This window comes from Vibrio sp. NH-7 (assembly GCF_053643215.1).
In genome coordinates, this window is sequence record NZ_CM132187.1 from 2,133,731 (window position 1) to 2,190,441 (window position 56,711).

The window sequence follows — 56,711 nt, forward strand, 5'->3', positions numbered from 1 at the left end:
CTTCAACCCAAAGCTGTGGGAAAGTAGGCCATTGTGCGTACGCTGGAAGCTCAGCACGGATATCAGGGTTTTGTAGGATATCTACGTAAGCGAACTTCTCGCCGCATGCCATCAGAGCTTGTGCCGCTTGAGAAGAGAAACCGCAGCTAGGTAGCTTAGGCGAGCCTTTCATGTAAAGAAGGATCGCGTTCTCTTCAATTTGCTGTTTGATTTTGTCGATAGTTTCCATTGCTTCCTCTTAATGGAGTTACTGCAAGTTATCCAGACATTCTAAACCATTGGTAGAGAATAAAAAGCCCAATCTACATGGGGTTTTAGACCATAATGAAATTTCATATAGAAATTGCCTAGCTAAGCTTTTAATAAGGCAAAAAATTGCTAAACTAGAGCGCAAGTCAGCACAATGACCGTGATCTATTTTTCTAACGATCACGAATAACAAATAACATTGGAAGCAATCGAAAGGGTCTTCACTCTTTCATATTAACGGAGAATCGAGCAATGGCATTTGAACTACCAGCTCTTCCTTACGCAAAAGACGCACTAGAACCACATATCTCAGCTGAGACTCTAGATTTTCACCACGGTAAGCACCACAACACTTACGTTGTTAAACTAAACGGTCTTATCCCTGGTACTGAGTTCGAAGGCAAATCACTAGAAGAGATCATCAAAACTTCTACTGGTGGCGTATTCAACAACGCAGCTCAAATCTGGAACCACACATTCTACTGGCACTGTCTAGCGCCTAACGCAGGTGGCGAACCAACAGGTGCTGTTGCAGATGCAATCAACGCAGCATTCGGTTCTTTCGAAGAGTTCAAAGCGAAGTTCACTGATTCTGCAATCAACAACTTTGGTTCTTCTTGGACTTGGCTTGTTAAGAAAGCAGACGGCTCTCTAGAGATCGTTAACACGTCTAACGCTGCAACGCCACTAACAGAAGAAGGTACGACTCCACTTCTAACTGTTGACCTATGGGAACACGCTTACTACATCGATTTCCGTAACGTTCGTCCAGACTACATGAATGCATTCTGGGCACTGGTTAACTGGGACTTCGTTGCTGAAAACCTAGCAAAATAATCCTTTCCCCTAGGATTTAAAATTTAGTCGCTTAAAAAGCCAGCACTTAGCTGGCTTTTTTCTTTTCTTAACAGCAATTTCGCTAAAGTTTCGCTGCCTATCGTCGCTATAAAAGCAATAGATGAGGGCATGTATGCAAATCCATACTTTAGACAAAGCGAGCATTATCAACGAGCTTCAGTTCGGCACGGGTATCAACCACGCCGTCCACGAAGGTCGCAGAGCTGACTTTGCCCTTATTTTGTCGATGTTTTCTGACGATGTGCGAGACAACACACCTGTCGAAAAAATAGAACAACCTGAACTGACAGAAAATGTCCTACGCCAACGCTTTGAGCTTCCCGAGCCTCAGCCACTGCGCTCCGATCAAAGCTCCTACGACATTTCGGCCACCCAAGCGAGCTTGTTCCATAGTGCGGGGTTACCCAGCGCCAAGCTCAGCCACTACCTCAAACCGGATGCGTTGACCTATCTACCTGAAGATACCCACGACCTACCAGAAGAGGTTTACCACAACCTTTCCGGCCATCAACGTCGACAATTGGGCGAAAAAGAGCCAAAACAACTCATGCCTGCTGATTTATACAATAAGTTGATCTCAGCGCAACGCAGTTTTCAGATTTCTGCACAAGCATAGTGCACCCCTTTCTTTATTAAGATCACAAACTTGCCTGCTCAGTTTGTTTGCTCGTTCACTAAACCAATCATTTAATGTGAATGACCGCAAAGAAACGCCGATTCCTATGTGAAGCAATGGATTAATTTGACGTCATTCACAACTTAATAACAGTTAATCAACCATGCTATTCAAACACATCTTATTGATTGGTTTCAGGGAGAAATACCAATGAATATTAATCGTTCTGTCGTTCTTGTAACGTCTGCAGGTTCCCAACTCGGTAGCACAATGGCTTGCCACTTTGCTTCACTTGGGGCTACGGTCGTACTTTGCGATAAAGAGACTCCCCAATTATCAGAAACTTATCAGCTTTGCTCGGACATCTCGAAAGACATCTACCAATTTTCGATTCCTGACCATTCAATGAATTCAATTCAGGCGTTATTTGATTTTATTGATCATCAAGTTCAGCGTTCTCCAGACGTGCTGATCAATGCGATCACAGTACAAGCGATGCCGAACATTTTTGATCAATCTGCTAGCGATGTGTTCACTCAACGCCTCTCTTTTATGGCCGCAACCCTGTTTACCTTTGGGCAAGCCACGGCAGAGAGAATGCGTGAAGAGAAGAAAAATGGCGTGATTGTCAATGTGATCTCTCACAATGACTACCAAGACTTGTCTGGGCTAGACAATGCAACGTCCATGGTGGCAGGATTTACCCAAAGCTGGGCGAAACAGTTGACGCCATTTAATATTCGCGTTGGTGGTGTGGTTCCAGCCGTTGAGCATGACTCAATGCATTGGGCCGAAATTCAAGATGAATTGATCCGCAATACTGAATACATTGTCTCTAACGACTACTTTAGCGGTCGAGTTATGGCAGCTTAGTTATTCTCGATAGCATCAAGGACACCATCACTCGCTTCTTCGATCAAATCTAACACCAACTCAAAACCTTGATCGCCTCCATAATAAGGGTCGGGAATCTCATCATAGTTTGACGCTGCATAGCTCAGAAACAGCTTGAGCTTATGTTGATGATGCTTAGGGCACTCTGCAATAAGATCGTCTAAATTTGCACGATCGGCTGCTAAAATCAGGTCAAAATCAGCAAAGTCTGCTGGTACAACTTTTCTGGACCGAATGCCTTTAAATGAGTAGCCTCGCTTTTCCCCAGCGGCTTTAGATCGTGGATCGGGCGGGTTTCCTTGGTGGTAACCGATAGTTCCAGCAGAATCGACCTCTACACTGACGCCGCGCGCCTTGGCCTTAGCTCGGAGAATCGCCTCCCCGGTTGGCGATCGGCAAATGTTGCCCATGCACACCACTAAAATTCTTTTCATTGCCCTCTCTCCATTTCGACCTTTGTCCTTAAGATTCGCAGGTGTTTGAGTCTGCTGTGATGCGCTATGATAGCCACAGAATGATGATTTAAAAAAGGATTTCCCATGACAGCAGAAAACAACAAAGACGCCCGTCACAAAGCAAGACAACAAAAAGTAAAAGAGAAAGTCGATGCTAAAGTCGCGGCAGCTCAAGAAGAAAAAGGACTACTTTTGGTGATCACGGGTAACGGCAAAGGAAAGTCGACGTCTGGTTTCGGCACCATTGCTCGCGCCGTAGGTCATGGACAAAAATGTGCCGTTGCCCAATTTATCAAAGGCACTTGGGATAACGGCGAGCGCAACTTGCTGGAAAAGTTAGGCGTAGAGTTTCAAGTCATGGCTACAGGATTCACATGGGAAACACAAAATAAAGCGGCAGATACAGAAGCAGCTCAGCTCGTCTGGCAAGAGTGTAAGCGTATGCTCAAAGATGAATCGATTAACGTCATTTTATTTGATGAGCTGACTTATATGTTGAGCTACGGCTACATCGAGCTGGATGAAGTGGTCGAAGCGTTGGAAAATCGCCCGAAAATGCAATCTGTCGTGATTACCGGTCGTGGTGCCCACCGCACACTGATTGAAATGGCCGACACAGTATCGGAAGTGAAAAACGTCAAACATGCCTTTGAGTCCGGAGTGAAAGCATTGAAAGGCGTTGATTGGTAATGTTATTGGCAGAAAACAACAGACAGTCAACCTCTTGAGTCCCTGGACAAATAAGCAACATACTCTTACCGACAGAACATAATTATTGACTCAATTGTGTAAAAACTCTCAGTTGAGTCATTTATGACTCAACTATAAATATTCATATACAACAAGACAGATAGGCGATCACACTCTGTCTCTATTTATCAATGACCAACACGGTTACGCTAATCACTTATCGTTTCCATGATGTAATAAGGTCTCTTGATGATTCAGTTGTCTATTTCTAAAAAGATGCTGCTACCCATGCTGGTCATTCTCACCAGTGTCGTAGCTAGCTCCACCGTTTCCTATTTACAAAGTAGCAAGCAAGCTTTTCTAAATGCCCAGCTAAACAATGTTGTGCAGCCATCGATTGATAGTTTGCAAGATGCTTATCGGGACTTATACCAAGTGATGGTTGCGGCTAATGGTATCGCTCAAGCACAAACCCAAGCAGAAGTTAAATACCACCAAAATGAGTTCGCCGACAACGCATATCGGGCAGAACCAAGAATGGCTAAGCTTAAAACCCTATTTGAACACAATATATTACCCGCTCAACAGCTTTCAGAGCTTAATACCCTGTTAAGTGCTACACGTTCTTGGGTGAGTTTGTATGAGCCAATGATTGATCAACCCGAACTGGCCGCTCGTTACTATGAGAGCAATGCAGCCGAGTTCAGTCGCCAGTTTAAGATTATTCGTAAGCAGCTAAAAATCATTAGTCACTCGATTGATGAGCAACAGTTACGACTAAAACAGCGAGTCGAAGAATCTATCGTAACGAATGAACGCGTGGTGATTGTCTCTATGATTGTCACGCTGCTAACCGTACTGATCACTATATGGACAACAATGAGGTTTATTGTTCACCCTATCAATCGTATCGAAGCTGCAATGGCAGACATTGCTCAGGGGGAAGGTGACTTATCACGGAGACTAGACGTAATAAGTCGTGATGAACTTGGTTCATTAGCCGAGTCATTCAATGTATTTGTCGCTAAAATTCAACAGACTGTAACCCATGTAATGGGATCTTCTGCCAAGGTGAAGCACGCTGCGAATGGTTTAAAACAAGCGACAACGAATACAACTGAGTTTAGCCAATCTCAGCATAGAGAAAGTGAGGTGGTCGCAACCGCGGTGAATGAAATGCAAGCAACAAGTCATAATGTGAGCCAACATGCGAATGAGGCAGCTCAGTTTAGCCATCAAGCCAGTAGTGAAACGGAAAACATCCACCTTACGATAGAGCAAGCACTTGATTCAATTAGCGAACTGTCCGAGCAAATTAGCCAAGCAAGTGAGGTGGTTAACTTACTGAATGTGGATGTGAGCCATATTGCTTCCGTACTTGATGTCATTCGTGATATTGCGGATCAAACCAACTTACTGGCTTTAAATGCGGCAATTGAAGCGGCACGTGCAGGTGAGCAAGGTCGAGGCTTTGCTGTAGTGGCTGACGAAGTACGTTCATTAGCCGGACGCACTCAACAAAGTACCGGTGAGATCCAAACCATGATAGAAAGGCTACAGTCAGGCGCGACAAGTGCTGTAGGGGCGATGCAGTCGAGCCAAACCAGTAGTCAAAAAACAATTGCTATCGCGAACTCGGCTTCCCAATCCTTAAACGTGATTCGAGATTCAATCGAGAAAATCAACCAAATGAATACTGAGATCGCTGCTGCTGCAACTCAGCAATCTGCGGTCAGTGAAGAAATAAATCAAAACATTCAGCAAATCGCGTCCAATAACAGAGAAATGGTTCAGATGCTCAATCATGCAGATGAGCTTTGCGGACAACTGGGCACCGAAAGTGATGAACTCAACAGGCAGGTTGACGAGTTTAAAGTGTAAACATAAAAAAAGGTCACAGTGGTGACCTTTTTCTCATGCACATCAAGACAAATGGAAGTGTCAGATCTAATCTGAACTGACACTTATGAAATAACCTTGATACGGGTACACGTTAGTTGAACAGCCCCTTGATCAAACTGTTCACCGCGTCTTTGGTCTTCTCATCTTTGATTTTGTCGGTGAGTTTTTCAACGCCGCGGTCAATCTCTTTCTCCGCTTTCTGCTTTAAGACATCATCAAATACCAGCTTATATTTCGGCTCAGACCACTTGCCCGAAATATTAATCGGGATGGTAATGTCTCTGAGCTCGTCAATGTCTTTACCGCCTTGACCTTCCAATGAGCCAACAATCGACGTGCTGACGGTAAAATCAACCGTTTGCTGGATGTAGTTGGCTTCACCGTTACCGCGAATACGAAGAAGTGGCGAGTGCATGGTCAAATCATTGGTCGAAACATTACCCTTATTCAGCTTCAAGGTTGCTTTCATGGCACTGAAGTCGGTTTTTTGCACGCCTTCCTTATCATCGAACTTTTCGCCTTTGATTTTGGCGTAATTCTCACGAATCAATTGAGCGACGTTGATACCATTGACCGCACCATCGGCAAAGTCGATGACCATCGTTCCAACTAGGTTACTTTGAATCCCTGTTGGCGTGAGACTTTCGCCCTTGAGATCCACCGTAATATTGCCCGTACCTTCAAGCATGTCATTGTCAGCCACGTCTTTAAGTAGCGGCTGAACTTTAACGCCCTTGATCCGTTTTTCCACGGTGTACGTCGCAGGGCTCTTACGTGCATCTAGCTTTGCTTTAGCAGTAATCGAGCCTTGATAAAGGTTAGAGCTGAATGAGGTTAGCTCCGCGATACCACGGTTAACCGAGAAGCTCGCTTTAACATTTTGTAGGTGAGCATTGTTTGCCTTGAATTTATCAATCGTCATGTCACCTTTTACATCTAAGGTCTTCAATGCAGATAAATCCGGCTCAACCTCTTCTGCTGGCGTGGCTGGCTTTGAATCACCTGAACCAGAACTTGGGGCTTGCTCCTTATCTTGTGAGGCTTGGCCCAAACCAAGAAATTCATCCAAATCGATATTTGGACTGTGTAACGCGAAACGAACTTTAGGAATCTCTGCTAACGTCACGTCCGCTTTACCATCAAACACCAAGGCATTCGCCGTCAGCGATTCGAGCACAAAACTCAAGTGACTCTTATTGAGATCAAAGGTTAAGTCTGAAGCCATGGCGACTTTCATTGGTGATTGCGGCAGCGCATCCCCTTCAAAGCTGGCATCCAAACTCATTTTATCGAGCACGACTTTGCTGATCGCTTCATCGACCGTTAATGTGGCTGCGCCAGTCATATCAATGCTGAGATCCGCCGCTTTGCCTTTAACTTCGTAACTCAACGAGTTAGCAGCATCAAATTCAAAGGTGTCTAGTGACAGTTTGATCGTGTCCATTTTCGTCGTGGCGTCACTAAAGCTGCTCTCTAACTTAATATTGCGCAGTGCGTATTTGGCAAAGCCCTTTGCAAGCTGGAATTCAGCATGGCCACTGGCGGCAAACTTTTGCTGATTCGTCTCACCTTTCGCGCCAAAGTCGGCTTTTACCCATTCATCAAACGCGAACTCAGATAAGCTGAGATTAACATCGTAAAGCTTGGTAAAACTCCCCGCCTGTAGGTCTTGAATTTCAACGCCAGCATTAGAGATGGTGACACCCGCTAATTGAATCGACCAATCAGACGTTGCTGACGCCGTTTCCGTGGCGCTTGGCTCTGTCGTTGAAGGGGCTTCTTGAGTAGATGATTCTGCCGTTTGTGCTTGAGTTGACTGAGCCTTCGTCAACGCATCAATGTTTTTACGACCATCTTTGAGTGTTTCTAGCGATACCTGCGCACCATCCAGAACAACATTGCCAATTTCGAGTTGCTTGTTGAATAGCGGCGTAACTGAAACATCAATAACCACGCTATCAACTTTAAACATATTGAGTTTGCTAAAGCCTTGTGGGTTTCTTAGCTCTGTTTGGCCTAACTCTAGACCAATCGATGGGAAAAATTGCCAGCTAATGTCCCCGTCAATGACCAACTCTAAACCCGTTTGAGTCTTTGCCTGCTCAATAATCATCGGTTTAAATTGATTTGGGTTCACCAGTAACACGAGAGCGAGAATCGCCCCCAAGATAGCAATGATGGGGATGGCAACAAAAAGGAACAGTTTCTTCATTCGCATTATCCTTGCTGTGTGAATTGATCCTGCTGTCCAGGACACAATCCCAAGTATAAATGATCACTTCGTCGTTCTAAGGACCATAAAAAGAAAGTGGCACCTAAAGTGCCACTTATCTCATAAAAAATAAAGTCTTCGTGATTGCTTAAGCACGCAGTAGTTTGGCGATGTGCGCTTTCAATACGTCGATCGCGATACGGTTCTTACCGCCACGTGGAACAATAATGTCTGCATATTGTTTTGATGGTTCAATGAACTGCATAAACATTGGACGTACTGTTTCTTGATACTGCTTAAGTACAGAGTCCATTGTACGACCACGCTCTTCAACATCGCGCTTAACACGGCGAAGCAAGCAAATGTCTAGTGGTGTGTCCATAAATACGGTTGCGTGCATTAAGTCACGTAGACGAGGGTCAGTTAACAGAAGAATACCTTCAAGAATGATCACCTTCTTTGGTGTCATGGTTGTCGTATTGTCAGTACGAGTGTGCTCAGTGTAGCTGTACTCAGGAACTTCAACCGCTTCACCTTTTACCAAGCTCTCTAGATGTTCGCAAAGCAAGTCATGATCGAGTGCGCTCGGGTGGTCGTAGTTCGTTTTAACACGCTCCTCCATGCTCAATTTGCTTTGATCGTTGTAGTAGCAATCTTCCGTAATCACACCAATTTGATGATCGCCCACTTTTGCACGCAGTTCGTTGTAAATAGTGCTAGCGATTAAACTTTTTCCAGAAGCAGACGCGCCAGCAATACCGACGATGACGCATTGATTATTATCAGACATTATTCTTGCACCCGATGAATGTTGATTGGTGTCATAAGCTAATACTAGCAGTGCTCGCTACTGTGAGCGCTGTGTACTAGGACAATTTTAGGTAAACCGCCTGATTATAGGGAGTTCGGTCTGCAGTTACTAGTTGTGATTCGGCTCAATTTAGGAATTGGAATAAAAACGCCCAACGCAAACGATTACAAAGAATAAGAACAAAAAAGAGCGCTCAAAAAGCGCTCTTTTCTACGGCATTCACCCTTACTCAACCATGGTAAATTGAATGGATTCAGGCTTGGGCGTGCCGTGCCAAAACATTCGAGAACACACGGACTCGGCCAAGGTTAAGTAACAGATTGCATGCTCTGAGTCTGGTCTTGCAACCACGGTTGGTTTGCCGTTGTCGATATCTTCACGCACATGGATATGCAACGGAACTTGAGCGAGCAGATCGAGGCCGTACTCATTTGACATTTTCTCTGCCCCGCCCGCACCAAAGATGTGCTCTTTCTCACCACAGTGGCTGCAGATGTGGTAACTCATGTTCTCGACCAAGCCAATCACTGGAACGTCAACTTTATTGAACATGGCTGCGCCTTTGCGCGCATCTGCCAATGCTAAATCTTGCGGAGTCGTCACAATCACCGCCCCTGTAACAGGAACCTGCTGCGCAAGTGTTAATTGAATATCACCAGTGCCTGGTGGCATGTCTATGACAAGGTAATCTAAATCAGGCCATTCGGTTTCATTAAGCAATTGAGCCAAGGCTTTTGCTGCCATCGGGCCACGCCAAATAGCCGCTTCATCTTTGGAAACAAGGTAACCAATCGAATGAGTGTAGATACCGTGGCACGCTATCGGCTGCATCCATTTATTGTCTCTCACTTCAGGGGTTGCGTTCATCTGCCCTAGCATCATCGGCACTGACGGTCCGTAGATATCGGCATCGAGCAAGCCAACCTTGGCGCCAGAGCGCGCGATGGCCAACGCAAGGTTCACGGACGTCGTTGATTTCCCTACGCCTCCCTTTGCCGAAGTCACCGCGATAATGTTTTTTACCCCTTTAACTTCTGCGGCAACATTGGTTTGCAACGCTTTTGGTGAAACCTCAATGTCGCAATGAAAAGCAGCAACTTCCCCTTTTGCTTGCTGAGACGAAATCCACTCAGCCAGATCTTTATCTAACTGGTTGGCAGCAAAAGGCAGTTGAATCTTAAAGCCATGGCTCGCTACCGAGACAATATTGGGTGTTGATGCCCATTCAGGCGCTAGGCTTGAATGCTCAAATTGGTTTAACCAATCACAGAAATCTTGCTTTGAAGTGAACTGACGCATAGGTCCTCCTTATGCATCCAATCGTAACACTCCACCAGCCGATACTGAACCCTGAAAAAACTAAGGTATTCCGGTCTTTGATGCCTTGGAGTCACTGGTGGGATAAGGTAGTATTACTCTCTATTTTTTATACATCATTAGAAGCGATTATTAAGTATGGCAAACGATCCAAGAAAACTGCTGGTAACTTGTGCCCTTCCGTACGCTAATGGTTCGATTCACCTAGGTCATATGCTTGAGCACATTCAAGCTGACATTTGGGTTCGCTACCAACGCCTACGTGGCAACACTGTAAACTTCATCTGTGCTGACGATGCTCACGGCACACCAATCATGCTAAAAGCACAACAGATGGGAATTACGCCAGAAGAGATGATCGCTGCAGTAAGTGAAGAACACCAAAAAGACTTCGCTGGCTTCGATATTAGCTTCGACAACTACCACAGCACGCACTCAGAAGAGAACCGTGAGCTAGCTTCTCACATCTATCTAGAGCTTAAGAAAAATGGCTTCATCTCAAGCCGTACGATTTCTCAGCTATTTGACCCTGAAAAAGAGATGTTCCTACCGGATCGTTTCGTAAAAGGTACCTGTCCTAAGTGTAAGTCTGAAGACCAATACGGCGACAACTGTGATAACTGTGGTGAGACGTACAGCCCGACTGAACTGATTGATCCGAAATCAGCAGTTTCTGGCGCGACGCCAGTAATGAAAGATTCTGAGCACTTCTTCTTCGACCTGCCTCAGTTTGAAAGCATGCTAAAAGAGTGGACTCGCTCTGGCTCGCTTCAAGCAGAAACAGCAAACAAGATGCAAGAGTGGTTTGAGTCTGGTTTACAACAGTGGGATATCTCTCGTGACGCGCCTTACTTCGGTTTCGAGATCCCAGGTGAAAAAGACAAGTTCTTCTACGTGTGGCTAGATGCCCCTATCGGCTACATGGGTTCATTCAAAAACCTATGTGACAAGCGTGATGACCTAGATTTCGATGAGTACTGGAAAAAAGACAGCACAACTGAGCTTTACCACTTTATCGGTAAAGACATTGTTTACTTCCACTCTCTATTCTGGCCTGCAATGCTAGAAGGTAGCGGTTTCCGTAAGCCTGATAACGTATTCGTACACGGCTACGTAACGGTGAACGGCGCGAAGATGTCTAAATCAAAAGGCACCTTCATCAAAGCGGCTACTTACCTAGATCACCTAGACCCAGAGTGTCTGCGTTACTACTACGCTGCTAAGCTAAACAGCCGTATCGATGACCTAGACCTTAACCTTGAAGACTTCACTCAGCGCGTAAACGCTGACGTAGTAAACAAGATTGTTAACCTAGCATCACGTAACGCTGGCTTCATCACTAAACGCTTTGAAGGCAAGCTATCAGCTAACTTCGCAGAGCCAGAGTTGTACAAAGAGTTCGCAGACGCGGCTGACCGCATCGCAGAGCTTTACGAGACTCGTGAGTTTGGTCGTGCAATCCGTGAAATCACAGCCCTAGCAGACAAAGCAAACCAATACGTTGATGAGAAAGCACCGTGGGTTGTGGCGAAAGAAGAAGGTAAAGACCAAGATCTGCAAGACATCTGTTCTGTTGGTATCAACCTATTCCGCGTGCTGATGACTTACCTAAAACCAGTGATGCCGGAACTTGCTGCACGCACTGAAGCTTTCCTTAACGAAGAACTCACTTGGGAAGGTATTGCTGCTCCGCTGACTGGTCATGAGATCACTAAGTTCAAAGCGCTATTCAACCGCATCGATCCTAAGAAGGTTGAAGCAATGGTTGAAGCGTCTAAAGAAGACGCAGCAGCAGAAGTTGCAGCAAAAGAAGCGGCAGAAGCAGCAAAGAACAAAGCAAGCCAAACTGAGCTGGACAAAGATCCTATCGCAGAAGAGATTGAGTTTGATGCTTTCGCAGCCGTTGATATGCGTATCGCGCGCATCATCTCGTGTGAAGAAGTACCAAAAGCAAACAAGCTGCTTAAGTTCCAATTAGACATCGGCGGTGAAACTCGTCAGGTGTTCTCTGGCATCAAGTCAGCGTACAAACCTGAAGAGCTAGAAGGCAAGCTAACCGTAATGGTAGCGAACCTAAAACCTCGTAAGATGAAATTTGGTATGTCTGAAGGCATGATCCTAGCCGCTGGCCCAGGTGGCAGTGACCTATGGATTCTTGAGCCGCACGAAGGCGCACAGCCAGGCATGCGTGTGATGTAATCACAAACCAACCAATTGAAAGCCCTGCTCTTTAAGTGGGGCTTTTTTTTACTCCCTACAACGGTGCTCTCTGCACCATCACAGTTCAATCACCCTCTCAAATAAAAACATAAACCACTGAATAATAACAAGTAAATTTATGGCACCAAATCTGCTCTACCACTTAATAGGTAAACCATTACAAGGAGTTGGTTATGCTTGTTGTCTATTCACTGATTGTTTCATTGGCCGTTTTAGCGGCACTTTTCCACTTTTCTCGTCAGCGCCACAGCGGTCTAGAACGTAAGTTCGACACACTAGTTTTACTTAGACAGCTGATGCAGCTGTGCCGAAAGCACAGATCCTTGACTCATCAAGCCCTTTCGAACCAACAAACACAAGCCGTGAAGGCGCAATTGGATGGTGTTTGCGACGCTATGCTCGATTATTCCAACCAATTGATTGCCAATGCGCCGTTTGAAAACAAGCCCATGTATCGCATTCTCCAACTGAAGCTAAAGTCGCTATATAAAGATTGGGATCAACGAAGCGTTGCTCGTAACCAAGTGATTCATGGCAAAACCATTCGCCATTGCATGTTTTTAATGGACGAGATAGCCATCGCTTGGTTGATTGAGTCCGGACGCGAAGACGTCAGCGATGAGTACCATATGAATTGGCAGCAAGTACTTGATAGCATGGAAGTGCTCACTCAGCTAAGAATCTCGATTCAAGACAGGAGCTACCCAGAAGGAGAACTGCGCGTGAAATACTACTGCGACAAAACCAAGCGCAAGCTCAACCAGCTCTCCTTGGTGAGTCCGCTATCGGTTGCGTCTCCGACAAGCTCCAAAGCCATGCATATTCTCACTGAAATCCACGCCAGTGACACAATTACCGCAAGCAATGATGACCTGTACCAATTAACGACGGATATCTCATTAATCATCTCGCAGGTATATGATCAAATGCTATCGGAGATGACTGAAAGCCTCTATCAGCCACTGCCTAAGATCACGCTCGCTTAATCTCTACGACTTTAGGGCTCAGGCCAATCTCGGCTTGAGCCCAATTTCTCGCTATCCACCATGACACAACTTTGCTAAAGTCCTCCCCGACAAAACCTGGTCAACTCGACCTCATAGACATAAGAGCACCCACTGTGACTAACAACGAAATCCTGCGCCGTATCCAACATTCATTGAATCTCAAACCTGCACAAATCGTAAAGGCGTTTGAGCAAGTGGATTCACCTATCGCACCTAACCAAGTCAATGACTGGTTAAAAGCTGACTCTGATAAGTCGGCAACGAAAATGAAAGATAAAGAACTGGCGCTATTTCTAAACGGATTTATCAACCTAAAGCGTGGGAAAAAAGAAGGCGAACAACCTAAGCCTGAACAAAAGCTAACCAACAACATGATTTTTATGAAGTTGCGTATCGCGCTTAACATGAAAGCGGAAGATGTACTAGACGTACTGGAGTTAATGGGCGTGAGCTTAAGCAAATATGAGGTTGGTGCTTACTTCCGCAAACCGAACAATAAGAATTACAAAGCGTGTGACGATCAACTGCTGTGCGATTTCTTACACGGCGTGCAGTTTACCAACCGCCCAGATTCAGAAGAGTTTGTTGCGTAACTGACCGCTGAATTTGAATACTAAAAAACCTCAATCTGACTGCCCATGATTGAGGTTTTTTCTATTGGGTAGCGTTAACTCGCGCGAGCCTTATAGCATTTTACGAGCCGCTTCTACAACCACTTTGATTGAGCGTGCTTCAGTCTCTTTTAGCGTTGAGTGATCTGGGATCTCTTTCTGCGTACGGTTGATAATAACGCCCGCGACACAACCTGCTTTCAGACCAGAGCTTGCACACATAGTAAGCAGCGTTGCTGACTCCATTTCAAAGTTCAGTACGCCCATGTCTTGCCATTCTTGCATCGAACCTTGGAAACGCTTAACAACGCGGCCAGAGAAAGTGTCGTAACGCTCTTGACCTGGGTAGAAGGTATCGCTTGAAGCAGTAACACCCATATGCACTGTTGCGCCAGACTCCTCAACCGCGGCTTTCATCGCTGTAGCAACTTCAAAATCTGCTACTGCTGGGAACTCCATTGGAGCGAAATGCAAGCTCGCGCCATCTAGACGAACAGAACCCGTTGATACGATCATATCACCCACGTTTACGTGAGGCTGAATCGCGCCAGTTGTACCAACACGTAGGAAAGTACGAACACCAAGTTGAGCTAGCTCTTCAACTGCGATAGATGTAGAAGGACCGCCGATACCGGTTGAACAAACGACAACTGGCTTGCCTTCAAGCTCAGCTCGGTAAAGCGTGTATTCACGGTGACTTGCTAGAAAAACAGGGTTCTCCATTTCTTCAGCAATTTTTTGAACACGCGCAGGATCACCAGGAATAATCGCTAATGTTGCACCAGCAAGATCTTCTTGGGTAACACCTAGGTGGAATACAGCTTGAGACATAGGGGGCTCCTTATTGAGGTGAAATCCGTTCTTTCTTCGAACACCGGTTTCACTCTATAAATTCATCGGGTACAGGAATACTCTAACCAACTCCTCAAAAATAAAGAGTGATGCAACTCACAACTACATGAGTAACAAATTATGACATTGCAAGCAAAACCGGTTTGCATCACACTTTTTAGCAAATTGGCGACGTAAGTTGCATAAAAAATAACCCTCTCATCAAATGGGAGGGTTATTGTGCAGATGAATGAAACGTGGATGACTATGCGTCTTGGCTCGATTTAAATTTAAGCAACCTTAACGCATTGAGTGTCACGATCGCCGTCGCGCCACTATCAGCCAACACAGCCACCCAAAGTCCTGTAATACCAAGCAAACTGGTGATAAGAAACACACCTTTAAGACCCAAGGCTAACGCAACGTTTTGTCGAATATTGTTAAGTGTTGCACGCGAGAGTTCAATCATCGCTGCCAACTCCAATAAACGGTTATGGGTGATCGCAGCGTCTGCTGTTTCCAATGCCACATCGGTGCCTCCGCCCATCGCAATACCAATACTGGCGGCTTTCATTGCGGGCGCATCATTGATGCCATCCCCCACCATCGCCACGTTGGCATTGGCCGAGAGCTGCTCAACATAAGTCACTTTATCTTGCGGCAGCAGGCTTGCTTTGTAGTCAATATCGATCATTGAACTGATCGCTGAGGCACTTCTAGGGTTATCGCCCGTCAACATGACGGCGTTAATACCTAACGCCTTGAGAGCTTTGACCGCCTGAGCTGAATCATCACGCAGCGTATCTTGCCAAGCGATAAGCCCAATCACTTGGCTCTCTCCAGCAGTCGCAACAACCACAGTCTTACCTTGCGCTTCCAATTGACCAATCAGGTTGTCAATATCAGGGTCAAGTGTCATCGTCAGCTTACTTGGCGCAATCACTTGGTAAAGAATCCCCTCGATATAACCTTGAACGCCACTTCCTACCAGCGCTTGCTTACTTTGTGCTTCTACAATATCAATTCCGAGAGAATCCGCTTTGCGTACCACGGACTTTGCAAGAGGATGGCTTGACCCAACTTCAATCGCCGCCACTTTTCCGAGAAGTTGTTGTTCGCTCCAGCCGTTTAGAGGCAATATGTCAGTCACCTCTGGTTGCCCCTTGGTCAAGGTTCCAGTCTTATCAAACGCTACCGTTTCTATTTTGCCCAACTGTTCAAGTGCTGCGCCACCTTTGATCAGCGCCCCTCGACGAGCCGCCGCCGCGAGACCAGATGTAATGGCTGCAGGCGTCGATATCACTAAGGCACAAGGACATGCAATCAGAAGCAGCGCCAGCCCGCGATACACCCATGTTTCCCAAGGCTGAGCAAACAACAAAGGTGGCGTAATAATGACAAGTAGCGCCACCACCATCATTAATGGTGTGTACCAGCGGCTAAATTTATCAAGGAAGCGCTCTAGTGGTGCTTTGCGAGATTCGGCTTCTTCAATAAGGTGCAGAATTCGATCAATAGCGTTTTCGCCCTGCTTAGAGGTGATAGCAAAACGTACCACCCGATCAACCACCACCGCGCCAGCCATGACTGACTGACCTTCAAAACGCTCAACGGGTAGTGATTCTCCGGTAAGTGCGCTCTCATCAAAGCTCGCCACTTCACCCAATAACTGACCGTCAGCGGGCAAACGTCCACCGGGCGAAACCTCGATAATATCACCGGGTTGCAGCTCACTGGCCGAGACTTCCACTCGTTGGCCGTCAATAATCTGAATCGCGTTTTCCGGCACCAATTCCATCAAAGACTGAACGCCGCTTCGTGCCCTAGACGCAGCAAACGCTTCTAAACGTTCGCCAATTAAAAACAGCAGCAAAACCATGGCAGCTTCAACGGTTTCACCAAGATACAATGCGCCAAGAGCGGCAACACTCATGAGTGTTTCTATCGCGAAAGGCGTGCCCGATTTCGCCAATGACACGGCCTTTTTAGCAATAGGATAGAGACCCGCCAAGCAGGTAAGCACGAATAACCACTCACTTACTTGAGGCAAAGTAGGCTTGATAAGCGCAGCAACCAACATCGCGATGGCGATACTTAGGATTTGACCATTGCCATCGATAAGTTTGGCTAACCCCTGCTTTTTCGCTGCTTCGGGTTTGGTTGGGCTCGAGAATGAAAAGCCCGCGTCTTGGATGGCGTTCTCCACGTGTTGGGCAACGTTTTGGTGATTGGTTTTCACCACCAGTTTCTCGGTGGCAAATAACACTTTTGCTTCGACAATGCCTTCAATCTTGCTAACTGCAGTTTCGATTTTTCGCGCACAAGATGGGCAATCCATCCCATTCACTTTCCAGCTGTGAGTATAGGTAGCCTCTATCGAAGCACCGGACTCACTTTCTTCATCAGACGGATCGCCACCGCTACTGCAAGTATTGGAGCCACAACAGTCTGATTCGGTTTGTGGCACTCCTGCCATCTGTATACTGACAATTTTCGGGCTAGAACAAGAACCCACTTGTGAAGGATTGACCGCAATTTTGCTAGAGCGGCAGGCGTTATGTTTGGTGCACATAATTGTATCTCCCTTTTCTATATACCTTCATCTTAAACCTTAGAGTCGACTCCAAGGTCAAATACTTTTTACGAATTGGAGAGAACGAAAAAAGGCGCACTAGGCGCCTTTCATATCGCTAGGCACGCCTCGCTATACAGGGTGCTTAAAACAGTCATCAATGTTTTTGCCAATCGCTCGAAGCACATCTCGACGAGTAATAATGCCGACAAGCTTCCCATTATCGATTACTGGATAGACCTTAGGCTTACCGACTGTCATCATTTCCGCTAATTCAATGATGGATGTATCAGACGTCACCGACAGCACTTCCGAATGCATACAGTCAGATACAATGTGAGTATCTTGGCAGTAGTAAGACACCTTGATCAGTTTATCGAGTAGGTCTTGTCCTGATAAAAAGCCGATGACTTCTTTTTTATCATTAATCACCGGACCGCCTAGGTAACGAGAGTCGAGTACCTTTTCTAAAGCGGCACTCAATGACATATCAGGGGAAAACGTCACTGCTTGCAGTGTCATGTAGTCTTTTACTTTTAATGATTCCATTTATGTCTCCTTAACGTGCAAGCTACGCTGCTGATACTGTAATTGTTGTCTAATTTCTTGATTTTACTAAATGGAAATCACCAATTTTTACAATTGCTATTACCTATCAACTTTTTAGTGACTCATTTTTCTTCTCGGTTTCTCGTTGTGTAAACCAACTGCTTACAAGGGAAACAGCAAAAGGAACGCAGTAAGTTAGAATCACTTTAAACCAGTTCAGGCTTAATCCTGAGACCATTGCGTCCCCTTGATTGATAAGGTTGAGCAGAGTCCCTACCACCACAGCAATAATTATTGACCTTTTAATCACTTGAGCACTCACAAATACAACCTCCGTATGATCACGATGTACTCTAAACTGTCTAAACTATAGGTAGGATTGAGAAAACCAGTAAAGGCGGGCTGAGTGAATTCTACTTTTTCAAAGGCGATTGCCACGAATCCAAGCATGATCAATTCGGTGTTTGAGTCGTTGCCCGAACCTACTTTTCTGATCAATAAATCAGGGATTTATGTCGAGGCGTGGGGCGGCAGAGATACAAAACGCCATCACAATCCAGACGCGCTGGTAGGTCTTACGCAATACCAAGTACTTCCGGCAGACAAAGCGGTATGGTTTAGCCAGGTGATCGTAGACGTCGTAGAAAGCCAAAAACCCGCGGAACTTGAATATTCGCTCGATCCCAAAGATTTGTCTTGTTTCGACGGTGTCGAAGGGCCGACCGATGTTCAGCACTTTAGTGCGCTCGTGATCCCGCTACCCAATACCGAGCTGGTGCTTTGGACAGTAAGAAACATCACTGAGTACAAGCGCGCACTCGATACATTGGCTCGCCAACAGCTTGAACTTGAAAAGCTCACCTACATGGATCATTTGACCCAACTGTACAATCGATACGCACTCGATGTGCTATTGCCTGATGCCATTGAATTAACTCACCTACGCCAGACACATTCCGCCATTCTGATGATAGATATCGATTGCTTTAAGCAGTACAACGACCACTATGGTCACATACAAGGCGATCGCGCGTTAATCGCCATCGGCCAAGCGATTCAAGGTTGGGCAGGTTCCAATGATCTCTGTTTTCGCTACGGAGGGGATGAATTTCTTGTCTATCTATCAGGACTCAGCCAAGACGACTCCCTCATGCGGGCTAAAATGCTCAGGCAGTCAATTTTGGATTTGAGCATTCCCCACGAGGCATCAACTGTCGCAAATCACCTGACCATCACCATTGGCATCAAGTTCAATCAGGCAACCGACACCCATACCACCGCAGAAAAGATTGTAGCATTGGCCGATAAAGCGCTGTTTCATGCAAAAAATCAGCAGCGCGGCACCATCCACCAGCTTACGTGAAATCAAAAAAGCCCTCCACGAAGGGAGGGCTCATCAAAGGCATGGTCAGTTTATTTTTTTTCTGTCCAACGCTCGGCGGCTTTGGCATCTGAATCGCGAGACTCAACCCAGCGTATCGCGTCGGTTGTCCGCTCTTTCTTCCAAAACGGAGCCTTGGTCTTCAAATAATCCATAACAAACTCACACGCTTCGAAAGCAGCGCCACGATGGGCACTAGACACGCCAACAAATACAATTTGATCGCCGATATCCAAATCCCCAACGCGATGAATCACACGCATGTTCAAGATTGGCCAGCGCTGCTCTGCTTGATCACAAATATCACCCAGCGCCTTTTCGGTCATTCCTGGGTAGTGCTCTAACGATAAGCCAGTGACATTATCACCCAAATTCATATCGCGAACTTTACCCGTAAAAGTGACAACCGCACCAGCTGAAGTGCCTTGCGCAAGCGCGTCATATTCGGCGCCGACAGAAAAATCTGCCGTTTGAACAGAAATACGCTTATCCATGTTAGCCACCCGTGACTGGAGGGAAAAAGGCGACTTCGTCTCCTTCGGTTAACGAGTGATCAAGCGGCACAATAGATTGGTTTACCGCAGCAAGCAGCTTGCCAGGCTCAAGAGCAAGATCCCACTTGCCTTCTTGTGTCGCAAGATGAGCACGCAGCGCTTCTACTGTCTCAAACTGGCTCTCCACTTCGAGTTCATTCACGCCTACGAGTTCACGAGTCTGTGCGAAGAAAAGTACTTTAATCATGCATCCACCTTAAAGTGTCCTGACTTTCCACCTGTTTTTTCGAGCAAACGAACCTGACCGATCACCATGTCTTTTTGCACCGCTTTACACATGTCGTAAATAGTCAGCGCCGCAACCGAAGCCGCAGTGAGCGCTTCCATCTCAACACCCGTTTTGCCGGCAAGCTTACACACAGATTCAATTCGAACCATGTTTTCAGCTTCAATCGCCTCAAGTTGTACTTCAACTTTAGAAAGCAGCAATGGGTGGCAAAGCGGAATCAGATCCCATGTTTTCTTCGCCGCCTGAATACCGGCAATTCTAGCCGTCGCGAACACGTCCCCTTTATGGTGAGAGCCAGAAACAATCAACTGCAATGTCTCAGGAGCCATGTGGACAAAGGCTTCAGCGCGCGCTTCGCGAACGGTTTCTGCTTTCGCTGACACGTCGACCATATTGGCTTCGCCCGACGCATTGATGTGCGTAAATTCGCTCATACTGTCCCTCACTTATACCGATAGGTGAGGCATAAAGTTACATGGACGATGGCTTGCATCCAGCTGCTGCTTGATGATCTTCGTCCAGCCCGTGCGACAAGCGCCCGTTGACCCTGGCATAGCAAAAATCACCGTATGGTTAGCAAATCCAGCAATCGCGCGTGACTGAATCGTCGAGGTACCGATCTCTTCGTATGACACCATACGGAACAACTCACCAAATCCTTCCACTTCTTTGTCGAACAGTGGTTTCAGCGCTTCTGGCGTGCTATCACGCGAGGTAAAGCCTGTACCACCTGTAATCATAATGGCTTGAACATTATCGTCAGCGATCCATTGAGAAACAATCGCGCGGATTTTGTACATATCATCGATGACGATCTGCTTGTCCACAACGTTGTGACCTGCTTCTTTCGCGTGTTCAACAAGATAGCCGCCCGAGGTATCATTTTCTTCGGTACGTGTGTCAGATACCGTCAATACGGCAATGTTTGCTGGTTGAAATTTGCTCTCTGCGTGACCCATTGTTCACCTACCTGTAGTCAATTTGTTCTGATTTGGCCAAGTACAACGCTTAACCAAGATAAAGATAATAACGTGTTGTCAGTGATTAGCCGCCGATAGACGCAAGATGTGGCGTCATACCGGAGTTTCCATCGTGCAGGAAGTGACTGACGGATTTTGTTTGTAACTGTTCTTGGATGCGTTGAATCAACGCATCTTCTTGTGAGTCTTGCTGAAGAAGGTCGCGTAACTCAACGCCATGATCGCCAAACAAACATAAATGCAGCTTACCCTTAGCGGAGACCCGAAGTCGGTTGCAACTCTCACAAAAGTCTTTTTCGTAAGGCATGATCAAGCCAATCTCACCTTGATAATCTGGGTGGACAAACACTTGAGCGGGACCATCGTTGTTCGCACGAACCTTCAGAAGCCAACCGTTCGCAATCAGTTGATTACGAATCGCTACGCCAGAAACGTGGTGCTTGTGGAACAGTTCATCCATCTCCCCGGTCTGCATCAATTCAATAAAACGCAGTTGAATTGGACGATGTTTGATCCAGTTGAGAAAGGCGGGCAGCTCATTGGCGTTGAGATCTTTCATCAACACGACATTGACTTTGACTTGTTCGTACCCGACTTCAAACGCGCGATCAATCCCCGACATCACCTCAGAGAATTTATTCTCACCCGTAATTTGATAGAACATGCGAGGATCTAAGCTGTCAACGCTGACATTAATGTGCGTCAGCCCAGCTTGCTTCCAGTCAGCGACCTGCTTTTCCATCCGATAGCCGTTTGTCGTCGTCGCGACTTTGGTGATACCGGGTGTTTCAGACACCGTATGGATAATATCGTTGAAGTCTTTACGCAGGCTTGGCTCACCACCAGTGATGCGGACTTTTGACGTACCACAATCGGCAAACGCGCGAACGACGCGCTTAATCTCAGGTACGGATAAAAAAGACGAGTTTTTCTGCCCCGATGGTTTATAACCATCAGGCAAGCAATATGTGCATTTAAAGTTACAAACGTCAGTAACGGAAAGACGCAAGTAATAAAACTTGCGATGAAATTTATCTTCGAATTGTTGCGCCACGGAACACCTTTCCAAACACGGGAGGCAACGTCATTTCCAACCTTGCCCTTGTGACAACTTGTCACTGGCTCTACACGCTTATTTATTTACAAACTTAGCCCGCAGAGCTCGGAGTTATGGCAACTGGTTCGCGTAATATGTACACCACCAGCAGCTGTCGAGTAAAATACTTAATATTCGTGCGTGTTTCTACCCTAGAGGTCAAAAAAACATGCACGTAACTCAAAATACCTCGTTTTGAGTATCTCCTATTAATACAATATTCTAAATTGTAGTTGGTTATAAAAAAATAAGACGAAAATAATGACTTTGTATTCAAGCAAAAAAGTGGTGGCGATCGGCGGTGGGCATGGCCTTGGTCGTATTCTTGCGGCTTTAAAAGACTTCGGCGAGAACGCAACGGGAATCGTTGCAACCACAGACAACGGCGGCTCTACTGGCCGAATCCGCAGCTGCCAAGGCGGCATTGCATGGGGCGATACGCGTAACTGCATTAATCAGTTGATTACCGATCCTTCCATCAGTTCAATGATGTTTGAATACCGTTTCAAAGGCTCTGGTGAACTTGACGGCCACAATTTGGGTAACCTCATGCTCACCGCATTAGACAACTTATCAGTACGTCCTCTGGATGCCACAAACCTAATCCGCAACATGCTCAAAGTGGATGTAAATATCATTCCGATGTCTGAACATCCTTCAGATTTAAAAGCGCTATCGACTGAGGGACACTGGGTGACTGGCGAAACCAGTGTTGATGAGATGCCTGAGAAATTGGTTAGGCTTGATTTGGAGCCAGAAGTCCCTGCGACAAAAGAAGGCGTGATCGCCATTGAGCAAGCGGATGCCATTATTCTCGGTCCGGGCAGTTTTTTGACCAGTATTATGCCGCCATTGCTCCTGTCAGAAGTTGGTCGCGCGATCGCCAACAACAAGAAAGCGAAGCTCATATTCGTTGAGAACTTATCGCCTGAGTTCGGGCCCGCCGGTAAAATGAGTTTGCGTGAAAAACTGGAATGGTGCGAGCGAGCCTGCCAAGGCCGGCAGATAGACGTGGTGCTAGGCGAAGAAGCGCACCCTGAACTAAAAGAGTGGAACTGTGTGACCACACCGCTCGCTTCACCCAATCGGGACTGGCGCCATGACCGAGACAAACTGCATGACGCCATTGATGCCTTACTGAGAAACTAAACGCTGATAGTGCGATTCGGTTTCACTCAGTAGATCAATCATTTTGTCTCGGCTGCTGTTTGGGTCAAACGATTGACCAGCTTTTGCCATAGAATCTAACTCTATGGCATAAGCACAAAGCACCTCAGCCCCAAAGCTCGCAGCACTACTTTTGAGTGCATGACTGATCTCTTTTAGATAAGACACCACATCCAAGCTCGAATCATCAGTCAGCTTACTTTTGTACTGAGCCAGCTCACCTAAGAATATATCAAGGAGAATGGGGACATTGTCCGCGCCAATCTCGCTGGCCAAACGCTCAATTTTCTCTTTGTTTAATACATCCATGATAATTACTGTGTTTCCTTCAAATTCCATGATTGCAGCTTGCGATAGATGGTCGATGGACTGACATCCAGATAGCCCGCCGCTTTAGGGATATTGCCATCACATGCCTTAATAGCTTGCTCAATGGCTCGCTTTTCCGTTAACCAAAGTGGGAAAATGTCTTGCACTGAAAACTCGTCAGACACAGGTAAATCAACTCGAATTTGGTTCTCCGTCGGTTTGTTTAATGGCGGAGGTAACATAGACAAATCAATTTCCTTGCCATTATTGAGCACCACAACATTGCGCAGCACATTTTGCAATTGGCGCACATTTCCTGGCCACTCGTAGCTGGCAAATCGATCCACTACCTGCGGAGATAAGCGGACGAAATCCTTACCTTCTTCTTTTGACATAAAGCCCAGCAGCGAATAGGCAATTTCAATGATATCGTCACCGCGCTCGCGCAATGGTGGCAAGTGAAGCGGGATAACATACAAACGGTAGTACAAGTCTTCCCTAAAGCGCCCCTCTTCCACTTCTTTCCAAGGGTCACGGTTGGTCGCGCACACAAAACGAACATCCACACTTTTCATTTTAGACGACCCCACCTTCTGGAAGGTACCGGTCTGAATAAAACGCAAAAGCTTGGTCTGTAAGTCGAGATCCATTTCACACAACTCATCAAGAAACAGAGTTCCGCCATCGGCCAGTTCAGCCGCTCCTTGACGATCGGTCGCGGCACCGGTAAATGCCCCTTTAACGTGACCGAACAGTTCACTTTCAATCAAGTCTTTTGGAATCGCAGCACAGTTAATCGCGATAAACGGTTTATCGCCGCGCTTGCTGGTTGCATGGATCGCTTCTGCACACACCTCTTTACCCGTACCACTCTCACCGGTGATGAAGATACTGGCTTTACTCGACGCCGCAGAGTCAATGGTTCGATAAACCGCCTGCATTGTCTGACTACTACCGATAAACCCTTGATAGCCCTGGTTACCTGGATAATCAGCCTCGTTTTTCAACTTACTCGCTTTGCGTAATGCATTGTTGACGGTGACACGCAGTCGGTCGGCTTCACAGGGCTTGATTAAGAAATCCTGTGCGCCGTGACGCATCGCCTCTACCGCCGTATCGATAGAGCCATGCGCGGTCATAAATACAACCGGCACGTCTGGGTTTTTCTTTTTCACCGCGTAAAGTACATCCATCCCTGTCATATCGGGAAGACGCAAATCAAGGAGAATAAGATCGGGGGTTCGAAAGTTAAGACTTTCGATTGCATCCCGTCCTGTACCGACAATATTGATGTCGATGCAAAGCGGGGTTAGATAGGAGCGATAAAGAGCCGCGACAGACGCGGTATCCTCAACCATCAGCAAATATTTTGCGTTCTGATTATCTGTGTGTTCTTGCATAGCCTAGCCAATTATTATTTTGCAATTTGTTAAATGATCGCATTGCGCTTTGCATTTTGCAAATTGAATGGGCTATTTTGACACAAATTAGTAGGAATTTGGATGAATCACGCACAATATTTGTGGCATGGTATCTGCTAAAACTACTATGACCCTCATGGGTCACCTAGCCAACTGACGTTGTTAGTGAATGTATTATTCACAAATTACAGCCAATAGATACCTTATCTATTGGCTATTTTTTTATCTTGATAAAGCCGTTAGCTGTTGGCGATAAATTGCTGACGCAGTTTTTCGATCTGATCGCGCTTTTCTGCCGCCAATTCAAATTCCAAATCTTGCGCATGTTGATACATTTGCGCTTCTAGTTTGCTGATCTCTTTCTCAAGCTGTTGTGGTGTCATGACATCATAACGTTGTGACGATTCCGCTACCTTCGATAACGGTACCGCTTTACTCACACGCTGCTTCTTACTCTTGGTGATGTCACCGAGCTCCATGATGTCTTTAATGTTGCGTTTCAGAGCTTGTGGTTCAATGCCCATTTTTGCATTGTATTCCTGCTGCTTCTCACGACGGCGATTGGTCTCGTCCATCGCTTTCTTCATCGATTTGGTGATCGAATCCGCGTACAGGATCGCTTTACCACTGACATTTCGCGCAGCACGACCAATGGTCTGAATTAATGACCGTTCGGAGCGAAGGAAACCTTCTTTGTCGGCATCTAGGATCGCAACTAAAGACACTTCCGGCATGTCCAAGCCCTCACGTAACAAGTTAATGCCGACCAAGACATCGAACTCGCCCAAGCGCAGGTCGCGGATAATTTCAACCCGCTCAACCGTATCAATATCAGAATGGAGATAGCGCACTTTCACATCATGTTCCGTAAGGTACTCAGTCAAATCCTCCGCCATACGCTTAGTGAGTGTGGTAACCAGAACACGCTCATCTTTAACAGAGCGAATTCGAATCTCAGACAACAGGTCATCCACTTGGGTTGCCACAGGGCGCACTTCTAACTCAGGGTCAAGTAATCCAGTAGGACGAACCACCTGATCGGCGATCTCGTTGTCAGATTTTTCCAGTTCATAATTACCGGGCGTCGCAGAGACAAAAATGGTTTGCGGAGCAATAGATTCAAATTCCTCAAACTTCATTGGTCGGTTATCTAGTGCCGAAGGTAGGCGAAAACCAAACTCTACCAAGGTCTCTTTACGAGAACGATCACCTTTATACATGGCGCCAATCTGTGGCACGGTGACGTGCGATTCATCGATGATTAGAAGGCCATCATGAGGAAGATAGTCAAACAAGGTCGGAGGCGGCTCTCCCTCTTTACGCCCACTCAAGTAACGAGAGTAGTTTTCGATTCCAGAACAAAAACCGAGTTCGTTCATCATTTCAATGTCGAACTGAGTACGCTGTGAGATCCGCTGTTCTTCAAGCAGTTTGTTGTTTTCTAGGAGATACTTTTTACGTGACTCCAATTCGACCTTGATGTTTTCAATAGCATCTAGAATCCGGTCACGTGGGGTTACATAGTGGGTCTTCGGATAAATAGTGAAACGTGGTAAATCGCGCTGTTTTACCACACCCGTCAGTGGGTCAAAAATGCTAATGCAGTCAATTTCATCATCAAACATCTCAATACGAACCGCATCTTGATCCGACTCTGCAGGGAAAATGTCGATCACCTCTCCCCTAACGCGAAATTGACCGCGTTCAAAGGCAACATCATTACGGCTGTATTGGAGCTCTGCAAGACGACGCAAAATATCGCGCTGATCTAAAACATCACCGCGACGAATATGCAGCATCATTTGCAGATAGGCTTCTGGATCACCCAAACCATAAATCGCGGAGACCGACGCAACAATGATGGCATCTTTTCGTTCAAGTAGTGCTTTGGTGGCAGACAAACGCATCTGCTCGATATGTGCGTTTACTGAAGCGTCTTTTTCAATGAAGGTGTCTGTTGTTGGGACATAGGCTTCTGGTTGGTAATAGTCGTAATACGAGACAAAGTACTCAACCGCATTGTGAGGAAAAAATGATTTCATTTCCCCATACAGCTGAGCTGCTAGCGTTTTGTTCGGCGCCAAGAGAATGGCTGGTCGTTGCGCTTTGGCGATCACATTCGCTAAAGTAAACGTCTTACCAGACCCTGTTACCCCGAGCAAAGTTTGATGGGCTAACCCTGAATCTAAACCTTCTAGCAACTGATTGATGGCGGTCGGCTGATCGCCCGATGGCTGATAATCCGATACCAATTCAAATACTTTACCCATAGACACCTCGGCCCTATCCACTTTTCATCAATCCATTATTGTGACTGTATAAATATACAGAAACAATAGCTGAGGAAAAAATATCTCGCTGTTTTAATAAATTTGTACTGTGATCGCTAGATCATCAATTTCAATCCTGTTACTATCTTCCGCCCTAGCAGAGATCACTTCTCAAAAAGCCTTTCAAATAGCTCACAAGTTATTCACATTTTTCCGCTATATCACTTGATCACAGAAATGATCCACTCGATCCAATTTAGTCACAAAGTGGCTAAAATTTAACCTGACGCTTTATTATACAACCGGTTACAAAATGATCTTTATTGATTATTTTTAGACTTAATACTCTATAAATCGATTGTTTATTAATTGCTCAAGTTTAATTAACATAGTTATCCACAATTTTGGTGGATAACTAAATCTAGCCTTTGTCTGATAAGGGCTGCAAGAAAGTAAAGTTTTTTATTACGCAAAAAATCATCATTCACCGCCTATTTAATGTTGACAGGGTCAAACTGGATCGTTAAGATTCGCCCCGCTTAAAGCAATTCCTCCTTAGCTCAGTTGGTAGAGCGACGGACTGTTAATCCGCAGGTCGCTGGTTCGAGCCCAGCAGGAGGAGCCAGATTTAGAGAAAAGCCCAATCGAGAGATTGGGCTTTTTTCGTATTAATGGCGTTTACAACCTAAGTTCGATCGCGCTCCCCCCCCTCTGATAAGCATCGACGACCCTCTCTATCGATATTTCGTGCGACTTTTTGCCACCAAATCCGTATAAATTTCACTCAACAGCATAAAACCTTATCTTTCCTTGGTTGTTATTGGCTTGGCAAAGCACGATAATATCGGGATCGGAATTTCTCAAATAAATAACTATGACCGAATATCTTTTGTTGTTGGTAGGCACAGTCCTAGTAAACAACTTTGTACTGGTGAAGTTTTTGGGCTTATGTCCATTTATGGGCGTGTCAAAAAAACTGGAAACAGCAATCGGAATGGGGTTAGCGACAACGTTCGTTTTGACCCTCGCCTCCGTGTGCGCCTACCTTGTTGAAAACTACATTTTGGCGCCTCTTGGTCTTCAGTACCTCAGGACCATGAGCTTCATTTTAGTGATCGCTGTTGTTGTACAGTTCACGGAAATGGTGGTCCACAAAACCAGCCCAACACTCTACCGCTTACTGGGAATTTTCTTGCCCCTTATCACGACCAACTGTGCGGTTCTGGGTGTCGCGTTACTCAATATCAATGAAAACCATAACTTTATTGAATCCATCATTTATGGTTTTGGTGCTGCGGTGGGTTTCTCGCTAGTGCTGATTCTGTTTGCTTCCATGCGTGAACGTATTACCGCGGCTGACGTACCCGCTCCCTTTAAAGGTGCATCTATCGCAATGATTACCGCAGGACTTATGTCGCTGGCATTCATGGGCTTTACTGGGTTGGTGAAATTGTAATGAGCTCGATTCTAATTGCGGTATTAGCCGTAGCAGCATTGGCTGCCGTATTTGGCGCGATTCTTGGCTTTGCTTCTATTCGCTTTAAAGTGGAAGCGGATCCTATCGTAGACCAGATCGACAACATCTTACCTCAGACTCAATGTGGTCAGTGCGGGTACCCAGGCTGTCGCCCGTATGCAGAAGCGATCGCGAACGGCGATGCCATTAATAAGTGCCCTCCAGGTGGGCAAGCCACGATTGAAAAACTGGCAGATTTAATGGGCGTAGAAGCCACAGAGTCAGCCCACGAACTGGATGATGTTAAGACTGTCGCCTTTATTCACGAAGATATGTGTATCGGTTGTACTAAGTGCATCCAAGCTTGTCCTGTCGATGCCATCGTGGGTGGCACTAAGGCACTGCACACCGTTATAAAAGATGAATGTACAGGCTGCGACCTGTGTGTCGCGCCTTGTCCGACAGATTGTATTGAAATGATTCCTGTAGAAACCACTACAGCGAACTGGAAATGGCAACTGGACGCCATTCCTGTTGTTGATATTACCGATTCTGCAGCCAAGCAGAAAAGTGTGAATTAAGGACTGGTATGTTGTCATTAATCGAACAAATTAGAACGGGCGCTCTCTGGGATTTTCCAGGCGGTATTCACCCACCAGAAAACAAGCGACAGTCCATTCAATCACCCATCGCGCGTGCCAGTCTCCCTAGCGAGATTGTCTTGCCAGTCAAACAGCACATTGGCAAGCCGGGTACGATAACCGTAAATGTGGGTGACGAGGTCAAAAAAGGCGAAGCCCTGACCAAGTACGACACCAGCTTTATGCTACCTATCCACGCTCCAACCTCCGGCAAGGTTGTAGCGATAGAGCATAGAACAACCGCTCACCCTTCAGGGTTGTCTGAGCTGTGCATTGTCATTCATCCAGATGGCGAAGATACCTGGATAGATCGCGAATGCGTGGAAGACTATCGCCAATCCTCCCCTGATGAACTGATTGAAATTATCCGCCAAGCAGGTATTTCAGGCATGGGTGGCGCAGGCTTCCCGACGGCGAAGAAGATTCAATCTGGCTTAGCACGTACTGAGATATTAATCGTCAACGCGGCGGAGTGTGAGCCTTACATCACCGCAGATGACATGTTGATGCAAGAACACGCCGACGAAATCATCCAAGGTATCGAAATCGTTGAGCATATTCTCAAGCCGAAACTGACCATCATTGGCATTGAAGACAATAAACCAAACGCGGTCGCAGCTCTACAACACGCGGCACTGAATAAAGACATTGTCATCCGAGTGATTCCGACCAAATACCCTTCTGGTGGTGAGAAACAGCTCATCAAAATTCTGACCAATAAAGAAGTGCCAGCAAATGGGATACCTGCAGATATTGGTTTGCTGGTGCAAAATGTCGGCTCGCTACAGGCTATCAAGCGCGCGGTTTGCGACGGCGAACCACTCATCGAGCGCATCGTTACGTTAACAGGCGATACCTTTAAGCAGCCAAGAAACGTTTGGGCACGAATCGGTACTCCTGTGCAAGCGCTACTCGATGAATTTGGCTACAAAGCCGACAAAAAACTGCCTCGCCTAATTATGGGCGGCCCTATGATGGGGTTCACCTTGCCACATGCCAATGTGCCCATCACCAAAACCGCAAACTGCATCCTCGCACCGACTCGCAAAGAGATCTCACCAGACCACTATGAGATGGCGTGTATTCGTTGCGGTCAGTGTGCAGAAGTCTGCCCTGCGTCATTGCTTCCTCAACAACTCCAGTGGCACGCCAAAGCTGAAGAGTTCGATAAGTGTGAAGAGCTAAACCTAAAAGACTGTATTGAATGTGGGGCGTGTGCGTTTGTCTGCCCGAGTGAAATTCCACTTGTTCAATACTACCGCCAAGCAAAAGCAGAAATTCGCACTCGTAAAGAAGAGGCGGAAGCGGCAGAGCGCGCGAAAATACGCTTTGAAGAGAAAAAAGCGCGCATGGAGCGAGATAAAGCGGAACGAGAAAATCGCTTCAAGAAAGCGGCCGACGATCGTCGCAAAGAGATGAAAAAGTCTGGCAGTGATGACGCGATCGCCGCCGCCATCGCACGCGTAAAAGCGCAAAAATCAGATAATGCAGCTGCTGAAAATGAGGTGAAACCAGCGGTTGCCGCTGCCATTGCCAAAGCGAAGGCGAAGCAGGCTGCTGCGCAAAATTCAGGCAGTAGCGAACCCGACAATTCCGAAATGATGAAGCTGCGTGAGGAGCGTAAACGCCAAGCTCGTGAGCGAAAAGCACAAAAAGCTCAACAATCGACTTCAGAGCATAGTGTTGACAGCTCAGACAAAAAAGACGCTGTTGCTGCTGCAATCGCTAGAGCAAAAGCTAAGAAAGCCGAACAAACAAACAGCGACGCGCCTACCAGTGATAAAAAAGCTGCAGTCGCTGATGCGATAGCAAGAGCGAAAGCACGTAAGGCCGCGCAGGCAGCAGAACAAACTCAGCCAGAAGCTAAACCTCATGTTGAGCAAGCCGAGGTTCAACCTGCTCAAGCGGACGATCCGAAAAAAGCCGCAGTCGCTGCTGCCATTGCGCGGGCGAAAGCACGCAAAGCCGCGCAAGGAGCAGAGGAAACTCTACCGGAAACTAAGCCGCAAGTTGAGGAAGCCGAGGCTCAACCGGCACAAGCGGACGATCCGAAAAAAGCCGCAGTCGCTGCTGCCATCGCACGAGCAAAAGCGCGCAAAGCCGCGCAAGGAGCAGAGGAAGCTCAACCGGAAACTAAGCCGCAAGTTGAGGAAACCGAGGCTGAACCTGCTCAAGCGAACGATACGAAAAAAGCCGCTGTAGCAGCTGCCATCGCGCGGGCGAAAGCACGCAAAGCCGCACAAGGAGAAGAGGAAACTCAACCGGAAACTAAGCCGCAAGTTGAGGAAACCGAAGCTGAGCCTGTACAGGCGGACGATCCAAAAAAAGCCGCTGTAGCAGCTGCCATTGCACGAGCAAAAGCGCGCAAAGCTGCGCAACAAGCAGAACAGACTCAACCGGAAACTAAACCTCAAATTAAGGAAGCCGAGGCTGAACCTGCTCAAGCGGACGATCCGAAAAAAGCCGCTGTTACTGCTGCCATTGCCCGAGCAAAAGCGCGTAAAGCTGCGCAAGAAGCAGAGCAAGCTCAACCAGAAGCGAAGCCGCAAGTTGAGGAAGCCGAGGCTGAGCCTGCGCAAGCAGACGATCCGAAAAAAGCCGCCGTTGCTGCTGCCATCGCCCGAGCTAAAGCGCGCAAAGCTGCGCAACAACAAGCAAAAGAACAACAAAATTCTGAGGAGAAAGAGTAGTGGCCTTTTTTATTGCCAGCTCACCCCATGCGCACAGTCGCAGAAGCACTCCTGACCTAATGAAGTGGGTTGCATTATGTGCACTACCAGGCTTGGCAGCACAAACCTATTTCTTTGGCTGGGGAACCCTAATTCAGCTAATACTCGCTTTAGCTGTCGGCTTAAGCCTAGAAGCGTTAGTGATGGTTTGCCGCAAGCGCTCTCCGATATCGGCACTGCGTGACAACAGCGCCGTAGTAACCGCTTGGTTGCTTGCGATCGCCATTCCACCATTCTCTCCTTGGTGGATTGTTGTCATCGGTCTTGTTTTTGCCATTGTCATCGCGAAGCACTTGTATGGCGGCATAGGACAGAACCTATTCAATCCTGCCATGGTCGCTTATGTCGTCTTGCTCATCTCTTTCCCTGTCCAGATGACAAGCTGGGTATCACCGAATGAGCTGCAAGCGACATCTATCTCAATGGGGGATGCATTCTCGCTCATCTTTACCGGATTCAACTTAGATGGTCTATCGCTGCAACAAATTCGCACAGGTATCGATGGAGTTACGATGGCAACGCCACTGGATGCGTTTAAGACAGCCCTTCTTACCGGAAATACCGCGAGCGAAGCGATGTCTCAGCCACAATTTGGCGCTCTCGCTGGCATTGGCTGGGAATGGGTGAACTTAGCGTACCTAATTGGCGGTCTTGCGTTAATTAAACTTCGCGTCATTAGTTGGCATATTCCCGTCAGCTTTTTACTGGGTCTAACGGCGGCAAGTGGCCTGTTCCTATTATTGGCTCCGGGTGAAACCGCTTCACCAATACTGCACCTGCTCTCTGGGGCAACCATGCTAGGCGCATTTTTCATCGCAACTGACCCTGTCTCTGCGTCAACGACGGTTAAGGGACGTTTGATATTCGGTGCCTTCATTGGTGTGATGGTGTTTATTATTCGAAGCTGGGGCGGCTTCCCAGACGGTGTCGCTTTTGCCGTTCTTTTAGGCAATATGTGCGTCCCTCTGATCGACTATTACACTAAGCCACGTACCTATGGACACTAAGGAGCAGCATGTTAAACGCAATTCGTAAAAATGGTGTTGTCCTTGCCGTATTTGCTTGTGCTTCCACAGGCTTAGTCGCGTTGACGCACTACTTAACCAAAGACCAGATCCACCAGCAAGAGCAAGCTCAGCTGTTGTCAGTACTCAACCAAGTGATTCCTCAAGAGTTGCATGACAACGACCTATATCAAGCCTGCACATTTGTCAGTGACTCTGCTTTAGGCACCGAACAACCTATGCCGGTTTACATGGCATCGATCGCAGGGCAACCCTCTGCATTGGCTATCGAAGCCATTGCACCTGATGGCTACAATGGCGCGATCAAATTGATTGTTGGCATTGCACAAAACGGAAAAGTTCTTGGTTCACGTATTCTAAGCCATCAAGAAACTCCAGGCTTAGGTGACAAGATTGACCTGCGTGTCAGCGATTGGATGTTGAGTTTTTCGGGCAAAACGGTAACCGAAGAAAATCAGTCGACTTGGAAAGTACGTAAAGATGGCGGGCAATTCGATCAGTTTACTGGGGCAACCATTACACCGCGTGCTGTCGTAAAAGCCGTCAAGAATACCGTCTCTTACGTCAACACACATCGTGAGCAAATTCTCAACCAACCTCTAAACTGCGGAGGCAACAATGAGTGAACATAAAGCACTGATTAAAAATGGCATGTGGGACAACAACCCCGCACTGGTGCAGCTCCTCGGGCTTTGTCCACTGTTGGCGGTCTCTTCCACTGTCACCAACGCACTTGGACTTGGTATCGCCACGCTGTTGGTTCTCGTCGGCTCCAACGTCACCGTTTCTCTAGTACGCGACTACGTACCAAAAGAAGTGCGTATCCCAGTATTTGTAATGATCATTGCCGCACTGGTGACCTGTGTTCAGCTATTAATGAACGCATACGCCTATGGTTTGTACCTGTCGCTTGGGATATTCATTCCACTGATCGTCACCAACTGCATCATCATTGGCCGCGCAGAAGCCTTCGCATCTAAAAATGATGTTTTACCGTCTGCGCAAGATGGTTTTTGGATGGGAATGGGCATGACAAGCGTGTTAGTCGTTCTCGGTGCAATGCGTGAAGTGATAGGCAATGGCACTTTATTTGATGGTGCAGACTTACTACTCGGTGAATGGGCGAAAGCGTTGAGAATCGAAGTCTTTCAGTTTGATAACAGCTTCTTGCTTGCCCTTCTCCCTCCGGGTGCCTTTATTGGTGTGGGGCTACTCATCGCCGTCAAAAACATCATCGATAAACAACTTGAAGCTCGCCAACCAAAACAAGAAAAACCAACGATAGAACGAGCGCGAGTAACAAACTAACAATAAAAAACACTGGAAAGCAGCCTCAAATGAACAAAGATAAACGCCGTCAAATATTAGAACGGTTGAGAGCAGACAACCCAAACCCGCAAACCGAGCTCAACTGGAGCACCCCTTTTGAGTTGTTGATTGCGGTCCTGCTTTCAGCGCAAGCCACCGATGTGAGCGTCAACAAGGCAACGGATAAGCTCTACCCTATTGCCAACACCCCTCAGGGATTGTTTGATTTAGGGGTGGATGGTGTCAAAGAGTACATTAAGACCATCGGCTTGTTTAACTCCAAAGCCGAGAACGTGATTAAAACGTGTCAGATCTTATTGGAAAAACACAATGGTGAAGTACCAGAAGATCGCGAGGCACTAGAAGCCTTGCCGGGTGTCGGGCGTAAAACGGCGAATGTGGTGCTCAATACGGCCTTTGGTTGGCCTACCATTGCCGTCGATACCCACATCTACCGCGTATCCAATCGCACTAAATTTGCTATGGGCAAAAATGTCGACCAAGTTGAAGAGAAATTGCTTAAGGTCGTACCTAAAGAATTCAAATTGGATGTCCATCACTGGCTCATTCTTCATGGCCGCTATACTTGTGTGGCACGCAAGCCGCGCTGCGGAAGCTGTATTATTGAAGACCTGTGTGAATTCAAAGAAAAAGTCTATCCAGAAAGTTAGGAGAGTGAACAATGTCAAACGGACGCATTCTGCACACTATGCTTCGCGTAGGTGATCTTGATAAATCAATCCAGTTTTACACCGAAGTCATGGGAATGACTCTACTTCGCACCAATGAAAACAAGCAGTACGAATACACGCTTGCATTCTTAGGTTATGGTGATGAATCGCAAGGTGCCGTGATTGAGTTAACTTACAACTGGGGGACGAGTGAGTACGACCTTGGCACCGCATTTGGCCATATCGCAATAGGTGTCGATGACATCTACACCACTTGTGACGCAATCAAAGCGGCAGGTGGCAATGTGACCCGAGAGCCTGGCCCAGTAAAAGGTGGTTCAACACATATTGCCTTTGTGAAAGACCCTGATGGCTACATGATCGAGCTTATTCAGAACAAATCGGCCACAGCGGGGCTAGAAGGTTAAACGACCGAATCAAGGATGGAATAAGGCAGCAACACGCTGTCTTATTTTTTAACCTTTACTTGATAATAATTATCATTTAATCTCACTCTACTAATCACGAGGAGAATGAGATCATGGGTATTGCAGAGTGGGAGAAACATACATTGCTCGCAGACATGGCAATGAATGAAGAGGATCACTTACGGAGTATTCTTCACTATCAACAAGCATTAACACTCAGTGAGCGTATCGGAGATGCCGATGACGTTGACGTCGAAGATCGCTTAATGATTTCGGTGATATCTTGTCACAATATGGCGATGTTCTGGCGCCAGATGGGTGATGTACCCTACGAGCTTAAATACCTTCAACTCGCATCTGAAAAAGTTTTAACCTTGGTTCCACAATGTCCAAACAGTGATTGTGACGCCTTTATCGATTCGATGGGGTGTTGTAAAAAAGCGTTGATCGAGTTTATGAAGCGCCATCCAAATCCGAAAATTGCCCAGCTAGTGCAAGATATCGACACCGCGACCAACTGCAATCTTATTGCTAAGTTCCGCTTAAACTAATCACCGACTCTGATCAAAATAGCCAGCGACATGCTGGCTATTTTGGCTTTAGACCTGAGTTCGCCCCAGAGAAATCACCACCCTTCGGTTTCGGTCTTTCCCAATCGGAGACGCGTTATCATCCACAGGGCGGCGTTTGCCATAGCCCTGCACTCGAATACGATCTTCAGGTAAACCTAACGACTTAAAGTAATCTTGCAATACTTCAGCTCGTCGCTCTGAAAGGTTTTGACTGGCGCTCTTGCTGTCTTCTGCGTCGGTGTAAGTGGACACCAACACCAAATCAATATCTTGATTATGACGAATATACTCCGCGATTTGCGCTAAACGCTTCTGTGATTGTTTGTTTAACTCAACACTGGTTCGGTCATAGTGAAGAATCGTGAAAGCGATATCTTCAAAGCTATACGGCAATAAATTCGCGATACAGTCACTAAACACATTGTAGGAATTTTGGAACAATACCGACGACAAAGCGACTTCCACACGCTCATCACGACTTTGCCACTCTTGATAACTAAACGTTGGGTAACGCCCTTTTTCCAACTCGCTGAGTATACTCCACGCCGTTTGCCCGCCGACATAACCGTCAAATTGCTGGAAAAATCGGATATTGGTGATTCGGTTAGCACCTTCCCCCGGACGCCATGCCGGTGGCATAGAAGTTAAGGAAACATCACGTGTTTTCCCCATTGGGCGCTTCATTTTTAACTCAAAGTCGAGATTGATCTTTTTGCTGGCATGCGAAGAAAACACAGCATCGCCATAATTCGGAATGGGATGAACCAAACGACACTCCAGCGGTGTATTGGTGATCATTTGCCACTGGGACTGTTGTGGCGAAGCCACGTAGCGCACATCCATTGCCCAACTGTTGTGTGCAATCGTCGCTAAGGTGAGTGTCAGTCCTGTTGCAAACCGCTTCTTCATAGTGTGTTACTTCTCTTAATGACAGCATGGGCTGAGGCGGGATATTGCCGCGCTCAGTTGAGACAGTAGATACAATGCAAAAATCTCGCCAAGGTGACACACCTTCTCCATCACACAAGGAAAAATAAAACTATCAATTACGATTGACTTTAAATTCGACAATGCGGTTTTTCTTGATCAAAGAATCTGCAATAATGCTGCCCTTGTCACACAATTATAAGCCAACATGACTGTAGAAAACGAAGCATTGACGCTTAAAAAACGCTTTCGCGGCTATTTCCCCGTAGTTATCGATGTTGAAACTGCAGGGTTCAACGCCAAAACCGATGCACTTTTGGAAATTTGTGCCGTTACTTTAAAAATGGATGACAACGGCGATCTCCAACCCGCATCGACCATTCACTTTCATGTTGAGCCATTCGAAGGTGCCAATATCGAAAAAGAGGCGCTCGACTTTATCGGTCTTCGTGACCCATTTAGCCCACTTCGTGGGGCAATTCCCGAGTCAGAAGCACTCAAAGAAATTTACAAGCTAGTACGCAAAGAGCAAAAAGCGGCCGATTGCAGCCGTGCCATCATCGTCGCGCATAATGCTCAGTTTGATCACAGCTTCGTTATGGAAGCCAGTGACCGTAGCAAGCTTAAACGAGTCCCTTTCCATCCCTTCGCAACCTTCGACACCGCAACGCTAAGTGGTCTCGCTTACGGGCAAACTGTATTAGCCAAAGCGTGTAAAGCTGCTGGGATGGAATTTGACAACAAAGAAGCCCACTCTGCTCTCTATGACACACAAAAAACAGCAGAGCTTTTTTGCGGCATCATCAATAAATGGAAAGCCCTAGGAGGTTGGCCACTCATTGACGCCGATGCCGAGAACAATAATTAATAAGTAAACACAACAAAGAGAAAACTATGAATCCTGTTGTTATTTCCGTATGTATCATGCTGCTCCTAGCACTGATGCGCGTGAATGTCGTGGTTGCCCTGACATTCAGTGCGATTGTCGGTGGTTTAGTTGCAGGCATGAGCCTCAACGACGCTATTGCTGCTTTTGAAAGCGGCCTTGGGGGTGGTGCAACGATTGCACTTAGCTATGCGATGCTCGGTACATTTGCTGTTGCGATCTCTAAGTCTGGTATCACAGACCTTCTTGCCAACAGCGTTATCAAACGCATTCACGGCCAAGAGAATGGCTCTGCATCGACTGGCCTTAAGTACGCCGTGCTTGTCGCCTTAGTGCTTGTGACCATGTCTTCACAAAACATTGTGCCTGTCCATATCGCCTTTATTCCCATTCTGATTCCACCTCTATTGGGCGTGTTCGCAAAACTGAAGCTAGACCGCCGCATGATTGCGTGTGTACTCACCTTCGGCTTAGTGACCCCCTACATGGTGCTACCTGTCGGCTTTGGCGGTATTTTCCTTAATAATATTTTGCTCAAAAACCTTCATGACAACGGTTTAGAAAATGTAGTTGCAAGCCAAGTGCCTGTTGCCATGCTTCTACCAGCTGCGGGGATGATCTTCGGTTTGTTGACGGCGATTTTCTTTAGCTACCGTAAGCCTCGTGTCTATGAAGAAACAGAACTTACGCACGTCGAAGAATCCCCTAAAGGCATCAACAAAAAGAACATCTGGGTTGCTGCCGCAGGTATCGTTGCGGCGTTATCGGTTCAGCTGACAACAGGATCGATGATTATCGGCGGTTTGGCTGGCTTTATGGTCTTTACCTTCGGTGGTGTGATTGCATGGAAAGAGACGCACGACGTGTTTACCAAGGGCGTTCACATGATGGCGATGATAGGCTTTATCATGATTGCCGCAGCAGGCTTTGCCGCAGTAATGAAGCAGACAGGCGGTGTCGAATCTTTGGTTGAAGCATTATCAACCAGCATTGGTGACAACAAACCAATGGCAGCACTATTAATGCTGGTTGTGGGCTTGTTGGTGACTATGGGTATTGGCTCTTCGTTCTCTACGATTCCAATTCTCGCAACGATTTACGTTCCTTTGGCGGCGGCATTCGGTTTCTCACCAATGGCAACCATTGCGCTTGTGGGCACAGCGGCGGCACTTGGTGACGCAGGTTCACCAGCATCAGATTCAACCTTAGGTCCAACATCAGGGCTTAACGCGGATGGCCAGCATGAACATATTTGGGAAACCGTCGTGCCCACCTTTGTGCACTACAACATCCCTCTCATCATTTTTGGCTGGATTGCCGCAATGACTCTATAGCGTTCACCTAGAAACGAAAAAAGCTGACTTAGTGATAAGTCAGCTTTTTTATTATTTCAGTGTAGCAATTACTGTTCGCTCTGCTTACCCGTAATTGCACTCCAAACCGGTACCATATCTTTTAGCAACTGTTCCTCAACTGGCTTACCAGAAGAGTCTGTCACATTGATAGAAGTGCGGTTGCCTAAATCACCAAATAGGAAAGTATACGTACCTGAGCTCAGGCTGATCGGTTTCACACCGATATCATTCCAAAACTCATCGTCTGGCGAAGCATACTTCGCTTTTATCGTACCTTGAGACTGATTACGCTCTTCAATCGTAAAGCCCATATTTGGCAGTAATCGCGGCAAGCGTTGCCAAAGCACGTTATAAGGCGTTCGAGCAATAATCACAGGGAAACCGCTTCGGTCGGAGCCCATGGAAATTGGAATATGCTTAACCAATTCTTGCGCTTTGCGCTGTGCTTCTTCACGAAGGTCAAGATCGTAACGCGCCGTCACCAAGTTAGTCATCAAGGCATTGTAACGTTCTTTATTTAGCGCAGTGACAGGCATCTCTTTGCCTGCTTCTTTCCAGTCGATTAGAGCAATTTTAAAGCCGTGGCGTCCGCCCGCTTTCACTCTATCGATTTCATAGCGAGCACCAAGTTCAACGTCTTCATCTTCCGATGACCACGTCACCCAATCGGTCTCGACACGTGTCGCGGTTTGCTCACGAATACCGATGTTTTGCTCTTGAAGCATTTTCATCGCCGTCGCCCAAACAGTATCGAGCTCACTCTCTCGGAGCAACCATAGGGTTGTTTCACCTTGCTTACGTTCTGCTCGAGCTCCAGGGATTAACTCAAGCACTTGCTGAGGTGGGCGAATGTCGACCTCTTTTCCGATGCCACCAGCGTAATCACCCTGAGGGATTTGATAGTTGGTATAAAACTGAGGCTCCGCACCTTCAGCCATCTTCCATTCTTCTAACGCTGGAGTATCAAGATACTCAAAGTCATCTTTCGCCTGACGGCGTTGAGTCGCGTTACCAGAACATGCTGTTAAAACAAAAACAGCTAGCGAACTGAGAACTAGCTGGTGAGACAATTTCATTGAAACTCCTGATAAGTAAATGCCGAAGAGTGGTCTTCGGCAATTTTTCTTAAATTAGTAGATGCAGGCTTCTGTCATTGCTTGAGCCACAATCGGGCGCGCACTTTCTGACAGTTCGGTCAGAGGAAGGCGTAAATCACCGTTTGCGATAAGACCAAGTTTGTGCGCGGCCCACTTCACTGGAATCGGGCTAGACTCAATAAATAAGTTCTTGTGAAGAGCCATTAATCGCTGATTAATGATTTCCGCTTCGTCAAACTTGCCTTCTTTGGCCAATCGGAACATGGTCGCCATATCTTCAGCGGCAATGTTGTTCGTGACAGAAATCACGCCTTGGCCGCCTTGCTTAACAAATTCAAGACCCGTCGCATCATCGCCACTTAGTAAGATAAAATCTTCGCCACAAAGTTCACGATGAATTGCAATTCGTCCAAGATCGCCCGTTGCATCTTTCAATGCCACGATGTTATCGATTTCCGCTAAGCGTGCAACTGTCTCAGGCTTTAAATCTACCGCAGTGCGACCTGGAACATTATACAGGATCTGAGGAACGTCGCTCTCTTCAGCTATCGCCTTATAGTGCTGGAAAAGCCCTTCTTGCGTTGGCTTGTTGTAGTAAGGAGTGACACTTAAACAGCCAACAATGCCAGAGTTATTTAGCAAGCGGCTAAACGTGACAGACTCATGGGTTGCATTGGCACCCGTACCTGCAATCACAGGAATACGGCCATCGGCAAACTCCACCGTCTTTAACACGACTTTGACATGCTCTTCAATAGTTAGCGTTGCAGACTCACCTGTGGTGCCGACAGCAACGATACCATTGGTACCCGCGGCTACATGGTAGTCAACAAGCTTCTTTAAGCTGACATAGTCGACTTCGCCATCATGATTAAACGGTGTAACTAACGCTACGATACTTCCTGAAAACATGTCCTTCTCCCTCATTTGTTACTTTCTGCATGGTACTGTAAGGCGATTGAAAAAGACAAGCGATTAACTGCGCTTAAATCACCTAAATGAATGAATATTTATCAGATGTTAGATATTTGGCAAATTACGCCTTTTATTTGTCTTAATGTCAGTATCGAGTAAGGAAAATCAAACCATCGATTCAATTGTATAAAATTAATTCTAAAGCGAAGCACTAGCATTTCTATCACCGCCATCTGTGCTAAGCTATCGAATTAATAATCCTAACAAGATAATAAGTGAGACTATGACTCAACATTTGGTGATTACTGCGGTCGGAACCGATCGCCCAGGTGTGTGCAACCAAGTTGTTCACCTGGTCACTCAGTCTGGATGCAACATTGTTGACAGTCGCATAGCACTTTTTGGCAATGAGTTCACCCTAATCATGCTGCTCTCTGGCAACAATGCAGCCGTCACTCGCGTCGAAACGACATTACCTTTGCTCGGTCAAGAGCATAACCTCATCACCATCATGAAGCGCACCTCAACTCATGCGCCGCTTGATACCTCTTACACGATGGAAGTGTTTGTTGAGTCTGAAGACAAGCCAGGATTGACAGAGCACTTCACGCAATTTTTTGCCGAGAAAGAGATTGGACTTGCTTCATTGAGCGCTCAAACCATTAGCAAAGAAAAAGTGGGCACTGAATCAAATCAGTTCCATATCGCTATTACGGCCAGTGTCGATTCCGAACGCAATATCATGCAATTACAAGAAGAGTTTGATGAACTTTGCCAGAAATTAGCCGTACAAGGCTCACTTAATTTCATTAAAAACAGTCTATAAAAAGGAAGAACAATGAACACTTTAACTGCAGGCTCACCAGCACCCGCATTTTCATTATTGGATCAAGATGGCAACACCGTGTCACTCGGTGACTTTGCTGGCAAAAAAGTGCTGTTTTACTTCTACCCAAAAGCGATGACACCAGGTTGTACGGTACAAGCCCAAGGACTTCGTGATATCAAAGCCGAACTCGATGCGCACAATGTCGTGGTATTGGGTGTAAGTATCGACCCTGTAAAGCGTCTTGGTAAGTTCATCGAACGTGACGAGCTAAACTTCACCCTACTCTCTGATGAAGACCACGCAGTTGCAGAGCAGTTTGGTGTGTGGGGCGAGAAGAAGTTTATGGGCAAGGTCTATGATGGACTGCACCGAATCAGTTTTTTGATTAATGAAGAAGGCGTTATCGAGCACGTGTTCAATAAGTTTAAAACCAAGACACACCATGAAGTGGTATTGGATTATCTAAACGAAAACAAATAAGCGATAGCCCTAAACGAATAAAAAAACGCCAGCGACTTCGCTGGCGTTTTGTTTTACTCTGATTAAACAATAAACTTGTTCAAGATGTTGTCTTGCTCTCGAACATTTTCGGTTTGAACCTGCATCGCAATGTTGGCGTTTTCAGCCGCATCCGCTACCTGAGTCGACAGGTCCTTAATTTTGACCGTGTTGGCGTTAATCTCTTCCGCCACCAAGCTTTGCTCTTCTGCCGCAGAAGCAATCTGCATGTTCATATCGGTAATACGTTGAATTGCATCACGAATACGTTGCAGCGCGCCATCTGCCGCTTGAGCTTTATCTACAGCATCAACTGCCGTGTTTTTACTCTCGTTCATTGCGGCAGAAACTGAGCTTGCGCCCGATTGCAATTGTTCGATCATGCTGCGGATTTCAGTGGTTGATTCTTGGGTGCGCTGAGCCAATGTACGAACTTCATCAGCTACCACCGCAAATCCACGACCAGACTCCCCTGCTCGCGCCGCCTCAATCGCCGCATTCAATGCCAGCAAGTTTGTTTGGTCAGCGATATCGTTAATTACTTTCAAAATGGTTTCGATGTTTGCCGTCGCTGATTCAAGACCTTGCACTTCTTCGACCGCTTGATCGATACGAGCAGACAAAGTGTCGATTGACATCGTGGTATCGCTCACGACCGATGAGCCATCTTGAGTAGCTTCATCTGCCTCACGAGCGGCAGCAGCAGCGCCTTGCGCATTGTTCGCGACTTCGGTTGCAGTGACCGCCATTTCGTTCATTGCCGTGGCAAGCTGTTCAAGCTCTTGCAACTGGCTACGCATTGCTTCTGCAGATTCATGCGACCCTTGGACCGTCATTTCTGTACCACGAAGAATTTCCGCGCCAATCGCTTTAGACTGCTGAATTTGCTTTTGTAGCGTTTCGGTAAAGGTGTTGAAGCCTTCTGCTAACTGAGCAAATTCTTTGTCCGTGTTCGTGTCAAGACGCTTAGTTAAGTCCCCCTGTCCAGACGCAACATCTTGAATCGCCGCGTTAAGCACATCTAGAGGGCGCATCAACACACGAATCAAGAAGGTCAAAATCAGAACGCTCAATAAGACGCCGATAATGCCATAAATCATCGAGCTGCTGCGCATAGAATCGATAGCAGCAAACGCAATGTCTTCATCAACAATCGCACCAATATACCAATTTTCAGATGGCACTTTGGTAAAGTGGACAAGGTAACTCACACCGTCTTTTTCAAAGCGTTGATTGCCTTCGCTCACCGTGGCTTTAGGCAGATATGAAGAGAGGTTTTCGCCGTTGTTTTTAGCATCTGGGTGCGCGATCGTCGTGCCGTCTGCGGTGACGATAAATAAGTAGCCTGCATCAAGTAAATTAACACTGTTGACCAAGTCAGCAAGACCACCAAGTTCTAAGTCATAGAACATACCCGCAATAAAACGACCGTTTTCTTTCACCGGTGTACCGATGGAGATAATCACTTTTTTAGAGGAGACGTCAACATAAGGTGCAGTAACCACCAATTGACCTTTCGATTTGGCATCAATAAACCAAGGACGCACACGTGGATCGTAATCTGGTCCAGCTTCCCAGCCATCATCATTTTCAATCACGAAACCATTGCTCTCATAACCAAAACCTACTGCGAGAAAGCTGCTTTTCAGTGTTGGTTTCTCAAGAATATTTTTGACGTAAACTTGGTCGTTTGGTGCTAGCTCAATCACTTCGGTCATCGATTTTGCTAGACCTTTTTTACTTTCCATCTCTGAGACAACGGTATTTTTGACCCCGTTTACCATCTCAGTCAGGCTGGTGTCGACGAGTGCTTCAACCTCTTCTTTAACCGTACTCAACTGCTGAATAGACAACAAAGCAACAGTCACTAGCAGCAATCCAGATGAGGCCGCAACGATCTTCTGGCTAAATTTCATATCTTCCCTCAAATTTGTCAGTAATAGTTATAGTTGTTGTAATATTCTTGTTATCGCCCTGACTAACGTTTACTTAAGAAATTTCTTACAAAAACTTACGTGTGTAAATGTAATTTTACGAGAAGATTGCGAAAACCGACAAAAAAAGCCCCAAACTTTTGTTTGAGGCTTTATCTATAAGCGAGAAGAACAAGTGACATTATGTGCTTGGGTGCACTTCCTCGTCGTGGCTAGGCAGTGCATTCCATACGGCTTTTACCAAGGTTGCTAAAGGAATGGCGAAGAACACCCCCCAAAAGCCCCACAAGCCACCAAATACCAGCACCGCGACGATAATTGCAACAGGGTGCAAATTAACTGCCTCAGAAAACAGCACCGGTACTAACACGTTGCCGTCTAGCGCTTGGATAATGCCATAAGCAATCAATAGCCAGTAAAACTGCGGGGTGAGCCCCCATTGAAACAGACCTACCATCGCCACTGGTACCGTAACTGCCGCCGCACCAATATAGGGAATCAGCACAGACAGACCAACCGCAACGGCAAGTAATACCGAGTATCGCAAGTCAAGAATGGCAAAAGTCACATAGCTAACACCACCAACAATGAGAATCTCCATCACCTTGCCGCGAATGTAGTTTGAGATTTGCTCGTTCATCTCATGCCATACTTTGTTCGCTAAACGGCGATTACGAGGTAACACGCCGCTCGCCATTTCAATCATTTCTTGTTTGTCTTTCAGCAGGAAGAAAACAAGCAGCGGCACCAAGATTAGATACACAGCCAAGGTTGCAAGACTAACCAAAGACGCTAATGATCCTTTTACAACCGTTTCACCCATGCCGATCGCTTGGTTTTTCGCATTCGTCACCAAAGATTCGACGATTTGGAAGTTTTCGAGTTCAGGATAACGATGAGGAAGTTCAGCGATGAAGCTCTGCAAACCGACATACATGGTTGGTATGTCATTAATTAGGTTCCCGACTTGTTGCCAGATAGTCGGTACTAAGCCGAATACAGCCACCAGCATCAAGCTACTGAATCCAAGTATCACCAGTATGACCGCTAACGTACGAGGAACACCTAAACGAGACAGTTGAGAAACTGGCCACTCCAGTAAGTAAGCAAGAACAATGGCAACTAACAAAGGTGCGATTAGATTGCCGAAGAAATAGATGGTAATAAAACCAAATAGGAGAATGGCAACAAGACTCACCGCATGCGGGTCTGAAAAACGTCTCTTATACCAACGGCTTACCATTTCAAACATTCAACACATTTCCTTAGTTCTGTTCACGTGGATTCGGAAGTGGTCATCCATCTCTTCAATCAACAGGTCAAAAGATTGCTTTTGAAGAAATTTTTGAATATCACTTTTAGAGCTCGATTCGCGAATAAGAATGCAGCAGGAGTCACCAACCTTTAATAGATTAGTGTGACGCTTAGCAAGTAACAGTGCCAGCGGACACCGCTCTTGGCGTAAATCCAAAATATTAGGTTCCATTCTTTCGCTCGATGCTTATCATGGAAGCATTGTATAGTGTTTTTTTAAACGCGTCAGTGTAAAAAGTTAGCGACGAAGATCTTTCACACGCCGCTGACTTAGCAGACCTACAGTCCAATATAAGAGTTGGATTGCGTGACGAAACCATCTCAATGATGAAGTGTCAAAAAGGTACCTGTCAGTCAATAAAATCCAACATCTGACAATGTTATCAATGGAGTATCATCTGAAATCTATGTTAAAACGTATGCGCTCTTTGGTCTGCCTCTGTGTTTCTGCCGCACTCGTTGCACCTTCGATTAGTGCAAACAGTATCGAGCTTCCAGACATCGGCACGACGGCCAGTAGCACTCTCACAATTGATCAAGAGCTCATCTACGGTGACGCTTACATGCGAATGCTGCGCTCGAGTCAGCCCATCGTCAATGACCCCGTTTTAAACGAATACGTGAGTAACTTGGGCCACCGATTAGTTGCGAACGCGGACGACGTAAAAACCCCGTTTACCTTTTTCATGATTCGTGACAGAAACATCAATGCTTTCGCGTTTTTTGGCGGTTACATTGCGCTCCATTCTGGTCTATTTTTACACGCACAGAGCGAGAGTGAACTCGCCTCAGTTGTTGCCCACGAGATTGCCCACGTCACACAGCGCCACCTAGCGCGAAGCATGGAAGATCAAGCACGGCGCTCTCCTGCAACCTTAGCCGCACTGGCAGGTTCATTATTGCTCGCCATCGCGTCCCCACAAGCTGGGATGGCAGCTATCACGGCAACGACAGCTGGTAGTATGCAAGGGACAATTAACTACACCCGTAGCAATGAAAAAGAAGCCGATCGCTTCGGTATCGCCACCTTAGCCAAGGCAGGGTTTGAACCGAAAGCCATGCCAAGGTTTTTTGGCCGCCTCGCAGATGAGTATCGCTACGCTAGCACACCGCCGCCGATGTTGCTGACTCACCCGCTCCCTGAAGACCGTATCACCGACAGCCGGGCAAGAGCACAAAACTACCCTGAACCTCGCGTTCAGCCCTCGCTCGATTACAATCTCGCGCGCGCGCGAATCGTCGCTCGATATGCAGGGATACAAGCCAAAGCCGCTCAAGACTGGTTTGAGCGTATGGAAAAGAAAGCAGACCCAAGCATCAAAGTCGCATTTCAATACGGGAAAGCACTGGTTCACCTCGATAATAACGAGCTTGAACAAGCGGACAAAATCTTACAAGAATTGCTAAGCCGCGATCGCAACAATCACTTTTATTTGGACGCGATGTCCGATCTCTATATCGCTCAGAAAAAGCCAGAGCTCGCACAGTCGATGCTTGAAAAAGCGATGGCCGCAACACCAAACAATGCGGTGATCACCATCAATTATGCCAACGTATTGATCAAACGAGAGAGAAACGAAGAAGCGATTCGAGTGTTGCAGCGTTATACACACGACTATCCAAATGACGTAAATGGCTGGCATCTGCTTTCGGAAGCCAACATTCATCTTGGTCGTAGTGATGAAGATTTAGCGGCGCGCGCAGAAATTCTCGCCCTAAAAGCAAACTGGAACAAAGCCATTCAATATTACACTCAAGCGAGCCAACTCGCGGAGTTAGGAAGTTTAAAACAAGCCAGATACGATGCTCGTATTGATCAGCTTATGGTCCAACGAGAGCGCTTCTTAGCATTACAATAAAAACAGGAGTTCACCTATGTCAGTCGTGATTATTCATAACCCACGCTGCTCTAAAAGTCGCCAAACCCTTGCTCTACTTGAAGAAAAAGGTATTGAACCGGAAGTAGTTAAATACCTAGATACACCACTGAGTATTGAAGAACTAAAAACGCTCTACACTCAACTGGGTGTTGAGAATGTTCGTGCCATGATGCGCACCAAAGAGGCGCTCTACAAAGAGCTCGATTTAGCAGAGGCTGATGACGAGACACTGTTCTCAGCGATGGCGAACAATCCAAAACTCATCGAGCGCCCTATCGTTGTGAATAACGGTCAAGCGCGTCATGGTCGCCCGCCAGAGCAAGTACTTGAGATTCTATGAATTGCCAACTCATTGTTCTTTATTACAGTCGCCACGGCTCTACGCGAGCGGTGGCGAGGCAAATTGCACGCGGTATTGAATCTGTCGAAGGTTGCGAGGCATTGCTGAGAACCGTTGAAGAGATTGACGGTTCGGACCAAGCAGACGACCCAATAATTACGCTCAATGAACTTAAGCAGTGCAACGGTTTAGCCATGGGTAGCCCAGTATGGTTTGGCAACATGGCGGCACCTTTAAAGCATTTCTGGGATAAGAGCACCGCGCTTTGGGTATCAGGTGATCTGATAGATAAGCCAGCCTGCGTCTTCACCGCGTCTTCAAGCCTACACGGCGGACAAGAAACAACGCTGCACACTATGATGCTGCCATTATTGCATCATGGGATGATGATATTGGGTATCCCCTATTCACAACCAAAGCTGCACACCACGACAAGTGGCGGAACACCCTATGGTGCAACAACCGTCAGTTCGGGTTCTGCGGGACTCACCGCAGATGAAATCGAACTGGCGCAACAGCTTGGAAAACGGCTCGCCTCGACGGCACTGAAAATGAAGGAATCATAACCATGCACGAGATGCAGCCTCAAACTAAGCGGTTTCGTATGCTTGCTCTGTTTGGCAATTTGGCGTTACTCGCTTGGATTGCTCTGTGGCAACTGAGTTTATCTCCGCACCCGCACATCAGTAGCACCACACTTGCGATCGCTTGGGCTATCCCACTGTTACTGCCGCTACCGGGGATTTTGGCAGGAAAGCCTTATACCCATGCTTGGGCTAACTTCATTCTTATGTTCTACTTTCTACACGGTTTGACCATCCTTTATGTCGATGGTGGAGAGCGCTGGCTAGCTGTTGTAGAACTGTTTCTTGCGACAAGTGCGTTTTTTGGCAATATTCTCTACGCCAGAGCACGAGGAAAAGAGTTAGGCTTGAAGTTAAAAAGACTATCAAAAGTTGAGAAAGAAGAAAAAGCGCGTTTCGAATCAGACAACTAGGGTCTGTTGATCTTTCGAGCTGATTTTTGCAGCAGTTTGTGGGAAATTTATACAAGGCAGAGGCTTTGAAGTGTAGCTAGCCTACATGAAAAGCCGATAACGCAGTAGAAATGAACCACAAACGCTGCCCGAAGGGTTCGGCTAAAATCGTTTTATGCTTTGTTAAGGGGTATTTACTTAGAATGACTAGGCTACACACCCCTTGCCGCGTCTAAAACGATTTTATCTCGAACAAAATTTAACCGAGAAAGGTCAACAGACCCTAATATCATCTGAAACAATTAGGGCTGCAAATGCAGCCCTTTCTCGTTTTTATTAGCCGTTGGAACTCGTGGAGCTATCCAAGGCTTCCCCTTCAATATCGCTCGACACGTCACTCGCATCTTCAGGTAGAACCTCAACCGGCGCAGTGTAGACATACGGTTTGCCCTGCCACTCGAACTGTAAGATAGACTCCGCAGGGATCACTTCTGGCAGGCTCTCGACTGTGACAGGTTGAATCGCTTCTGCGTCGTTTGATTCAGCATTCACAACCGCTACATTTTCAGAACGAGAGAGGCCAGCCTCCACCGTTACTGGCGGCACAACCTCACGTTCAATGGCATTTTCTAATTGCACAACAGGGGCAACACGTTTGACTTCTTGTTCGAACTCCGCTTGCGATGAGAGCAAGTGAATGTTGAACGTCACTTGATTACCTTGAATCTTCAAGATATCAATCGCAGCCACTGAGCTGAGCCCTTTTAGCTTGTTCTCCAACGTAAAAAAGCCAACCGCATCATTGAGCTCTGTAAAGCGTACTTTCAGGGTTTCGGACGATTCACTCGCCACAACAACGGCACTTTTCTTAGCGTAGTAATCGCTGATTTGATTGACCATTTTGCTCGCCGCATCCGCGCCATTGTTCGAGCCTGTAATAGGCGCTTGACGCGTTACCCCCACAGTCGCAGGCTTTTGATCATACAAAGTCCATCTGACGCTGTTGCCTTGCGCTTTCACCACCAACACAGCATCAACCGGATAGCGCTGACTGGCTTGACCCACAGGTAAGGCAAACCCTCCCCATAAATCAGACACGCTCAAACCGGTAATATCATCAAAATCGCCAACAGGAACCGTCAAAGGCAACCCGCGTTTATCGGCTTCTTGCTTCATCTGAGTCAAGACGGAAGAATCAGCATGCTCCCACACAATATTGCGCTCTGCTTGTCCTTCTTCAACCAACCAGACCAACAAGTTCGCGCGATCTGCAGGCCAAACGGGTAGCTGCGCTTGACTTAACAAAGAGCGGATATGTGGTGCACTGAAGCCCATTTTAAGTGTTTGCGAACCATTCAAGTCACCATAGCTGATCTGAGTCAGGTATTGACCGTTTTGTTTCAAGGCTTTTTGTACAACCTGATTGCTGATGGCATTCCGATCACCAGAGGCTTTAACAATGACCTCTTTCATGCCTTCCACACGTGCTTTGGCGTCGGCATTGTCCACCGTTTGGTCCAGAATCACTTCTGAACGGTACAAATCAACAGTGGTTAAAGCCATTGCAGGCAATCCGACCAAACTTAAAGCCAATAAAGCTAAATGACGCATACTCTTCCTAGGATCCAGTTTTCACTTTAAACGTCGATGATAAGCAACTATTGATAATGGAGCAACTAAAGCTCTCTGTAATCCAGTCCTACGTAATCACCAAGACTCGCTTGCATTTTGGTCATCTATGAATAAAAACCAAAATATTTGATCCAGTTCAGATTGCAATCGTTTGGCACGGTGATAAAATCCCGCGAATTTTATTTTTGTAGAGTAATTACTACTTACCGCCACCCAAAGGAATAACGATATGAAAAATGCCATCCAAGGCGCTCAAATGCTGTTCGTCGCATTTGGTGCCCTCGTTCTTGTGCCATTGTTAACTGGCCTCGACCCAAGTGTTGCCCTGTTCGGCGCTGGTATCGGTACTCTTCTTTTCCAATTTGTTACTCGCCGCACCGTTCCAATCTTCCTTGCCTCATCTTTCGCTTTCATTGCTCCTATTCTTTATGGTGTTCAAACATGGGGCATTCCTGCGACCATGGGTGGTTTGATGGCTGCAGGCTTCGTCTATGTGGCGATGGGAGCATTAATCAAAGTGCGTGGTGTGGAGATTATTCATAAGCTGTTGCCACCCGTCGTGGTTGGTCCGGTAATTATGGTAATCGGCCTTGGTTTAGCTCCGGTCGCGGTCAACATGGCTTTGGGTAAAGTCGATGGCGCACAAGTGATTGATGCTGATGCGTCGCTGGTTATCTCTGTCGCATCACTGCTTACGACCATCGTACTGAGCGTGTTTGCAAAAGGCTTTTTGAAACTGACGCCCATTCTTGGCGGTATTGTTGTGGGTTACTGCCTAAGTTTGGGCTACGGCATCGTTGATTTTACTCCAGTAAAAGAAGCAGCATGGTTTGCTCTACCAAACTTCACCATGCCTGAGTTCAACATCAACGCGATTCTATTTATGATTCCGGTCGCAATCGCGCCAGCGGTAGAACATGTGGGCGATATGTTGGCTATTTCGAACGTGACGGGTAAAAACTACATCAAGAAACCAGGCTTACATCGCACTATTACCGGTGACGGTGTGGCGACCATTGCCGCTTCTATGGTCGGTGCACCGCCAAATACCACCTACTCAGAAGTTACTGGTGCCGTCATGCTGACGAAAGCATTCAACCCAGTGATTATGACTTGGGCTGCGGTTACTGCCATCGTCCTGGCTTTGGTAGGTAAACTTGGTGCGATACTGCAAACCATTCCAATGCCGGTCATGGGCGGCATTATGATTTTGCTGTTTGGTTCCATTGCGACGGTGGGTTTAAATACTCTGATCAAAAACAATGTTGACCTACACAAATCTCGCAACCTAGTGATTGTTGCGATCACGCTTGTATTTGGCATTGGCGGCATGGCATTTGGTATTGGTGAGTTTAGTCTACAAGGTGTGAGCCTATGTGGCATCGTGGCGATTATGCTCAACCTTATCCTGCCAAAAGAACTTGGCGAAAACCACGTTGTTGATAACGCCCAAATGGAAGAAGAAGCGAAATAGTTTCTCTTTGTTTAATAGCAAAAAGGGTTGGCACTACGCCAACCCTTTTTTAATCCAGACACAACTCGCAAAACTGAGCCCGAGTGAGCGCCGCTAAATCCTTTGGGGCCAATTCTATTTCTAACCCGCGCTTGCCCGCACTGACGCACATGGTTTCTAACGCTTCTGCGCTATTGTGGATAAACGTTGGCAAGGCTTTCTTCTGCCCAAGTGGGCTAATTCCTCCCACCACATAGCCGGTCGTTTTCTGTGCTATATCAGGGTTCGCCATTTCCGCTTTTTTCGCTTTTGCTGCTTTGGCTGCCTGCTTTAGGTTCAACTTCTGGGCAACTGGAATGATCGCAACCGCTAGGTTTTTTGCATCACCATTTATGCTAAACAACAAAGTTTTAAAGACTTTCGCGGGATCTTGACCCAACACTTCCGCCGCTTCTAACCCATAGCTGTCAGCACGCGGGTCATGTTCATACTGATGGATAACATGAGGAACTTTTTTCTTCTTAGCGAGATTAATAGCAGGAGTCATACTTCCTCCCAAATTAGCAACAAAAAACGCCACTCAACTGAGTGGCGTTTTAGCTTAATGAGATTTATAAGTTGGAGTCAACTTACTTGTATACCATCTCACCTGATGGAGCGTATTTGTTTACGTCAACTGGGCTGTTTGCTTCTAGGTACTCTTTTAGTACTTCAGCATCTACGAAGCCAGTGTTCACGTGACCTGGGTGACCTGTTAGTTTAGGGTAACCGTCACCACCCGCTGCGTTGTAGCTTGGCACTGTGAAGCGGTAAGTTTCGTCTAGGCGAAGCTGTTTACCACCGATGAATACGTTAGAGACTTCACCGTTTGCCACTGTCATAGAGATACCTGCAAACTGAGCGTATGCACCAGAGTCAACTGGCTTAGTTGCAACAACGTTTAGGTAGTCAAGTACTTCTTGGCCAGACATGTCTGTGTAAGTCAGGATGTTCGCAAATGGCTGTACCGTTAGAACGTCTTTGTATGTTACGTCACCCGCTTCAATCGAATCACGCACACCGCCAGAGTTCATTACTGCGAAGTCTGCTTTTGCACGCTCCATGTGAGCCGTTGCGATTAGACGGCCTAGGTTAGTTTGCTGGAAGCGAACCACGTTACGGTCACCTTCAAGCTTGCCATTGGTTTCTGCAATCTTAACGTTAAGCTGTGCTTGACCTTGCTCTTGGTATGGACGTAGGAATTCTAGCAGTGCTTCATCTTGCTTGATTTCATCTTCGATTAGCACGCGTTGGCTCTTACCATCAACCTTGATTTTCTTCTTCAGGTTCACAGGAATAAGATCGTAGCTCACCATTTCTAGCTCGCCATTACGGAATTCGTAATCAGCACGGCCTACGTATTTACCCCATTCGTGAGCCTGAACGATGTAAGTACCGTTTTGTACATCTGGCTTACACTCGTCAGAAGGCTTGAAGTTTTTCTTAACAACGTTAGGCGCTTCCATACATACTGGCTCTTGAGAGTGACCACCAACGATCATATCTAGAGAACCTTCGTCTAGGTAACGTGCTAGCGCAACATCACCAGGTGCATTCACACCACGATTGCCATTTTCGTAGTGACCCATGTGCGTCACAGCAAAGATAAGATCAGGTTTTTCAGTCTTCTCAAGTTCAGCGATCAGCTTTTTCGCTTCTTCTTTAGGGTCACGGAACTCGATGCCACCAATGAATTCTGGGTTACCGATTTTTTGCGTGTCTTCTGTCGTTAGACCGATAACCGCAACTTTGATGCCTTGTAGGTCAAACATTTCGTAAGCCTGGAACATGCGCTCGCCAGTCTTCTTGTCGTAAATGTTTGCAGAAAGCATTGGGAAGTTAGCCCACTCAATCTGTTTTTCTAGAACGTCTAGAGGATTATCGAACTCGTGGTTACCCAGTGCCATTGCATCGTAACCAATTTTGCTCATACCTTTGAAATCTGGTTCAGCGTCTTGTAGATCTGACTCAGGTACGCCAGTGTTGATATCACCACCCGATAGTAGTAGTGAGCTACCACCTTCTGCAGCAATTTCAGCGCGCAGCTGATCAATTAGCGTTTTACGTGCAGCCATGCCGTACTCGCCGTATTTGTTCTGCCAGAAACGACCGTGGTGATCGTTCGTGTGAAGAACGGTTAGCTTATAGGTTTTGTCTGCTTCCCACTCATGCTGTGGTGCCGTTGCACAACCAGCTAGAGTTGCCAGGATTGCTGCGCTAATTGCGCTTTTTACGATCAGGCCTTGCTTCATTGTCATACCTTTTGAACTTTTTTTGGGGATTTCCACTGCTTTTTCTTACTGCTCTTAATGAATAGACTCGCTCGGTGAAAATGCACCGCAAGAGCAATAAAACTTGAACTAGTTTAAATTAACCAAAATTACCTAACAGCGAGTTTTCATATTTATGTCGTATTGATCACCTAAATAAACGTTTAAATGTGTAACAAAGCGCCAAGTTTGCACTTCATTTATCAAACGATCACAAGCAAACGTTTGGGTGTGAAGTACGCTCTAGACCTTGCATTTGAGACAGTGAGCGTTTACTCAACAAAGAACGAAAACATGCCCCTTAAAAACCAAAAAAGTTGGCACTTGGCCAACTTTTTTGCTTGAACAATAAATGTACTGTTACTTGATTTCGATATGGTCAAAACCTTTGATCAAATCATCAAGTGCTTTCATCTGTGCCAAGAACGGTTCTAGCTTGTCGAGAGGAAGCGCTGAAGGGCCGTCACAACGTGCTTGATCTGGATTTGGATGCGCTTCAATAAACAGACCTGCAATTCCTGTTGCCAGACCCGCTTTCGCAAGCTCAACCGTTTGTTCACGACGACCGCCTGATGCCGCACCCGATGGGTCACGCATCTGTAGCGAGTGAGTCACGTCAAAGATAATTGGGCTACCGTTTGATGCTTTTTTCATCACACCAAAACCAAGCATATCAACCACAAGGTTGTCGTAACCATGACATGAGCCACGCTCACACAAAATAATGTTGTCATTGCCACACTCGCTGAACTTATCAACGATGTTACCAACTTGGCCAGGGCTCATGAACTGAGGCTTCTTAACGTTGATAACGGCACCAGTCTTCGCCATTGCTTCAACCAAGTCCGTTTGGCGTGCCAAAAATGCAGGCAGCTGAATCACATCGACAACATCCGCAACTGGCTGAGCTTGCGCTTCGGTATGAACATCTGTGATGATTTTTACGCCGAAGGTATCTTTCAATTCTTGGAAGATTTTCATGCCCTCTTCCAAACCTGGACCACGGTATGAATGGACAGAGCTGCGGTTTGCTTTGTCGAAAGAAGCCTTGAACACGTATGGAATGCCCAGTTTCTCGGTCACTTTTACGTAGTGCTCACAGATCTGCATTGCAAGGTCGCGAGACTCAAGCACGTTCATACCAGCAAATAGGGTGAAAGGTTTGTCGTTTGCAACAGGGATATCACCAACGTGAACGATTTTCTGTTCCATTTTCTTCTCTCTTAAATTTTGATTCTATTCATTGTGAATAGACTTAGTGTAAGACAACCTGAGTCGAACTCATGGCGTTTACTTGATTCTTTAGCAATTCGGATGCTGGGTCATCTGGGCATTGATCAATAAAATATTGATAATCGGTCAATGCTATTTGATGGCAATCTAGCTGTTGGTAGATAAAACCGCGATCGCGAATCTCATATGGGTCATCGGGGACAAACGTCAGGGCTAAATCCGTGCACCTTAGAGCCAACGTATAGCGTTGCTCACGCAACAGCGCACTTTTCAGTAGAGCCAACCAACGACCAATCACCGTCGGGTTGTCTGTTTCTTTCAAATGACTCGGTTTGAGTTTCGCCAATGGGCCGCTGTGACCAATCAACCAAGCACCAAGCGTATGTTCAGAAACGTATTCACCGTTAAATGGATTGATGTATTGGGAAGTCTCATCGAACCAATCAATCTTGATTAAAAACTGGGTCGGAAACGTGATGCCTTTTACCGGAAAGCCAAGTTGACGCCCAAAGTAAAGCAGAAGCGCGCCTAAGCTAACTGGGATACCTTTACGCCGTTCAAGCACTTTATCAATGAAACCGTTTGAAGAGTCAAAATAGGCATCTTGGTCGCCCTGAAATCCCCACTCATGGTAGAAAAGTCGCAATAATGCATCAAATCTCTGCCGCTCATTGGTCTCATGAGCTAATGAAAGCTCTGCTTCTTGCAGTAGTCTATGCAGCTCATTCTCAGCCCAATGCACGTCGGTAGCGGGGTTCACGGCTTTATTCAATGCCAATGCACCTTCTACAAGTTCCATTGCGTCAAAGTCTTCGTCAAACAACTCAAGCATTAATGACTACCTAAAAGTATTAACCAAACAGAATAGGCGTTTTAGTGATGGCAATTTTACCGGCCATCGCTAACCACCCCAAAGCACCAAAGAAAGAAAACGTTCGTAGGAGTTTGTTTTTACCAAGCTTTAGTGCAAAAAAGCCAAGTGCAATGTACGCAAGCACGCAGGTGATCTTTTCCGTTAACCAAGGTGCAGCGGCAGTAAACGGAATAAAGCCGGTAACCACGATTAGGTAAATACCTGAAATTAATAAAAACGTATCATTGA

At 46.5% G+C, this 56,711-nt stretch carries 57 protein-coding genes, 1 tRNA gene and 1 riboswitch (2 of these 59 running past the window's edge); of the genes, 29 read left to right on the forward strand and 29 right to left on the reverse strand.

The genetic code is table 11. The features are described from left to right. Nucleotides 1-229, reverse strand: the 5' portion of a protein-coding gene (locus tag ACUALS_RS09745; RefSeq protein WP_005473328.1) for a Grx4 family monothiol glutaredoxin. 110 nt of this gene lie to the left of the window's left edge; the window shows 229 of its 339 coding nt (coding positions 1-229); it begins with the start codon at nucleotides 227-229; its stop codon lies beyond the left edge, outside the window. A gap of 272 nt (nucleotides 230-501) precedes the next feature. On the opposite strand from ACUALS_RS09745, the gene sodB reads away from it, so the two are divergent. The 3 genes from sodB (at nucleotide 502) to ACUALS_RS09760 (ending at nucleotide 2,596) form a co-directional block, all read left to right on the forward strand. Then, a complete protein-coding gene (gene sodB, locus ACUALS_RS09750) occupies nucleotides 502-1,086 on the forward strand; it encodes a superoxide dismutase [Fe] (protein ID WP_004748456.1) in 585 nt (194 codons plus the stop codon). A gap of 133 nt (nucleotides 1,087-1,219) precedes the next feature. Further along, a complete protein-coding gene (locus ACUALS_RS09755) occupies nucleotides 1,220-1,723 on the forward strand; it encodes a VC2046/SO_2500 family protein (RefSeq protein WP_038213469.1) in 504 nt (167 codons plus the stop codon). A gap of 210 nt (nucleotides 1,724-1,933) precedes the next feature. Next, nucleotides 1,934-2,596 carry an SDR family oxidoreductase gene (locus ACUALS_RS09760; protein ID WP_005473351.1) on the forward strand — a complete coding sequence of 221 codons (663 nt, stop codon included), beginning with the start codon at nucleotides 1,934-1,936 and terminating at the stop codon, nucleotides 2,594-2,596. Here ACUALS_RS09760 and ACUALS_RS09765 read toward each other — a convergent pair. After that, nucleotides 2,593-3,051, reverse strand: coding sequence for a low molecular weight protein-tyrosine-phosphatase (locus tag ACUALS_RS09765; protein WP_454448277.1), 459 nt, complete (start codon nucleotides 3,049-3,051; stop codon nucleotides 2,593-2,595). The genes ACUALS_RS09760 and ACUALS_RS09765 overlap by 4 nt on opposite strands. A 105-nt stretch (nucleotides 3,052-3,156) precedes the next feature. On the opposite strand from ACUALS_RS09765, the gene cobO reads away from it, so the two are divergent. Together cobO and ACUALS_RS09775 are read left to right on the forward strand one after the other, a co-directional pair. Beyond that, nucleotides 3,157-3,762 carry a cob(I)yrinic acid a,c-diamide adenosyltransferase gene (gene cobO / locus ACUALS_RS09770; protein ID WP_454448278.1) on the forward strand — a complete coding sequence of 202 codons (606 nt, stop codon included), beginning with the start codon at nucleotides 3,157-3,159 and terminating at the stop codon, nucleotides 3,760-3,762. A 249-nt stretch (nucleotides 3,763-4,011) separates the two neighbouring features. Further along, nucleotides 4,012-5,643, forward strand: coding sequence for a methyl-accepting chemotaxis protein (locus ACUALS_RS09775; protein WP_454448279.1), 1,632 nt, complete (start codon nucleotides 4,012-4,014; stop codon nucleotides 5,641-5,643). A gap of 112 nt (nucleotides 5,644-5,755) precedes the next feature. Here ACUALS_RS09775 and ACUALS_RS09780 read toward each other — a convergent pair whose 3' ends face one another. From ACUALS_RS09780 to apbC, 3 genes are all read right to left on the reverse strand, one after another. Beyond that, entirely contained in the window at nucleotides 5,756-7,876 is a 2,121-nt protein-coding gene (locus ACUALS_RS09780; RefSeq protein ID WP_454448280.1) for an AsmA family protein, read from the reverse strand. Nucleotides 7,877-8,024: 148 nt separating this feature from the next. Then, nucleotides 8,025-8,666, reverse strand: coding sequence for a uridine kinase (udk, locus tag ACUALS_RS09785; protein ID WP_005473367.1), 642 nt, complete (start codon nucleotides 8,664-8,666; stop codon nucleotides 8,025-8,027). 246 nt (nucleotides 8,667-8,912) lie between these two features. Beyond that, nucleotides 8,913-9,986, reverse strand: coding sequence for an iron-sulfur cluster carrier protein ApbC (apbC, locus tag ACUALS_RS09790; RefSeq protein ID WP_038213452.1), 1,074 nt, complete (start codon nucleotides 9,984-9,986; stop codon nucleotides 8,913-8,915). Nucleotides 9,987-10,142: 156 nt separating this feature from the next. Between apbC and metG the strand changes: the two genes are divergently transcribed. The 3 genes from metG to ACUALS_RS09805 all read left to right on the forward strand — a co-directional run bounded on the left by metG (nucleotide 10,143) and on the right by ACUALS_RS09805 (nucleotide 13,824). After that, on the forward strand, nucleotides 10,143-12,203 hold the full coding sequence (metG, locus tag ACUALS_RS09795; RefSeq protein ID WP_334475498.1) for a methionine--tRNA ligase: 2,061 nt from the start codon (nucleotides 10,143-10,145) through the stop codon (nucleotides 12,201-12,203). A 194-nt stretch (nucleotides 12,204-12,397) separates the two neighbouring features. Next, nucleotides 12,398-13,210: a hypothetical protein gene (locus ACUALS_RS09800; RefSeq protein ID WP_039627600.1), complete on the forward strand. Its 813-nt coding sequence runs from the start codon at nucleotides 12,398-12,400 to the stop codon at nucleotides 13,208-13,210. A gap of 134 nt (nucleotides 13,211-13,344) precedes the next feature. Next, complete coding sequence (locus ACUALS_RS09805) at nucleotides 13,345-13,824, forward strand: YehS family protein (RefSeq protein WP_038193337.1); 480 nt, start codon at nucleotides 13,345-13,347, stop codon at nucleotides 13,822-13,824. Nucleotides 13,825-13,914: 90 nt separating this feature from the next. Here ACUALS_RS09805 and udp read toward each other — a convergent pair whose 3' ends face one another. The 4 genes from udp to ACUALS_RS09825 all read right to left on the reverse strand — a co-directional run bounded on the left by udp (nucleotide 13,915) and on the right by ACUALS_RS09825 (nucleotide 18,032). Beyond that, nucleotides 13,915-14,673, reverse strand: coding sequence for a uridine phosphorylase (gene udp / locus ACUALS_RS09810; RefSeq protein ID WP_005473409.1), 759 nt, complete (start codon nucleotides 14,671-14,673; stop codon nucleotides 13,915-13,917). Between the two features lie 265 nt (nucleotides 14,674-14,938). After that, on the reverse strand, nucleotides 14,939-17,245 hold the full coding sequence (locus ACUALS_RS09815) for a zinc/cadmium/mercury/lead-transporting ATPase (protein ID WP_454448281.1): 2,307 nt from the start codon (nucleotides 17,243-17,245) through the stop codon (nucleotides 14,939-14,941). 132 nt (nucleotides 17,246-17,377) lie between these two features. Then, nucleotides 17,378-17,794 (reverse strand): CBS domain-containing protein, encoded by a 417-nt coding sequence (locus ACUALS_RS09820; RefSeq protein WP_005473424.1) that lies wholly within the window; start codon nucleotides 17,792-17,794, stop codon nucleotides 17,378-17,380. 106 nt (nucleotides 17,795-17,900) lie between these two features. Further along, the gene (locus tag ACUALS_RS09825; protein WP_454449246.1) at nucleotides 17,901-18,032 is read right to left on the reverse strand and encodes a nitrate/nitrite transporter NrtS; all 132 of its coding nucleotides are present in this window, start codon (nucleotides 18,030-18,032) and stop codon (nucleotides 17,901-17,903) included. Between the two features lie 168 nt (nucleotides 18,033-18,200). On the opposite strand from ACUALS_RS09825, the gene ACUALS_RS09830 reads away from it, so the two are divergent. Next, the gene (locus ACUALS_RS09830; RefSeq protein WP_454448282.1) at nucleotides 18,201-19,157 is read left to right on the forward strand and encodes a diguanylate cyclase domain-containing protein; all 957 of its coding nucleotides are present in this window, start codon (nucleotides 18,201-18,203) and stop codon (nucleotides 19,155-19,157) included. 50 nt (nucleotides 19,158-19,207) lie between these two features. Here the strand turns inward: ACUALS_RS09830 and moaE are convergent, their stop codons facing one another. The 5 genes from moaE to moaA form a co-directional block, all read right to left on the reverse strand. Continuing rightward, nucleotides 19,208-19,669, reverse strand: coding sequence for a molybdopterin synthase catalytic subunit MoaE (gene moaE, locus ACUALS_RS09835; protein WP_454448283.1), 462 nt, complete (start codon nucleotides 19,667-19,669; stop codon nucleotides 19,208-19,210). Nucleotide 19,670: 1 nt separating this feature from the next. Then, entirely contained in the window at nucleotides 19,671-19,916 is a 246-nt protein-coding gene (moaD, locus tag ACUALS_RS09840; protein ID WP_454448284.1) for a molybdopterin synthase sulfur carrier subunit, read from the reverse strand. Continuing rightward, entirely contained in the window at nucleotides 19,913-20,392 is a 480-nt protein-coding gene (moaC, locus tag ACUALS_RS09845) for a cyclic pyranopterin monophosphate synthase MoaC (RefSeq protein ID WP_005473427.1), read from the reverse strand. Before moaC ends, moaD begins: the two co-directional genes overlap by 4 nt. 12 nt (nucleotides 20,393-20,404) lie before the next feature. After that, nucleotides 20,405-20,917 (reverse strand): molybdenum cofactor biosynthesis protein B, encoded by a 513-nt coding sequence (gene moaB / locus ACUALS_RS09850; protein WP_454448285.1) that lies wholly within the window; start codon nucleotides 20,915-20,917, stop codon nucleotides 20,405-20,407. Between the two features lie 85 nt (nucleotides 20,918-21,002). Further along, nucleotides 21,003-21,992 (reverse strand): GTP 3',8-cyclase MoaA, encoded by a 990-nt coding sequence (moaA, locus tag ACUALS_RS09855; RefSeq protein ID WP_038213434.1) that lies wholly within the window; start codon nucleotides 21,990-21,992, stop codon nucleotides 21,003-21,005. Further along, nucleotides 21,981-22,118, reverse strand: a riboswitch (molybdenum cofactor riboswitch). (Overlaps the previous gene by 12 nt.) A 177-nt stretch (nucleotides 22,119-22,295) precedes the next feature. On the opposite strand from moaA, the gene ACUALS_RS09860 reads away from it, so the two are divergent. Then, nucleotides 22,296-23,183, forward strand: coding sequence for a YvcK family protein (locus tag ACUALS_RS09860; RefSeq protein WP_454448286.1), 888 nt, complete (start codon nucleotides 22,296-22,298; stop codon nucleotides 23,181-23,183). Here ACUALS_RS09860 and luxU read toward each other — a convergent pair. The 3 genes from luxU to uvrB form a co-directional block, all read right to left on the reverse strand. Then, nucleotides 23,169-23,513: a quorum-sensing phosphorelay protein LuxU gene (gene luxU / locus ACUALS_RS09865; RefSeq protein WP_179944672.1), complete on the reverse strand. Its 345-nt coding sequence runs from the start codon at nucleotides 23,511-23,513 to the stop codon at nucleotides 23,169-23,171. The genes ACUALS_RS09860 and luxU overlap by 15 nt on opposite strands. 2 nt (nucleotides 23,514-23,515) lie before the next feature. Continuing rightward, nucleotides 23,516-24,910, reverse strand: coding sequence for a quorum-sensing sigma-54 dependent transcriptional regulator LuxO (gene luxO / locus ACUALS_RS09870; RefSeq protein ID WP_005473429.1), 1,395 nt, complete (start codon nucleotides 24,908-24,910; stop codon nucleotides 23,516-23,518). Nucleotides 24,911-25,170: 260 nt separating this feature from the next. Beyond that, nucleotides 25,171-27,201 (reverse strand): excinuclease ABC subunit UvrB, encoded by a 2,031-nt coding sequence (uvrB, locus tag ACUALS_RS09875; protein ID WP_005473426.1) that lies wholly within the window; start codon nucleotides 27,199-27,201, stop codon nucleotides 25,171-25,173. Between the two features lie 549 nt (nucleotides 27,202-27,750). On the opposite strand from uvrB, the gene ACUALS_RS09880 reads away from it, so the two are divergent. From ACUALS_RS09880 to ACUALS_RS09925, 10 genes are all read left to right on the forward strand, one after another. Continuing rightward, nucleotides 27,751-27,826, forward strand: a tRNA-Asn gene (locus ACUALS_RS09880). A 249-nt stretch (nucleotides 27,827-28,075) separates the two neighbouring features. Continuing rightward, on the forward strand, nucleotides 28,076-28,657 hold the full coding sequence (rsxA, locus tag ACUALS_RS09885) for an electron transport complex subunit RsxA (protein ID WP_005476911.1): 582 nt from the start codon (nucleotides 28,076-28,078) through the stop codon (nucleotides 28,655-28,657). Continuing rightward, nucleotides 28,657-29,238, forward strand: a complete 582-nt coding sequence (gene rsxB, locus ACUALS_RS09890) for an electron transport complex subunit RsxB (RefSeq protein ID WP_038133845.1) — start codon at nucleotides 28,657-28,659, stop codon at nucleotides 29,236-29,238. The genes rsxA and rsxB overlap by 1 nt, the downstream gene beginning before the upstream one ends. A gap of 8 nt (nucleotides 29,239-29,246) precedes the next feature. Beyond that, complete coding sequence (gene rsxC, locus ACUALS_RS09895; RefSeq protein ID WP_454448287.1) at nucleotides 29,247-31,988, forward strand: electron transport complex subunit RsxC; 2,742 nt, start codon at nucleotides 29,247-29,249, stop codon at nucleotides 31,986-31,988. Next, nucleotides 31,988-33,034, forward strand: a complete 1,047-nt coding sequence (gene rsxD / locus ACUALS_RS09900; protein WP_454448288.1) for an electron transport complex subunit RsxD — start codon at nucleotides 31,988-31,990, stop codon at nucleotides 33,032-33,034. The genes rsxC and rsxD overlap by 1 nt, the downstream gene beginning before the upstream one ends. Before the next feature lie 8 nt (nucleotides 33,035-33,042). Further along, a complete protein-coding gene (gene rsxG, locus ACUALS_RS09905; protein WP_454448289.1) occupies nucleotides 33,043-33,678 on the forward strand; it encodes an electron transport complex subunit RsxG in 636 nt (211 codons plus the stop codon). Then, nucleotides 33,671-34,360, forward strand: coding sequence for an electron transport complex subunit E (locus tag ACUALS_RS09910; protein WP_005476903.1), 690 nt, complete (start codon nucleotides 33,671-33,673; stop codon nucleotides 34,358-34,360). The genes rsxG and ACUALS_RS09910 overlap by 8 nt, the downstream gene beginning before the upstream one ends. 29 nt (nucleotides 34,361-34,389) lie before the next feature. Then, nucleotides 34,390-35,031, forward strand: a complete 642-nt coding sequence (gene nth / locus ACUALS_RS09915) for an endonuclease III (RefSeq protein WP_454448290.1) — start codon at nucleotides 34,390-34,392, stop codon at nucleotides 35,029-35,031. 11 nt (nucleotides 35,032-35,042) lie between these two features. Continuing rightward, on the forward strand, nucleotides 35,043-35,459 hold the full coding sequence (gene gloA / locus ACUALS_RS09920; RefSeq protein ID WP_005476906.1) for a lactoylglutathione lyase: 417 nt from the start codon (nucleotides 35,043-35,045) through the stop codon (nucleotides 35,457-35,459). Between the two features lie 113 nt (nucleotides 35,460-35,572). Next, nucleotides 35,573-36,010: a DUF2753 domain-containing protein gene (locus ACUALS_RS09925; RefSeq protein ID WP_005476910.1), complete on the forward strand. Its 438-nt coding sequence runs from the start codon at nucleotides 35,573-35,575 to the stop codon at nucleotides 36,008-36,010. Between the two features lie 48 nt (nucleotides 36,011-36,058). Here ACUALS_RS09925 and motY read toward each other — a convergent pair whose 3' ends face one another. Continuing rightward, nucleotides 36,059-36,940 carry a flagellar protein MotY gene (gene motY, locus ACUALS_RS09930; RefSeq protein ID WP_038133830.1) on the reverse strand — a complete coding sequence of 294 codons (882 nt, stop codon included), beginning with the start codon at nucleotides 36,938-36,940 and terminating at the stop codon, nucleotides 36,059-36,061. 226 nt (nucleotides 36,941-37,166) lie between these two features. Here motY and rnt point away from each other — a divergent pair, with 226 nt between their 5' ends. Together rnt and ACUALS_RS09940 are read left to right on the forward strand one after the other, a co-directional pair. Further along, a complete protein-coding gene (gene rnt / locus ACUALS_RS09935; RefSeq protein WP_454448291.1) occupies nucleotides 37,167-37,826 on the forward strand; it encodes a ribonuclease T in 660 nt (219 codons plus the stop codon). Between the two features lie 26 nt (nucleotides 37,827-37,852). Continuing rightward, nucleotides 37,853-39,178, forward strand: a complete 1,326-nt coding sequence (locus ACUALS_RS09940; protein ID WP_454448292.1) for a Na+/H+ antiporter family protein — start codon at nucleotides 37,853-37,855, stop codon at nucleotides 39,176-39,178. A 68-nt stretch (nucleotides 39,179-39,246) separates the two neighbouring features. On the opposite strand, the gene bamC is transcribed toward ACUALS_RS09940, so the two are convergent. Continuing rightward, nucleotides 39,247-40,275, reverse strand: a complete 1,029-nt coding sequence (bamC, locus tag ACUALS_RS09945) for an outer membrane protein assembly factor BamC (protein WP_454448293.1) — start codon at nucleotides 40,273-40,275, stop codon at nucleotides 39,247-39,249. A gap of 54 nt (nucleotides 40,276-40,329) precedes the next feature. Next, nucleotides 40,330-41,208, reverse strand: coding sequence for a 4-hydroxy-tetrahydrodipicolinate synthase (dapA, locus tag ACUALS_RS09950; RefSeq protein WP_454448294.1), 879 nt, complete (start codon nucleotides 41,206-41,208; stop codon nucleotides 40,330-40,332). A 286-nt stretch (nucleotides 41,209-41,494) separates the two neighbouring features. Here dapA and ACUALS_RS09955 point away from each other — a divergent pair, with 286 nt between their 5' ends. After that, nucleotides 41,495-42,037, forward strand: coding sequence for a glycine cleavage system protein R (locus ACUALS_RS09955; RefSeq protein WP_039475834.1), 543 nt, complete (start codon nucleotides 41,495-41,497; stop codon nucleotides 42,035-42,037). A gap of 12 nt (nucleotides 42,038-42,049) precedes the next feature. Continuing rightward, the gene (bcp, locus tag ACUALS_RS09960) at nucleotides 42,050-42,520 is read left to right on the forward strand and encodes a thioredoxin-dependent thiol peroxidase (protein WP_039627588.1); all 471 of its coding nucleotides are present in this window, start codon (nucleotides 42,050-42,052) and stop codon (nucleotides 42,518-42,520) included. A gap of 62 nt (nucleotides 42,521-42,582) precedes the next feature. Here bcp and ACUALS_RS09965 read toward each other — a convergent pair whose 3' ends face one another. The 3 genes from ACUALS_RS09965 to ACUALS_RS09975 form a co-directional block, all read right to left on the reverse strand. Then, the gene (locus ACUALS_RS09965) at nucleotides 42,583-44,454 is read right to left on the reverse strand and encodes a methyl-accepting chemotaxis protein (protein WP_454448295.1); all 1,872 of its coding nucleotides are present in this window, start codon (nucleotides 44,452-44,454) and stop codon (nucleotides 42,583-42,585) included. Between the two features lie 199 nt (nucleotides 44,455-44,653). Then, a complete protein-coding gene (locus ACUALS_RS09970; RefSeq protein ID WP_005476379.1) occupies nucleotides 44,654-45,724 on the reverse strand; it encodes an AI-2E family transporter in 1,071 nt (356 codons plus the stop codon). Beyond that, nucleotides 45,725-45,958, reverse strand: a complete 234-nt coding sequence (locus ACUALS_RS09975; protein ID WP_038133817.1) for a sulfurtransferase TusA family protein — start codon at nucleotides 45,956-45,958, stop codon at nucleotides 45,725-45,727. 235 nt (nucleotides 45,959-46,193) lie between these two features. On the opposite strand from ACUALS_RS09975, the gene bepA reads away from it, so the two are divergent. From bepA to ACUALS_RS09995, 4 genes are read left to right on the forward strand one after another with little or no spacing between them, the layout of a single operon-like run. Further along, nucleotides 46,194-47,645, forward strand: a complete 1,452-nt coding sequence (bepA, locus tag ACUALS_RS09980) for a beta-barrel assembly-enhancing protease (protein WP_454448296.1) — start codon at nucleotides 46,194-46,196, stop codon at nucleotides 47,643-47,645. Between the two features lie 16 nt (nucleotides 47,646-47,661). Then, complete coding sequence (arsC, locus tag ACUALS_RS09985) at nucleotides 47,662-48,006, forward strand: arsenate reductase (glutaredoxin) (RefSeq protein ID WP_005476375.1); 345 nt, start codon at nucleotides 47,662-47,664, stop codon at nucleotides 48,004-48,006. Beyond that, the gene (wrbA, locus tag ACUALS_RS09990; RefSeq protein WP_454448297.1) at nucleotides 48,003-48,572 is read left to right on the forward strand and encodes an NAD(P)H:quinone oxidoreductase; all 570 of its coding nucleotides are present in this window, start codon (nucleotides 48,003-48,005) and stop codon (nucleotides 48,570-48,572) included. The genes arsC and wrbA overlap by 4 nt, the downstream gene beginning before the upstream one ends. 2 nt (nucleotides 48,573-48,574) lie before the next feature. Then, nucleotides 48,575-49,003: a DUF2069 domain-containing protein gene (locus ACUALS_RS09995; protein ID WP_038213402.1), complete on the forward strand. Its 429-nt coding sequence runs from the start codon at nucleotides 48,575-48,577 to the stop codon at nucleotides 49,001-49,003. 315 nt (nucleotides 49,004-49,318) lie between these two features. On the opposite strand, the gene ACUALS_RS10000 is transcribed toward ACUALS_RS09995, so the two are convergent. Next, nucleotides 49,319-50,593, reverse strand: a complete 1,275-nt coding sequence (locus ACUALS_RS10000; RefSeq protein ID WP_454448298.1) for a DUF2066 domain-containing protein — start codon at nucleotides 50,591-50,593, stop codon at nucleotides 49,319-49,321. A gap of 250 nt (nucleotides 50,594-50,843) precedes the next feature. Here ACUALS_RS10000 and ACUALS_RS10005 point away from each other — a divergent pair, with 250 nt between their 5' ends. Then, nucleotides 50,844-52,088, forward strand: coding sequence for a uracil-xanthine permease family protein (locus ACUALS_RS10005; RefSeq protein WP_005476368.1), 1,245 nt, complete (start codon nucleotides 50,844-50,846; stop codon nucleotides 52,086-52,088). A gap of 49 nt (nucleotides 52,089-52,137) precedes the next feature. Here ACUALS_RS10005 and ybaK read toward each other — a convergent pair whose 3' ends face one another. The 5 genes from ybaK to ACUALS_RS10030 all read right to left on the reverse strand — a co-directional run. Continuing rightward, the gene (gene ybaK / locus ACUALS_RS10010) at nucleotides 52,138-52,614 is read right to left on the reverse strand and encodes a Cys-tRNA(Pro) deacylase (RefSeq protein ID WP_331400174.1); all 477 of its coding nucleotides are present in this window, start codon (nucleotides 52,612-52,614) and stop codon (nucleotides 52,138-52,140) included. Between the two features lie 82 nt (nucleotides 52,615-52,696). Continuing rightward, complete coding sequence (gene ushA, locus ACUALS_RS10015) at nucleotides 52,697-54,358, reverse strand: bifunctional UDP-sugar hydrolase/5'-nucleotidase UshA (protein WP_038134675.1); 1,662 nt, start codon at nucleotides 54,356-54,358, stop codon at nucleotides 52,697-52,699. Between the two features lie 378 nt (nucleotides 54,359-54,736). Then, nucleotides 54,737-55,588 (reverse strand): 3-deoxy-8-phosphooctulonate synthase, encoded by an 852-nt coding sequence (gene kdsA / locus ACUALS_RS10020; protein WP_038133802.1) that lies wholly within the window; start codon nucleotides 55,586-55,588, stop codon nucleotides 54,737-54,739. A gap of 43 nt (nucleotides 55,589-55,631) precedes the next feature. Next, nucleotides 55,632-56,441, reverse strand: coding sequence for a SirB1 family protein (locus tag ACUALS_RS10025; RefSeq protein ID WP_038193287.1), 810 nt, complete (start codon nucleotides 56,439-56,441; stop codon nucleotides 55,632-55,634). A 19-nt stretch (nucleotides 56,442-56,460) separates the two neighbouring features. Beyond that, nucleotides 56,461-56,711, reverse strand: the 3' portion of a protein-coding gene (locus ACUALS_RS10030; protein WP_038133797.1) for a SirB2 family protein. The gene runs 133 nt beyond the window's last position; only the last 251 of its 384 coding nucleotides appear in the window; its start codon lies beyond the right edge, outside the window; the stop codon is at nucleotides 56,461-56,463.

Excerpts from the sequence above, each read along its gene's own strand:
- ACUALS_RS09860 (WP_454448286.1), top strand. The coding sequence starts at position 22,296 with ATGACTTTGTATTCAAGCAAAAAAGTGGTGGCGATCGGCGGTGGGCAT.
- ACUALS_RS09815 (WP_454448281.1), bottom strand. The coding sequence starts at position 17,245 with ATGTGCACCAAACATAACGCCTGCCGCTCTAGCAAAATTGCGGTCAAT.
- ACUALS_RS09820 (WP_005473424.1), bottom strand. The coding sequence starts at position 17,794 with ATGGAATCATTAAAAGTAAAAGACTACATGACACTGCAAGCAGTGACG.
- ACUALS_RS09775 (WP_454448279.1), top strand. The coding sequence starts at position 4,012 with ATGATTCAGTTGTCTATTTCTAAAAAGATGCTGCTACCCATGCTGGTC.
- ybaK (WP_331400174.1), bottom strand. The coding sequence starts at position 52,614 with ATGACTCCTGCTATTAATCTCGCTAAGAAGAAAAAAGTTCCTCATGTT.
- ACUALS_RS09940 (WP_454448292.1), top strand. The coding sequence starts at position 37,853 with ATGAATCCTGTTGTTATTTCCGTATGTATCATGCTGCTCCTAGCACTG.
- moaC (WP_005473427.1), bottom strand. The coding sequence starts at position 20,392 with ATGAGCGAATTTACGCACATCAATGCGTCGGGCGAAGCCAATATGGTC.
- sodB (WP_004748456.1), top strand. The coding sequence starts at position 502 with ATGGCATTTGAACTACCAGCTCTTCCTTACGCAAAAGACGCACTAGAA.
- ACUALS_RS09910 (WP_005476903.1), top strand. The coding sequence starts at position 33,671 with ATGAGTGAACATAAAGCACTGATTAAAAATGGCATGTGGGACAACAAC.
- ACUALS_RS09760 (WP_005473351.1), top strand. The coding sequence starts at position 1,934 with ATGAATATTAATCGTTCTGTCGTTCTTGTAACGTCTGCAGGTTCCCAA.
- udp (WP_005473409.1), bottom strand. The coding sequence starts at position 14,673 with ATGTCTCAAGCTGTATTCCACCTAGGTGTTACCCAAGAAGATCTTGCT.
- ACUALS_RS09765 (WP_454448277.1), bottom strand. The coding sequence starts at position 3,051 with ATGAAAAGAATTTTAGTGGTGTGCATGGGCAACATTTGCCGATCGCCA.
- ACUALS_RS09800 (WP_039627600.1), top strand. The coding sequence starts at position 12,398 with ATGCTTGTTGTCTATTCACTGATTGTTTCATTGGCCGTTTTAGCGGCA.
- kdsA (WP_038133802.1), bottom strand. The coding sequence starts at position 55,588 with ATGGAACAGAAAATCGTTCACGTTGGTGATATCCCTGTTGCAAACGAC.
- ACUALS_RS09925 (WP_005476910.1), top strand. The coding sequence starts at position 35,573 with ATGGGTATTGCAGAGTGGGAGAAACATACATTGCTCGCAGACATGGCA.
- ACUALS_RS10025 (WP_038193287.1), bottom strand. The coding sequence starts at position 56,441 with ATGCTTGAGTTGTTTGACGAAGACTTTGACGCAATGGAACTTGTAGAA.
- bepA (WP_454448296.1), top strand. The coding sequence starts at position 46,194 with ATGTTAAAACGTATGCGCTCTTTGGTCTGCCTCTGTGTTTCTGCCGCA.
- cobO (WP_454448278.1), top strand. The coding sequence starts at position 3,157 with ATGACAGCAGAAAACAACAAAGACGCCCGTCACAAAGCAAGACAACAA.
- apbC (WP_038213452.1), bottom strand. The coding sequence starts at position 9,986 with ATGCGTCAGTTCACTTCAAAGCAAGATTTCTGTGATTGGTTAAACCAA.
- ACUALS_RS09780 (WP_454448280.1), bottom strand. The coding sequence starts at position 7,876 with ATGAAGAAACTGTTCCTTTTTGTTGCCATCCCCATCATTGCTATCTTG.
- motY (WP_038133830.1), bottom strand. The coding sequence starts at position 36,940 with ATGAAGAAGCGGTTTGCAACAGGACTGACACTCACCTTAGCGACGATT.
- gloA (WP_005476906.1), top strand. The coding sequence starts at position 35,043 with ATGTCAAACGGACGCATTCTGCACACTATGCTTCGCGTAGGTGATCTT.
- bamC (WP_454448293.1), bottom strand. The coding sequence starts at position 40,275 with ATGAAATTGTCTCACCAGCTAGTTCTCAGTTCGCTAGCTGTTTTTGTT.
- udk (WP_005473367.1), bottom strand. The coding sequence starts at position 8,666 with ATGTCTGATAATAATCAATGCGTCATCGTCGGTATTGCTGGCGCGTCT.
- moaB (WP_454448285.1), bottom strand. The coding sequence starts at position 20,917 with ATGGGTCACGCAGAGAGCAAATTTCAACCAGCAAACATTGCCGTATTG.
- wrbA (WP_454448297.1), top strand. The coding sequence starts at position 48,003 with ATGAATTGCCAACTCATTGTTCTTTATTACAGTCGCCACGGCTCTACG.
- ushA (WP_038134675.1), bottom strand. The coding sequence starts at position 54,358 with ATGAAGCAAGGCCTGATCGTAAAAAGCGCAATTAGCGCAGCAATCCTG.
- ACUALS_RS10005 (WP_005476368.1), top strand. The coding sequence starts at position 50,844 with ATGAAAAATGCCATCCAAGGCGCTCAAATGCTGTTCGTCGCATTTGGT.
- ACUALS_RS09825 (WP_454449246.1), bottom strand. The coding sequence starts at position 18,032 with ATGGTCTCAGGATTAAGCCTGAACTGGTTTAAAGTGATTCTAACTTAC.
- nth (WP_454448290.1), top strand. The coding sequence starts at position 34,390 with ATGAACAAAGATAAACGCCGTCAAATATTAGAACGGTTGAGAGCAGAC.
- luxO (WP_005473429.1), bottom strand. The coding sequence starts at position 24,910 with ATGCAAGAACACACAGATAATCAGAACGCAAAATATTTGCTGATGGTT.
- rsxB (WP_038133845.1), top strand. The coding sequence starts at position 28,657 with ATGAGCTCGATTCTAATTGCGGTATTAGCCGTAGCAGCATTGGCTGCC.
- arsC (WP_005476375.1), top strand. The coding sequence starts at position 47,662 with ATGTCAGTCGTGATTATTCATAACCCACGCTGCTCTAAAAGTCGCCAA.
- ACUALS_RS10000 (WP_454448298.1), bottom strand. The coding sequence starts at position 50,593 with ATGCGTCATTTAGCTTTATTGGCTTTAAGTTTGGTCGGATTGCCTGCA.
- ACUALS_RS09965 (WP_454448295.1), bottom strand. The coding sequence starts at position 44,454 with ATGAAATTTAGCCAGAAGATCGTTGCGGCCTCATCTGGATTGCTGCTA.
- rsxG (WP_454448289.1), top strand. The coding sequence starts at position 33,043 with ATGTTAAACGCAATTCGTAAAAATGGTGTTGTCCTTGCCGTATTTGCT.
- dapA (WP_454448294.1), bottom strand. The coding sequence starts at position 41,208 with ATGTTTTCAGGAAGTATCGTAGCGTTAGTTACACCGTTTAATCATGAT.
- rsxC (WP_454448287.1), top strand. The coding sequence starts at position 29,247 with ATGTTGTCATTAATCGAACAAATTAGAACGGGCGCTCTCTGGGATTTT.
- ACUALS_RS09975 (WP_038133817.1), bottom strand. The coding sequence starts at position 45,958 with ATGGAACCTAATATTTTGGATTTACGCCAAGAGCGGTGTCCGCTGGCA.
- ACUALS_RS09995 (WP_038213402.1), top strand. The coding sequence starts at position 48,575 with ATGCACGAGATGCAGCCTCAAACTAAGCGGTTTCGTATGCTTGCTCTG.
- moaE (WP_454448283.1), bottom strand. The coding sequence starts at position 19,669 with ATGGATAAGCGTATTTCTGTTCAAACGGCAGATTTTTCTGTCGGCGCC.
- ACUALS_RS09955 (WP_039475834.1), top strand. The coding sequence starts at position 41,495 with ATGACTCAACATTTGGTGATTACTGCGGTCGGAACCGATCGCCCAGGT.
- moaD (WP_454448284.1), bottom strand. The coding sequence starts at position 19,916 with ATGATTAAAGTACTTTTCTTCGCACAGACTCGTGAACTCGTAGGCGTG.
- ACUALS_RS09755 (WP_038213469.1), top strand. The coding sequence starts at position 1,220 with ATGCAAATCCATACTTTAGACAAAGCGAGCATTATCAACGAGCTTCAG.
- rsxA (WP_005476911.1), top strand. The coding sequence starts at position 28,076 with ATGACCGAATATCTTTTGTTGTTGGTAGGCACAGTCCTAGTAAACAAC.
- metG (WP_334475498.1), top strand. The coding sequence starts at position 10,143 with ATGGCAAACGATCCAAGAAAACTGCTGGTAACTTGTGCCCTTCCGTAC.
- uvrB (WP_005473426.1), bottom strand. The coding sequence starts at position 27,201 with ATGGGTAAAGTATTTGAATTGGTATCGGATTATCAGCCATCGGGCGAT.
- rnt (WP_454448291.1), top strand. The coding sequence starts at position 37,167 with ATGACTGTAGAAAACGAAGCATTGACGCTTAAAAAACGCTTTCGCGGC.
- bcp (WP_039627588.1), top strand. The coding sequence starts at position 42,050 with ATGAACACTTTAACTGCAGGCTCACCAGCACCCGCATTTTCATTATTG.
- ACUALS_RS09970 (WP_005476379.1), bottom strand. The coding sequence starts at position 45,724 with ATGTTTGAAATGGTAAGCCGTTGGTATAAGAGACGTTTTTCAGACCCG.